Origin of the sequence: Shinella sp. NM-101 (genome assembly GCF_021401195.1) — a bacterium.
Classification (GTDB): Bacteria; Pseudomonadota; Alphaproteobacteria; order Rhizobiales; family Rhizobiaceae; genus Shinella.
Genome location: NZ_JACBFT010000003.1, coordinates 56,212 through 113,882, shown reverse-complemented (window position 1 = coordinate 113,882; position 57,671 = coordinate 56,212). Strand labels below are relative to the sequence as shown.

The 57,671-nt window shown below is 64.2% G+C and carries 50 protein-coding genes and 1 pseudogene (2 of these 51 only partly in view); 20 read left to right on the top strand and 31 right to left on the bottom strand.

Annotated features, from left to right (window positions below):
• Positions 1-1,214, top strand: the 3' portion of a protein-coding gene (locus L0976_RS07595) for a xanthine dehydrogenase family protein molybdopterin-binding subunit (RefSeq protein WP_234186788.1). The gene continues 1,039 nt to the left of window position 1, outside the view; 1,214 of the gene's 2,253 nt are visible here — the last part of the coding sequence; its start codon lies beyond the left edge, outside the window; it ends in the stop codon at positions 1,212-1,214.
• Positions 1,211-2,344, top strand: a complete 1,134-nt coding sequence (locus L0976_RS07590; RefSeq protein WP_234186787.1) for a catalase family protein — start codon at positions 1,211-1,213, stop codon at positions 2,342-2,344. The genes L0976_RS07595 and L0976_RS07590 overlap by 4 nt, the downstream gene beginning before the upstream one ends.
• A 24-nt stretch (positions 2,345-2,368) precedes the next feature.
• On the opposite strand, the gene L0976_RS07585 is transcribed toward L0976_RS07590, so the two are convergent.
• Positions 2,369-3,451, bottom strand: coding sequence for an AI-2E family transporter (locus L0976_RS07585; RefSeq protein ID WP_234186786.1), 1,083 nt, complete (start codon positions 3,449-3,451; stop codon positions 2,369-2,371).
• Positions 3,452-3,673: 222 nt separating this feature from the next.
• On the opposite strand from L0976_RS07585, the gene L0976_RS07580 reads away from it, so the two are divergent.
• From L0976_RS07580 to L0976_RS07560, 5 genes are read left to right on the top strand one after another with little or no spacing between them, the layout of a single operon-like run.
• Positions 3,674-4,393 carry a gluconate 2-dehydrogenase subunit 3 family protein gene (locus tag L0976_RS07580; protein WP_234186785.1) on the top strand — a complete coding sequence of 240 codons (720 nt, stop codon included), beginning with the start codon at positions 3,674-3,676 and terminating at the stop codon, positions 4,391-4,393.
• A gap of 15 nt (positions 4,394-4,408) precedes the next feature.
• The gene (locus tag L0976_RS07575; protein WP_234186784.1) at positions 4,409-6,169 is read left to right on the top strand and encodes a GMC family oxidoreductase; all 1,761 of its coding nucleotides are present in this window, start codon (positions 4,409-4,411) and stop codon (positions 6,167-6,169) included.
• A complete protein-coding gene (locus L0976_RS07570) occupies positions 6,166-7,389 on the top strand; it encodes a cytochrome c (RefSeq protein ID WP_234186783.1) in 1,224 nt (407 codons plus the stop codon). Before L0976_RS07575 ends, L0976_RS07570 begins: the two co-directional genes overlap by 4 nt.
• A 12-nt stretch (positions 7,390-7,401) precedes the next feature.
• Positions 7,402-8,142: a cytochrome c oxidase assembly protein gene (locus tag L0976_RS07565; RefSeq protein ID WP_234186782.1), complete on the top strand. Its 741-nt coding sequence runs from the start codon at positions 7,402-7,404 to the stop codon at positions 8,140-8,142.
• On the top strand, positions 8,139-8,639 hold the full coding sequence (locus tag L0976_RS07560; RefSeq protein WP_234186781.1) for a CopD family protein: 501 nt from the start codon (positions 8,139-8,141) through the stop codon (positions 8,637-8,639). The genes L0976_RS07565 and L0976_RS07560 overlap by 4 nt, the downstream gene beginning before the upstream one ends.
• Here L0976_RS07560 and L0976_RS07555 read toward each other — a convergent pair.
• A complete protein-coding gene (locus L0976_RS07555) occupies positions 8,617-9,117 on the bottom strand; it encodes a DUF2231 domain-containing protein (protein WP_203317032.1) in 501 nt (166 codons plus the stop codon). The genes L0976_RS07560 and L0976_RS07555 overlap by 23 nt on opposite strands.
• Before the next feature lie 54 nt (positions 9,118-9,171).
• On the opposite strand from L0976_RS07555, the gene coxB reads away from it, so the two are divergent.
• Genes coxB through L0976_RS07540 form a run of 3 tightly spaced genes read left to right on the top strand, consistent with a single transcriptional unit; the run spans position 9,172 to position 12,658 of the window.
• A complete protein-coding gene (gene coxB, locus L0976_RS07550; protein ID WP_234186780.1) occupies positions 9,172-9,840 on the top strand; it encodes a cytochrome c oxidase subunit II in 669 nt (222 codons plus the stop codon).
• Positions 9,837-12,344 (top strand): cytochrome c oxidase subunit I, encoded by a 2,508-nt coding sequence (ctaD, locus tag L0976_RS07545; RefSeq protein WP_234186779.1) that lies wholly within the window; start codon positions 9,837-9,839, stop codon positions 12,342-12,344. The genes coxB and ctaD overlap by 4 nt, the downstream gene beginning before the upstream one ends.
• On the top strand, positions 12,341-12,658 hold the full coding sequence (locus L0976_RS07540) for a hypothetical protein (RefSeq protein WP_234186778.1): 318 nt from the start codon (positions 12,341-12,343) through the stop codon (positions 12,656-12,658). Before ctaD ends, L0976_RS07540 begins: the two co-directional genes overlap by 4 nt.
• A 37-nt stretch (positions 12,659-12,695) precedes the next feature.
• Here the strand turns inward: L0976_RS07540 and L0976_RS07535 are convergent, their stop codons facing one another.
• On the bottom strand, positions 12,696-14,315 hold the full coding sequence (locus tag L0976_RS07535; RefSeq protein WP_234186777.1) for a GMC family oxidoreductase: 1,620 nt from the start codon (positions 14,313-14,315) through the stop codon (positions 12,696-12,698).
• A gap of 93 nt (positions 14,316-14,408) precedes the next feature.
• Here L0976_RS07535 and L0976_RS07530 point away from each other — a divergent pair, with 93 nt between their 5' ends.
• Entirely contained in the window at positions 14,409-15,290 is an 882-nt protein-coding gene (locus L0976_RS07530; RefSeq protein WP_234186776.1) for a LysR family transcriptional regulator, read from the top strand.
• A 27-nt stretch (positions 15,291-15,317) separates the two neighbouring features.
• Here the strand turns inward: L0976_RS07530 and L0976_RS07525 are convergent, their stop codons facing one another.
• Both L0976_RS07525 and L0976_RS07520 read right to left on the bottom strand, forming a co-directional pair.
• Positions 15,318-16,133, bottom strand: a complete 816-nt coding sequence (locus L0976_RS07525) for a CoA ester lyase (RefSeq protein WP_234187061.1) — start codon at positions 16,131-16,133, stop codon at positions 15,318-15,320.
• A gap of 5 nt (positions 16,134-16,138) precedes the next feature.
• Entirely contained in the window at positions 16,139-17,275 is a 1,137-nt protein-coding gene (locus L0976_RS07520; protein WP_234186775.1) for a CaiB/BaiF CoA-transferase family protein, read from the bottom strand.
• 120 nt (positions 17,276-17,395) lie between these two features.
• Here L0976_RS07520 and L0976_RS07515 point away from each other — a divergent pair, with 120 nt between their 5' ends.
• Positions 17,396-18,352, top strand: coding sequence for a LysR family transcriptional regulator (locus L0976_RS07515; RefSeq protein WP_234186774.1), 957 nt, complete (start codon positions 17,396-17,398; stop codon positions 18,350-18,352).
• Positions 18,353-18,393: 41 nt separating this feature from the next.
• Here L0976_RS07515 and L0976_RS07510 read toward each other — a convergent pair whose 3' ends face one another.
• The 20 genes and pseudogenes from L0976_RS07510 to L0976_RS07420 form a co-directional block, all read right to left on the bottom strand.
• On the bottom strand, positions 18,394-19,206 hold the full coding sequence (locus L0976_RS07510) for a MaoC family dehydratase N-terminal domain-containing protein (protein ID WP_234186773.1): 813 nt from the start codon (positions 19,204-19,206) through the stop codon (positions 18,394-18,396).
• On the bottom strand, positions 19,203-20,525 hold the full coding sequence (locus tag L0976_RS07505) for an MmgE/PrpD family protein (protein ID WP_234186772.1): 1,323 nt from the start codon (positions 20,523-20,525) through the stop codon (positions 19,203-19,205). The genes L0976_RS07510 and L0976_RS07505 overlap by 4 nt, the downstream gene beginning before the upstream one ends.
• The gene (locus tag L0976_RS07500) at positions 20,525-21,703 is read right to left on the bottom strand and encodes an acyl-CoA dehydrogenase family protein (RefSeq protein ID WP_234186771.1); all 1,179 of its coding nucleotides are present in this window, start codon (positions 21,701-21,703) and stop codon (positions 20,525-20,527) included. Before L0976_RS07500 ends, L0976_RS07505 begins: the two co-directional genes overlap by 1 nt.
• Before the next feature lie 98 nt (positions 21,704-21,801).
• Positions 21,802-23,673, bottom strand: coding sequence for a hypothetical protein (locus L0976_RS07495; RefSeq protein WP_234186770.1), 1,872 nt, complete (start codon positions 23,671-23,673; stop codon positions 21,802-21,804).
• Positions 23,670-24,134 (bottom strand): hypothetical protein, encoded by a 465-nt coding sequence (locus L0976_RS07490; protein ID WP_234186769.1) that lies wholly within the window; start codon positions 24,132-24,134, stop codon positions 23,670-23,672. The genes L0976_RS07495 and L0976_RS07490 overlap by 4 nt, the downstream gene beginning before the upstream one ends.
• Positions 24,135-24,215: 81 nt before the next feature.
• Positions 24,216-26,417: a flotillin family protein gene (locus L0976_RS07485; protein ID WP_234186768.1), complete on the bottom strand. Its 2,202-nt coding sequence runs from the start codon at positions 26,415-26,417 to the stop codon at positions 24,216-24,218.
• A gap of 47 nt (positions 26,418-26,464) precedes the next feature.
• Entirely contained in the window at positions 26,465-27,154 is a 690-nt protein-coding gene (locus L0976_RS07480; RefSeq protein WP_234186767.1) for a bacteriorhodopsin-like, read from the bottom strand.
• Between the two features lie 10 nt (positions 27,155-27,164).
• Entirely contained in the window at positions 27,165-28,574 is a 1,410-nt protein-coding gene (locus L0976_RS07475) for an ABC transporter permease (RefSeq protein ID WP_234186766.1), read from the bottom strand.
• Positions 28,571-29,914 carry an ABC transporter permease gene (locus tag L0976_RS07470; protein ID WP_234186765.1) on the bottom strand — a complete coding sequence of 448 codons (1,344 nt, stop codon included), beginning with the start codon at positions 29,912-29,914 and terminating at the stop codon, positions 28,571-28,573. The genes L0976_RS07475 and L0976_RS07470 overlap by 4 nt, the downstream gene beginning before the upstream one ends.
• A 69-nt stretch (positions 29,915-29,983) precedes the next feature.
• Positions 29,984-30,925, bottom strand: coding sequence for an alpha/beta fold hydrolase (locus tag L0976_RS07465; protein WP_234186764.1), 942 nt, complete (start codon positions 30,923-30,925; stop codon positions 29,984-29,986).
• Between the two features lie 20 nt (positions 30,926-30,945).
• A complete protein-coding gene (locus L0976_RS07460; protein ID WP_203317013.1) occupies positions 30,946-31,350 on the bottom strand; it encodes a hypothetical protein in 405 nt (134 codons plus the stop codon).
• Positions 31,351-31,379: 29 nt separating this feature from the next.
• A complete protein-coding gene (locus L0976_RS07455; RefSeq protein WP_234186763.1) occupies positions 31,380-33,587 on the bottom strand; it encodes a YbhB/YbcL family Raf kinase inhibitor-like protein in 2,208 nt (735 codons plus the stop codon).
• A 90-nt stretch (positions 33,588-33,677) separates the two neighbouring features.
• The gene (locus L0976_RS07450; protein ID WP_234186762.1) at positions 33,678-34,871 is read right to left on the bottom strand and encodes an ABC transporter substrate-binding protein; all 1,194 of its coding nucleotides are present in this window, start codon (positions 34,869-34,871) and stop codon (positions 33,678-33,680) included.
• A gap of 204 nt (positions 34,872-35,075) precedes the next feature.
• A pseudogene (locus L0976_RS28745) lies at positions 35,076-35,174 on the bottom strand (carbonic anhydrase); the annotation flags it as partial.
• A gap of 39 nt (positions 35,175-35,213) precedes the next feature.
• Positions 35,214-36,128: a peptidylprolyl isomerase gene (locus L0976_RS07445; protein ID WP_234186761.1), complete on the bottom strand. Its 915-nt coding sequence runs from the start codon at positions 36,126-36,128 to the stop codon at positions 35,214-35,216.
• Positions 36,129-36,131: 3 nt separating this feature from the next.
• Positions 36,132-36,851: a respiratory nitrate reductase subunit gamma gene (gene narI / locus L0976_RS07440; RefSeq protein ID WP_203317010.1), complete on the bottom strand. Its 720-nt coding sequence runs from the start codon at positions 36,849-36,851 to the stop codon at positions 36,132-36,134.
• 10 nt (positions 36,852-36,861) lie between these two features.
• Positions 36,862-37,575: a nitrate reductase molybdenum cofactor assembly chaperone gene (gene narJ / locus L0976_RS07435; RefSeq protein ID WP_234186760.1), complete on the bottom strand. Its 714-nt coding sequence runs from the start codon at positions 37,573-37,575 to the stop codon at positions 36,862-36,864.
• Positions 37,575-39,113 carry a nitrate reductase subunit beta gene (narH, locus tag L0976_RS07430; RefSeq protein ID WP_234186759.1) on the bottom strand — a complete coding sequence of 513 codons (1,539 nt, stop codon included), beginning with the start codon at positions 39,111-39,113 and terminating at the stop codon, positions 37,575-37,577. Before narH ends, narJ begins: the two co-directional genes overlap by 1 nt.
• A complete protein-coding gene (locus L0976_RS07425; RefSeq protein WP_234186758.1) occupies positions 39,110-42,868 on the bottom strand; it encodes a nitrate reductase subunit alpha in 3,759 nt (1,252 codons plus the stop codon). Before L0976_RS07425 ends, narH begins: the two co-directional genes overlap by 4 nt.
• A 16-nt stretch (positions 42,869-42,884) precedes the next feature.
• Positions 42,885-45,626, bottom strand: a complete 2,742-nt coding sequence (locus tag L0976_RS07420) for an MFS transporter (protein ID WP_304951648.1) — start codon at positions 45,624-45,626, stop codon at positions 42,885-42,887.
• A 234-nt stretch (positions 45,627-45,860) separates the two neighbouring features.
• Here L0976_RS07420 and L0976_RS07415 point away from each other — a divergent pair, with 234 nt between their 5' ends.
• The 7 genes from L0976_RS07415 to arsH all read left to right on the top strand — a co-directional run bounded on the left by L0976_RS07415 (position 45,861) and on the right by arsH (position 50,856).
• Positions 45,861-46,598, top strand: a complete 738-nt coding sequence (locus tag L0976_RS07415; RefSeq protein ID WP_234186756.1) for a cyclic nucleotide-binding domain-containing protein — start codon at positions 45,861-45,863, stop codon at positions 46,596-46,598.
• Positions 46,599-47,336: 738 nt separating this feature from the next.
• Positions 47,337-47,690, top strand: a complete 354-nt coding sequence (locus tag L0976_RS07410) for a helix-turn-helix transcriptional regulator (RefSeq protein ID WP_234186755.1) — start codon at positions 47,337-47,339, stop codon at positions 47,688-47,690.
• On the top strand, positions 47,687-48,127 hold the full coding sequence (gene arsN2 / locus L0976_RS07405; RefSeq protein ID WP_234186754.1) for an arsenic resistance N-acetyltransferase ArsN2: 441 nt from the start codon (positions 47,687-47,689) through the stop codon (positions 48,125-48,127). The genes L0976_RS07410 and arsN2 overlap by 4 nt, the downstream gene beginning before the upstream one ends.
• A 15-nt stretch (positions 48,128-48,142) precedes the next feature.
• On the top strand, positions 48,143-48,670 hold the full coding sequence (locus tag L0976_RS07400) for an arsenate reductase ArsC (RefSeq protein ID WP_234186753.1): 528 nt from the start codon (positions 48,143-48,145) through the stop codon (positions 48,668-48,670).
• Positions 48,670-49,728, top strand: a complete 1,059-nt coding sequence (arsB, locus tag L0976_RS07395) for an ACR3 family arsenite efflux transporter (RefSeq protein WP_234186752.1) — start codon at positions 48,670-48,672, stop codon at positions 49,726-49,728. The genes L0976_RS07400 and arsB overlap by 1 nt, the downstream gene beginning before the upstream one ends.
• A gap of 2 nt (positions 49,729-49,730) precedes the next feature.
• On the top strand, positions 49,731-50,153 hold the full coding sequence (arsC, locus tag L0976_RS07390) for an arsenate reductase (glutaredoxin) (protein WP_234186751.1): 423 nt from the start codon (positions 49,731-49,733) through the stop codon (positions 50,151-50,153).
• Positions 50,128-50,856 (top strand): arsenical resistance protein ArsH, encoded by a 729-nt coding sequence (gene arsH, locus L0976_RS07385; RefSeq protein WP_370643615.1) that lies wholly within the window; start codon positions 50,128-50,130, stop codon positions 50,854-50,856. Before arsC ends, arsH begins: the two co-directional genes overlap by 26 nt.
• Here arsH and arsK read toward each other — a convergent pair.
• Together arsK and L0976_RS07375 are read right to left on the bottom strand one after the other, a co-directional pair.
• Complete coding sequence (gene arsK, locus L0976_RS07380) at positions 50,848-52,092, bottom strand: arsenite efflux MFS transporter ArsK (protein ID WP_234187059.1); 1,245 nt, start codon at positions 52,090-52,092, stop codon at positions 50,848-50,850. The two genes, arsH and arsK, sit on opposite strands and share 9 nt — an antisense overlap.
• Complete coding sequence (locus L0976_RS07375; RefSeq protein ID WP_234186750.1) at positions 52,058-52,426, bottom strand: helix-turn-helix transcriptional regulator; 369 nt, start codon at positions 52,424-52,426, stop codon at positions 52,058-52,060. Before L0976_RS07375 ends, arsK begins: the two co-directional genes overlap by 35 nt.
• 43 nt (positions 52,427-52,469) lie before the next feature.
• On the opposite strand from L0976_RS07375, the gene L0976_RS07370 reads away from it, so the two are divergent.
• Positions 52,470-52,988: a DUF6428 family protein gene (locus L0976_RS07370; RefSeq protein WP_234186749.1), complete on the top strand. Its 519-nt coding sequence runs from the start codon at positions 52,470-52,472 to the stop codon at positions 52,986-52,988.
• 72 nt (positions 52,989-53,060) lie between these two features.
• Here L0976_RS07370 and L0976_RS07365 read toward each other — a convergent pair whose 3' ends face one another.
• The 4 genes from L0976_RS07365 to L0976_RS07350 form a co-directional block, all read right to left on the bottom strand.
• Positions 53,061-54,743: an AAA family ATPase gene (locus L0976_RS07365; protein WP_234186748.1), complete on the bottom strand. Its 1,683-nt coding sequence runs from the start codon at positions 54,741-54,743 to the stop codon at positions 53,061-53,063.
• Between the two features lie 47 nt (positions 54,744-54,790).
• Positions 54,791-55,879 carry a dsDNA nuclease domain-containing protein gene (locus L0976_RS07360; protein WP_234186747.1) on the bottom strand — a complete coding sequence of 363 codons (1,089 nt, stop codon included), beginning with the start codon at positions 55,877-55,879 and terminating at the stop codon, positions 54,791-54,793.
• A gap of 174 nt (positions 55,880-56,053) precedes the next feature.
• On the bottom strand, positions 56,054-56,542 hold the full coding sequence (locus L0976_RS07355) for a hypothetical protein (RefSeq protein WP_234186746.1): 489 nt from the start codon (positions 56,540-56,542) through the stop codon (positions 56,054-56,056).
• Positions 56,543-56,657: 115 nt separating this feature from the next.
• Positions 56,658-57,671, bottom strand: partial view of a CBASS cGAMP-activated phospholipase gene (locus L0976_RS07350; protein ID WP_234186745.1) — the 3' portion only. The gene runs 33 nt beyond the window's last position; the window shows 1,014 of its 1,047 coding nt (coding positions 34-1,047); its start codon lies off the right edge, out of view; it ends in the stop codon at positions 56,658-56,660.

The window sequence follows — 57,671 nt, the reverse complement described above, 5'->3', positions numbered from 1 at the left end:
TCGCAACGCCCGGCGACATGCGCGCACCGGGCGCGGCGAGCGGCATCGCCGCGCTCGAAACGGCCATGGACGAGCTTGCCCATGAGGTCGGCATCGATCCGCTGGAACTGAGGGTGCGCAATTTCGTCCACCGCGACCAGAACCAGGACAAGGCCATCACCTCCAAGGCGTTGCATGCCTGCTACCGCGAGGGCGCGGCGCGTTTCGGCTGGTCGGAGCGCTCGCCGGAGCCGCGCTCCATGCGCGAGGGCAACGACCTCGTCGGCTGGGGCATGGCGGGCGGCATCTGGGAAGCCATGATGTCGAAAGGCGAAGCGAAGGTCCGCCTGTCGACCGACGGCAAGGTCAGGGTCAGCGCGGCGGCCTCCGACATCGGAACCGGGACCTACACGATCCTCGGCCAGATCGCGGCGGAAACGTTCGATTGCCCGATCGATGCGGTGACCGTCGACATCGGGAGCTCCGATCTTCCGAAGACCGGTGTCGAAGGCGGATCCTGGACGGCGGCGACCACCGGCTCGGCCGTGCAGGCGGCGGCGAAAGCCGTCGTGAAGACGCTTCTTCGCCATGCCGGGTCGATGGAGAATTCGCCGCTCGCCGAGGCGAGCGAAGAGCAGGTCGAAATCGCCGACGGACGCCTCGTCCTCGAAAGCAACCACCAGGCCGGCATCGCCCTTGCCGACATCATGGCGGCGGCCGGCCCCGACACGATCGAGGAACACGCCAAGGTCGGCCCCGATATGCTGTCCATGATGCGCTATGCCGCCTACAGCCATTCGGCGGTCTTCGTCGAGGTAAAGGTGGACGAGGAGCTGGGCGTCGTGCGCGTGACGCGCGTGGTCAGCGCCATCGCCGCCGGCCGCATCCTCAATCCCAAGACGGCCCGCAGCCAGATTCTCGGGGGCGTGGTGATGGGCATCGGCATGGCTCTCCACGAGGAGGGCATGATCGATCACCGCACCGGCCGCATCATGAACCATAACCTGGCCGAATATCATGTGCCCGCCCATGCGGATATCCACGACATCGACGTGATCTTCGTCGAGGAGGACGACGACAAGGCAAGCCCGATCGGCGTGAAGGGCCTTGGCGAGATCGGCATCGTCGGCGTTGCCGCCGCCGTGTCGAACGCGATCTTCCACGCGACCGGCAAGCGCATCCGCGATCTGCCGATCACGATCGACAAGATCCTGGAAAGCGAGATCGTTCAATGACCGACCGCCTCGCCGTCACGCCGCTTCGCTACCATCCCGATATCGAGCATGTCGAACCGGACGAGCCACAAACCGCGCGCGAGCTCGCGGAGACGATGCTGTCCATCGCCGAGAAGACCTATGCCGACAGCGGCCATGCGATCCGCTGCGTGCATGCAAAGAGCCACGGCCTGCTCGCCGCGCGCCTCGAAATCCTCCCCGACCTTCCGCTGGAACTGGCTCAAGGCATTTTTGCCGCGCCTCGGACCCATGACGCCGTCGTCCGGCTCTCGACGACGCCGGGCGATCTGTTGCACGATAGCGTTTCCACGCCCCGCGGCATGGCCTTGAAGGTGCTTGACGTCGATGGCGCACGATTGCCCGGTTCGGACGGCTCCGCGAGCCAGGACTTCGTGATGGTGAACGGGAAAGCCTTCAATTCGCCGAGCGGAAAGGCGTTCCTGCGCAGCCTGAAGATGCTGGCCTTGACGACCGACCGCCTCGAAGGCGCCAAGGAGCTGCTTTCCAAGGTCTTCAAGGGGCTTGAATCCGTCGTCGAGGCGGTCGGCGGTGAAAGCGCGACGCTCAAGTCGCTCGGCGGCAATCCGCCGACCCACATCCTCGGCGAAAGCTTCTTCTCCCAATTGCCGCTACGCCACGGCGACTACATCGCCAAACTCGCCATCGTTCCCGCTTCCGACAATCTCCGGGCGCTGGCCGGAACGCGGCTCGATACCGGCGACGATCCCGATGTCGTCCGGCACGCGGTCGAGTGTTTCTTTATCGAGGAAACGGCCGTCTGGCACCTTCAGGCCCAATTGTGCACCGGCCTCGACGACATGCCGGTCGAAAGCGTCGAAGCCTGGGACGAGACGATGAGCCCTTTCGTCACGGTCGCCCGGCTCGTTGCAGGGCCTCAAGCGGCCTGGAACGAAGACCGTTCGGTCGCCGTGGATGACGGCATGCGCTTCAGTCCCTGGAACGGCATCGCGGCGCATCGGCCGCTCGGCTCGATCATGCGTCTTCGCAAGCTGTCCTATGAGAAATCCGCAGCCTTTCGCTCGCAACGCAATGCAACGCCCGTGAGCGAGCCCGTTTCCTGTCCATTCGCGCACGCAGGAAGCGCCGCGATCCGGAACACCGGATCCTAGGCGCCTTCCACACGAAGGATGCCCCTATTGCTGCGTCCATGGCAGGCCGGTTTTCGGCTTGTCCCCGGGGAGCTGCCGCTCGGCCACGAAGATCGACCAGGCCGACATGAAGAGCGCGGCGACCATCGGCCCGACGACGAATCCGTTGATGCCGATCAGCGCGATACCGCCGAGCGTCGAGATCAGCACGACATAGTCCGGCAGCTTGGTTTCCTGGCCCACCAGGGGCGGACGCAGCAGGTTGTCCACGAGCCCGATCACGAAGACCCCGACGAGGGTCAGGACGACGGCCTGCCACCACATGCCGAGGAGCGCGAGATAGACAGCAGCGGGAATCCAGATCAGCGCGGCGCCGACGGCCGGCAGGAGAGACAGGAGGCTCATGGCGACACCCCAGAGCAGTGCCGGCTGGAGATCGAGGGCCCAGAAGGCGATGCCGCCGATCAGGCCTTGAACCACGGCGATGATCACATTGCCGCGAACGGTCGCACGCACGGTCGAGGTGAACTTCGCGGCAAACTGCCGGGTATGATCGTCGCTGAGCGGTACGGCGCGCAAGATCATCCGCGACAGAACCCGGCCATCGCGGAAAAGAAAGAACAGCAGGTACAGCATGATGCCGAACGAAAGAAAGAAGGCCAGCGTGCTCTGGCCAAGGCTCAACGCGCGCCCCGCAAAGAAGCTGCCGCCTCCCAGCACGGCCGATGCCAGGCCCTCCGGCAGTTGGCCGAGCCCTCCCACGCTGACGGATTCGATGTGCTCCCTGACGAAGAGCGGCAGGGCGTCCTCCAGCTTCTTCAACAGCCCGGGAAGATCGATGTCTCCGCTCTCCACGCGCTGGTAGATCTGGCTTGCCTGCGCGACCAGCGATGTCAGCACGACAAGGCCCGGAACGATGACGAGGCAAAGACACGCCATCACGGAAGCGAGGGCCGCAAAGTTCCTGTGATTGCCGAGGCCGCGTTCGATTCGAGCGTGGACGGGAAAGAAGATGATCGCGAAGATGACGGCCCAAAGAACGGCAGAGTAGAACGGCGTCACAACGGCGAAAAACGCGATGGTGACCAAGGTCAATATTACGATGAAGCCAACCCGGTATATGAACATTGCTTTTCCCTGCGCGGACGTGATGGTCGACCGTTCGTCTTACGCCCGCCGCCGTGACGCCTTGTCTGCGACTGTTGCATGAGGGGTCGGTTCCGGGTCTCTTCCTGACCTGCGAAAATAGCCGCGGCCGTCATCACGGCAAGGTCACGGCCAGTCAATTCTTTGTTTTGGAACCATTCAAAACCTCCCGCGGTTCAGGCCAATGGATGCGGGAGGAGCGATTTGGCGACGCGGCGACAGTTCATTCATTCGATCATGCTTGCAAGCGCAGCGATTGCCGCGCCTGCTTTCGGACGGACCATATCGGGAATTCCATGGGTTCCCGGGCTGGCGGATCGGCCTGCCGTACCGGACCCCGCCCGGACGTTCTTCACCGCCGCCGAGCGTGCCTGCGTGCGCGCCATCAGCGCGCGCCTGATCCCGTCGAACGACACCGGCCCGGGCGCCGACGAGGCCGACGTCGTCACCTTCATCGACCGGCAGCTTGCCGGCTTTTATGGCCGCGGCGAACGCTGGTACATGAAGGGGCCTTTCTCCGCCGGCACGGACGAGCAGGGATACCAATCCGAAAGCCCGCCGGCCGGGCTTTACCGCAAGGCGCTCGCCGCACTCGACGCGCACTGTCGCGGGAGCCATGACGGAAAGGCGTTCGACGAGCTCGACGCCGGGGTGCAGGACGACATCCTCGCCGCGATGGAGGACGGCGAGCTCGAATTCGAGGGCGTCGCGGCGCCGGCCTTCTTCGCGCTTGTTCTCGAAAACACCATCGAGGGCTTCTTCAGCGATCCGATCTATGGCGGCAACCGGGACATGGCAGGCTGGCGGCTCGTCGGCTTTCCCGGCGCGCGCTACGACTACCGCGACTATCTCGACCATGACGGCAAGCGCCTCGACATCCCTCCCGTCGGTCTTGCCGGACGACCGGAGTGGAAAACCCCATAAGAGGAGGGCAGAGGAATGGCGAGAAAATTGCCGCCGGTGGATGTGGTGCTCGTCGGCTTCGGCTGGACCGGCGCGATCATGGCGCAGGAACTGACGGAAGCGGGCCTCGAAGTGCTGGCGCTCGAGCGCGGCGGCTGGCGCGACACGCCGACCCACTTTCCGCCGACGCTCGCCCCCGACGAATTGCGCTTCTACTGGCGGCACGAGATGTTCCAGGACACGGCCCGCGAAACACTCACCTTCCGCAACAACGCCAGCCAGACGGCGCTGCCGATGCGTCGCTGGGGATCGTTCCTGCCGGGCAGCGGCGTCGGCGGAAGCGGCGTGCACTGGAATGGCCAGACCTTCCGCTTCCTGCCGTCGGATTTCATTGCCGCCAGCCACAATGCCGACCGCTACGGCCCGTTGCCGGACGGCATGACCGTGCAGGATTACGGCGTCACCTATGACGAACTGGAACCCCATTTCGACCGCTTCGAGAAGCTCTGCGGAATCGGCGGCAAGGCGGGCAACCTGCGCGGCGCGCTGCAGGCGGGCGGCAATCCCTTCGAGGGCCGGCGCAGCGACGAATATCCCAATCCGCCCATGGAGATGACATTCGCCCAGAAGCAGTTCGGCGCCGCGGCGGCGGAACTCGGCCTGAAGCCCTTTCCCGCGCCGTCCGCGAACATGAGCCGCCCCTATACCAATCCGCTCGGCGTCCAGCTCGCACCATGCACCTATTGCGGCTTCTGCGAGAAATACGGCTGCGGCAACTATTCCAAGGCCATTCCGCAGACGACGATCCTGCCCGTGCTGATGGGAAAGCCGAACTTCACGCTGAAGACGCACAACGAGGTGCTGGAGATCCGGCGCGACAGCAGCGGTCGGCGCGCCACGGGCGTCACGCATGTCGACGTGCATGGCGAGGTCTTCGAGCAGCCGGCCGGGATCGTCATCCTGTGCGCATACCCCTTGCAGAACGCCCGCCTGATGATGCTCTCCGGCATCGGCAGGACCTACGACCCGCGCAGCGGCGAGGGCCTTGTCGGCAAGAACTACTGCTATCAGGTGGTCTCCTCCGTCGACGTCTTCTACGAGGAAAGGTACACCAACCAGTTCGTCGGGGCCGGCGCGCTCGGCATGGTGATCGACGAGTACAACGGCGACAATTTCGACCATGCCGGGCTCGGCTTCATCGGCGGCGGCTATCTCGCCTGCTGGACGACCAATGCGCGGCCGATCGAGACGCACCGCACCCCGGAGGGGACGCCGGAATGGGGCGCGGGCTGGAAGAAGGCCGTCAAGGAGAACTTCCTGAAGTCGACCAGCGTCTCGACCCATGGCGCGTCCATGGCCTATGCGCAGAACCACCTGGACCTCGACCCGACCTATACCGACGTCTACGGCCGGCCGCTGCTGCGCATGACGTACGATTTCACGCCGAACGACCGGGCGATGACGGCCTACCTCACCGACCGCGCCCGGGAGATCGCGGCGCGCATGGGCGGCAGGGAGATCAAGGTCAACGCCCGGGAGGGCGCCTACGATTCCATGCCCTACCAGACGACGCACAATACGGGCGGCACGATCATGGGCAGCACGCCGCAAAACAGCGTCGTCAACCGCTACCTGCAGAGCTGGGACGTGCCGAACCTCTTCGTCATGGGCGCGGGCGTCTTTCCCCAGAATGCCGGCTACAACCCGACCGGCACCGTCGCGGCGCTGACCTACTGGGCGGCGGAGGCGATCAGGTCCCGTTACCTTCGCGATCCCGGCCCGATGGTGCAGGCATGAGGAAGAGCGCGCCCCTCCTCATCGCCGGCTCGGCCCTTCTCGGCTCCGCACAGGCCGGCCAGGCCAACGATTTTTCCCAGCTCGAGCGCGGGCGCTACCTGACGCAGGCCGGCAATTGCCAGGGATGCCATACCCCGCCGGGCGAGGAGCCCTTCGCCGGCAGCCGTGCGCTGGAAACGCCCTTCGGCTTGATCTATACCCCCAACATCACCTTCGACACCGAAACCGGCCTCGGACGCTGGACCAAGGACGACTTCTGGCGGGCGATGCACGAGGGCAAGGCGAAGGACGGCTCGCAGCTCTACCCCGCCTTTCCCTATCCGCATTTCACGAAGATGCCGCGCGAGGATGTGGACGCGATCTACGATTATCTCGCGACGCTCGATCCCGTGCGCAAGAAGAAGCCGGAGAACGAGCTGCCCTTCCCGCTGAGCTGGCGCACCACCGTCAAGGGCTGGAACATGACCTTCTTCGAGCCCGGCGTCTTCCGGCCCGACCCCGCAAAATCCCAGGAGTGGAACCGGGGCGCATATCTCGTCGAGGGGCCGGGACACTGTTCGGGCTGCCACACGGAGAAGAACCTGCTCGGCGCGGACAAGAAGAGCAGGCACCTTGCCGGCGGCAAGCTGGAGAACTGGGCCGCGCCGGATATCCGCGGCGGCCGGCATGGCGGGCTGGAGGCATGGTCGAAGGCGGCGATCGTCGAATTCCTGCAAACCGGGCGAAACGCCCACAGCGCCGCCTTCTCGATCATGTCCGAGGTCATCTCCTACTCAACGCAGCACATGACCGAGACGGACCTAGCGGCGATCGCCACCTATCTCAAGGATCTCGACGGCGAGGAACGCGCGGCGCCGGCAACACCCGACGATGCGGTGATGAAGGCGGGCGCGGCGATCTATTTCGACAATTGCAGCGCCTGCCACGTCTCTGACGGCAGCGGCGTTCCGCGCTTCTTCCCGCCCCTTTCGGGCTCGGGCAATGTAAACAATCCGGATGCCACGACCGTCATCCGCGTGATCCTCGAAGGCGCGCGCGCGGTGCCCACGAAGAGGCATCCTTCTCCGCTGACCATGCCCGCCTTCGGCTGGAAGCTCGACGACGATGGAATAGCGGCCGTCGCGACCTATGTCAGGTCGAGTTGGGGTAATTCCGGCGGCGCGGTGGAGGCGGACGAGGTCCGCGACCTGAGGAGCCTGCTCGCCGGCGGTCCGCCCTGACCGGAGTCCTGAATGGAGACGGCGATGGCGCAGACCCTCTACGACATCTATTGCGGCCCCGCGCCCGATGCAGCGAGCCTGCCATGGCGCTGGAACCTCGATCCGGTCCTGCTCGCGGCGCTGGCCGCCCTGGCTTTCGCCCTCCTGCGAGAGAGGGATGGGCGCACCTTCGCCGCGCTCGGACTGTTCGTCCTCGTCGTCGCCTTCGTCTCGCCGCTCTGCGCGCTGACCTCGGCGCTGTTTTCCGCGCGGGCGCTGCATCACGTCCTGCTCGTCGCCGTCGCCGCGCCGTTCCTTGCGCTGGCGCTCGGCCGTCGGGACTGGCGCGCACCGCAATTCGCCTTCGCCGTCCATACGCTGCTGTTCTGGCTCTGGCACTCGCCGTCGGCCTACGCCTTCGCGCTGTCCTCCCATGCCGCCTACTGGCTGATGCAGCTTTCCCTGCTCGGCTCGGCGATCTGGCTCTGGGGGGTGGCGCTCAGCCCGCGCACGCCGCTCGGCAATGCCTGCGCCCTCCTGTTCGGCACCATGGTCCAGATGGGCATGCTCGCCGCGCTCCTCACCTTCGCGCGCGAACCGCTCTACGACGCGCATCTGGCGACGACCGCCGCCTTCGGCCTGACGCCGCTGGAGGACCAGCAGCTTGCCGGCGTGCTGATGTGGGTTCCGGCGGCCGGGCCCTACCTGCTGGCGGTGCTGTGGCGTCTCCACGCCACCCTCGCGGAGCGCGGCCTTGATCGGCGGGTCCCATGATCGCGCTCGCCAAGTTCGTGCACATCGCGGCGATCGCGATCTGGGCGGCCGGCGTGGTCAGCCTGCCGGGGCTCTACGTGCAGAGGACGCATGTGGAAGACCGGGACGCGCTGCTGCGCCTGCAGCGACTCGTCCGCTTCGCCTATGTCGCCATCATCTCGCCCGCCGCCTTCCTTGCCGTCATGACGGGGACGGCGCTGATCTTCCTGCGCCACACCTTCGAGCCGTGGTTCTCGGTCAAGCTCGCCTTCGTCGGCGTCCTTGCCGTCTTCCACGTCCTCACCGGGCTCGTCGTCATCCGGCTCTTTCGCGAGGGAGAGGTCTATCCGGTCTGGCGCTTCGTCATGGCGACGGTATTGAGCGCCGGGGTGGTGGTCACGATCTTCTTCGTCGTCCTCGCCAAGCCGGCGATCGACCTTGCCTTCCTCGACGTCCTTTCCGAGCCGGGCGGCCTCGGGCGCCTCTATGGCGAATTCAATCCCTGGACGAAACCATGAGGCCGACGCCGTGATCGAAGATCAGCTTGCCGCCGTGCCAACCGGCAATCCCCGTCAGGACGGCGGAAAGGCCCGACAGGAACAATCCCTGCGGCAGGACGTCGAGCAGGTTCGTCGCGCGCAGGCCCCAGTTCGCGCCCATCACGGCGATGAGGGTCATGGCGGCGATGGCATGCGCCCAACTGGCGACGCGCGCACGGATGCCCGGCACCAGCAGCAGCTCGGCTGTCCCGACCGCCCCGGCGGCCATGCCGAGGAAGAACGCGCCGCCGGACGACCACAGCCCGACGCGCAGCCAGAACGCATCGCCCGTCCACCAGTAGAGCAGGTCCACGCCGAGCGTGGCGAAGACGAAGGCGATGGGGAAGTGCACGCTCATGGCATGCAGCGGGTGGCCGCTGATGGCGACCAGCGAGCTCGCGTCCTTCTCCTCCACCTTCTGGATGACCGGATTTCCCCGGTCCTGCGTTTCTTCCATGCCCGTACTCCCTTCCGCCCGATAACCATGCGGCAGGCCATCGGGTTCCGCGCCTTGTCCGCCTTTTCCGCGCCCCTTGCGCTTGCCGGCTGCACCGGCGATCTCTCCGCGCTCGACCCCGCCGGCCCCTTCGCCGCCGCGATCGCCGACCTCTGGTGGCTGATGCTGGCGGGCGCCGCCGTGATCTTCCTTGTCGTTCTCGGCCTTTTCCTCCTCGTCCTCTTCCGGCCCGGACCGGGACGGCGGGTTTCGCCCTCGCGCTGGATATGGATCGGCGGCGTCGCCTTTCCACTCGTCACCCTGGTTGCGCTCATCGGCCACGGCCTGATGCGCGGCGAATACATCCTTACCGGCCGGGCGGGCGATCCTGTCGAAGTGGAGGCCCATGGCAGCATGTGGCGCTGGGACTTCCGCTATGCCGGCGGCACGCGCAGCAGCGAGGGCGTTCTCCACATTCCGGCCGGCAGGACAATCGTGGTGACGGCGACCAGCGACGACGTGATCCACAGCTTCTGGGCCCCGCGCCTCGGCGGCAAGATCGACGCGATCCCCGGCCATGCCACAAAGGTGCGCATCCTTGCAGACCGCCCCGGCGTCTATGGCGGCATCTGTTCGGAATATTGCGGCACGGGTCACGAGGGCATGTTCTTCGAGGTCCACGCCCATTCGCCTGAGGAATATGAAACGGTCCTTGCCGGCCTGGAACAGGAGGGCGTGCGATGACGCCGGCACCGCGCCCCGCGGCGCTTCGCCTCCACCGGGAGCTGACGGCCATCTGGGGCACGCCGCCGGGATGGGGCCGCCTCCAGGCGGTCAACCACACGGTCATCGGCAAGCGCTTCATGCTGACGGCGCTCGTCTTCTTCGCCATCGGCGGCGTGATGGCCATGCTGATCCGCACGCAGCTCGCCACGACGAAAAGCGCCTTCCTCGACGCCGCCGCCTATGCGCAGGTCTTCACCATGCACGGCGTGGTGATGATGTTCCTCTTCGCCATCCCCTTCTTCGAGGGGCTGGCCATGTATCTGCTGCCGAAGATGCTGGGCAGCCGCGACCTCGCCTTCCCCCGCATGTCCGCCTACGGCTACTGGTGCTACCTCTTCGGCGGATCCTTCCTGGTCGGGGCGCTTCTGGCCGGCGTGGCGCCGGATGGCGGCTGGTTCATGTACACCCCGCTTTCCTCATCCACCTACATGCCGGGCGTCAATGCCGACGTCTGGCTGCTCGGCATCACCTTCGTCGAGATCTCGGCGCTTTCCGCCGCCGTGGAAATCCTCGTCTCGATCCTCAAGCTGCGGGCGCCCGGCATGTCGCTGACGCGCATGCCCATCTTCGCCTGGTACATGCTGATCGTCGCCGGCATGATGCTGATCGGCTTTCCGCCGCTCATCCTCGGCTCCATCCTGCTGGAGGCCGAGCGCGCCTTCGGCCTGCCGTTCTTCGACCCCGGCCGCGGCGGCGATCCGCTGCTCTGGCAGCATCTCTTCTGGCTGTTCGGCCATCCCGAGGTCTATATCATCTTCCTGCCGGCCGCCGGCGCGCTCTCGACGATCATCCCGACGCTCGCCCGCCGGCCGCTCGAAGGCTACGAGGTCGTCGTGGCGGCGGTCATCGCGCTCGCCTTCCTCTCCTTCGGGCTATGGGTCCACCACATGTACACGGTGGGCATTCCCCACGTCGCCCTCTCCTTCTTCTCCGCGGCGAGCGGGCTGGCGGCGGTGCCGACCGGCGTGCAGATCTTCGCGTGGCTGGCGACGCTCGCCCATGGCCGGCCGCGCATGTCGGTGCCCATGCTGCACGTCTTCGGCTTCCTGTTCGTCTTCGTGCTCGGCGGGCTGACGGGCGTGATGCTCGCCATGGTGCCGTTCGACTGGCAGGCGCACGACACCCATTTCGTCGTCGCACATCTGCATTACGTGCTGGTCGGCGGCTTCGTCTTCCCGATGATGGCGGCGGCCTATTACTGGCTGCCGCATATCTTCGGCCGGCAATCCGTGCAGCATCTCTCGCATGCCGCCTTCTGGATGATCTTCATCGGCTTCAACCTGACCTTCTTTTCCATGCACCTGACGGGGCTGCGCGGCATGCCGCGGCGCATCTCCACCTATCCGCCGGAGGCGGGCTGGGAGGTGCTGAATTTCGTCTCCTCCATGGGCGGCTTCATCATGACGACGGGCTTCGCGCTCGTGGCGCTCGATTTCCTGCTGCTCGCCGTCTTCGGCAAGCCCTTCCGGCGCAATCCCTGGCAAGCGGGCACCCTGGAATGGGCGATGCCCACCCCGCCGCCCGCCTATGCCTTCGCCTCGCTGCCCGAGGTCGCCGAACGGGCCGACCGGTTGGACCCCGACACGCTCGGCCCGGCGCTCGCGGCCGGGAACGGCTTTCTCGGCGCCGCCCGCAACGGCTGGATGGAGGTTCTCGGCGTGGACATGGTGACGGGGAAGCCCGAGCAGGTCGTCGTCCTGCCGAAACGGACGTATCTTCCGCTCCTGACCGCGCTTGCGACCGGCAGCGTCTTCGCCCTTCTCCTCCTGAAGCTCTACTGGCTCACCCTGCCGGCCATCCTCATCGTCACCGCGCTGTTCCTGCTATGGACCCGCGACTGCGGCCCGACGTCCGATCTCGCCGACCTGCCCGTCGGCCGCGGCCCGGACCTGCCGCACCATTACCAGACAGAGAGACCGCCATCCTACTGGGCGATGGTCTTCACGCTCGCCGCCGACGCCACGCTCTATGCTTCGCTGCTCTTCGGCGCGCTCTTCCTGTGGCTGTCGGCCCCGAACTGGCCGCCCGGCCTCGACATCCCCCTCGATGCCTTCACTTGCCTGGCGGTCGTCGCGGCCTTGATCGTCGCGGCTTTCTTCGGCAGCAGGCGCCTTTCCGACAATGACAGGACGGCGCGGAACCTGTGCATCGCCGCACTGGCCCATGGCGCGGCACTGGTCATTCTCCTCGCCTTCCTTGCCGCCATCCACGGCGAGGCGACACGGCATGCCGCCGTGGCCAGCATCTTCGCCGTGAAGAGCTATGCCGCCTTTCACGTTGCCGTCGGCCTCGTCCTGTCGCTGTTCGGCGTCTGGCGCATCAGACGCGGCAATGTCTCTCGCCTGAGGGATCTCGACCTGCGCCTGGGGCGGCTCTGGCACCTGTTCACCCTGGTCACGGGCGTGATCGCCATGGCGTTCCCGTTCGTCCTCAAACTCCTGATCGGTGGAGCGGGCGCATGAGCGGAAATCCCCTCCTCGGTCTCTTCGCAGTCTGGATCGGCTGGGCCGCCGGCTTCCTGCTGCTGTATGCGCTTCAGGCAACCGGCTGCCGCGCGGGCTGGGACGACCGGATGGTAGGGCCGATCTCGACGCTCCGCCTGGCATTGATCATGACGGCCGTGGCCATCGTCACCGTTCTCCTCGCCCTCTCGTGGAAGGCGAGACGGAACGGGCCGACATCACCGCTTGCGAGGATCGGCGCCATGGCAAATGGCGCGGCGATCCTTGCCACGCTGTGTTTCGCCGGTGTCCTGTGGCTCAGCATGTGCGCATAGCCGGAAGGACAACGGTGTGCGAACGGGACCCATGCATTCACCGGAAATCCTCGGCGATCATTTTCGCGCCCTTCAGCGCGATGAGGGCCGTCGGCGTGTTGGTGTTGCCTGACGTGATCGTCGGCATGATCGAGGCGTCGATGACCCGCAGGCCGTCCAGTCCGCGCAGCCGCAGCCGCTCGTCCACGACGGCCATCGGATCATCCGCCGCGCCCATCTTCGCCGTGCCGACGGGGTGGAAGATCGTCGTCCCGATATCGCCGGCGGCCTTCGCCAGGCTCTCGTCGTCGTCACCCACCGAAGGGCCCGGCAGATATTCCACCGGCTGCAAGCGCGCCAGCGCCGGCTGCGCCATCAGGCGGCGCGTCACGCGAATGGCGTCGGCCGCGACCGTGCGGTCCTCCTCCGTCGAAAGATAGTTCGGCGCGATCCGCGGCAGGTCCTGCGGTGCCGCGCCGGTGATGCGCACGCTTCCGCGGGATGTCGGCCTGAGATTGCAGGCGCTGACCGTGATCGCCGGGAAGCGGTGCAACGGATCGCCGAACTTGTCGAGCGAGAGCGGCTGCACATGGAACTGGATGTTCGCCCGCGCATGGTCCGCACTGGAGCGGGTGAAGATGCCGAGCTGGGAGGGCGCCATGGTCAGCGGTCCGCGCCGGGCGAAGGCATATTGCAGCCCCATCCAGCCGCGTCCGAAAAGGGAATGGTACATTTCGTTGAGCGTGCGGACATTGGCGACCTTGTAGATCGCGCGCTGCTGGAGATGGTCCTGCAGGTTCTCGCCGACGCCGGGCGCGTGAAGCACCGGCCGGATGCCCAGGCCCGCCAGGAAATCGCCGTTGCCGATGCCGGACCGCTGCAGGACCTGGACCGAGCCGATCGAGCCGGAGCAGAGAACCACCGTCGCGCGGGCGTGCGCGACGCATGTCCGGCCGCCCTTCGTGTATTCGACCCCGCAAACGCGCGTGCCCGCCACATGCAGCCGGTTCACGAGAACCTGCGTCTCGAGTTTCACATTGTCGCGCGACAGGGCGGGCTTCAGGAAGCCGCGGGCGGAGGACCAGCGCCGGCCGCGCTTCTGGTTGACGTGGAAATAGCCGGCGCCTTCGTTGTTTCCGGTATTGAAGTCCGCCGTCGGGGCGATGCCCATCTGGCCGGCCGCTTCGCGCACCGCGTCGAGCACCGGCCAGGCAAGGCGCGGGGCCTCGATCCGCCATCCGCCGCCGGCACCGTGCGTGTCGCTCGCCCCGAGGAAATGATCCTCCAGCTCGCGAAACAGCGGCAGCACGTCACCCCACCCCCATCCGGCGAGCCCGAGCGAGCGCCAGTGGTCGTAGTCCGCGGCCTGGCCGCGCATGGAGATCATGGCGTTGATGGCGGAGGACCCGCCGATCACCTTGCCGCGCGGATAGGCCAGCGACCTGCCGTTGAGGCCGGGTTCGCTTTCGGTGCGGAACATCCAGTCGGAACGCGGATTGCCGATGGCGAAGAGATAGCCGACGGGAATGTGGAACCAGATCCAGTCGTCCATGCCGCCGGCTTCCAGCACGAGCACGCGCCGCGTCCGGTCGCGCGACAATTGCTCGGCGACGACACAACCGGCCGTTCCCGCACCGACGACGATATAGTCGAATTCCATTGCTTCGGTATCGTTCATGGCTTCCCCCCCGGACATGCGTCCATCTTCCGCGTTGCCGGCCGGCATGCAATGGGGATAAATGCACATCCCGTGTGCGAAAAAGGGTGCAGAATGGATTGGGATGACCTGCGGCTGTTCCTGGCGATCGCGCGGCAGGGGACGATAACCGATGCCGCGCGCACGCTGGGCTACGACCATTCCACCCTGTCTCGGCGGCTCTCGCAGCTTGAAGCCGCGATCGGTGTCGAGCTTTTCCACCGGGCGGGCCGCAGGCTGCGCATCACCGATGCCGGCTCCAGGCTGCAACGAACGGCGGAGAAGATGGAGACCGCGCTGATCAGGGATATGGCCGAGATCGACGCGGCCCGGGCTGTCCGCGGCGGATCGGTGACCGTCGGCGTGCCGGAAGGACTCGGGATCGGCTACCTCGCCGGGCGCGTCGGGGAGATCGTCGCAGCCTATCCGGAGATTTCCATCGAGCTCATCGCGCTGCCGCGCAACTTCTCGCTGGCCGACCGCGAAGCCGACATCGCCATCACCCTCGACCGGCCGACCGCCGGCGACCTGACCTTCCGCAAGCTGACGGATTACACGCTGCAATTCTACGGCAGCCCGGCCTATTTCACCGTCAATGCGGTGCCGCGCTCGGCGCAGGACCTGCAGGACCACCGGCTCTGCGGATATATCGACCAGCTGCTGCATACCGACGAGCTCGACTACATGCGGGCGCTCGGAAGGAACCTGCGCGCGCAGTTGAAGAGCAGCAGCATCGCCGCGCAGCTTCAGACCGTGCTCAGCGGTGCGGCGCTCGGCGTGCTGCCCAGGTTCATGGCGCATGCCTATCCCGATCTCGTGCCGATCCTGCCGGATACGACGCTGACCCGGTCCTACTGGATCTCGTTTCACAACGACCTGAAGCGCGTCGAGCGCCTGCGGCTGGTCGTTGCTGCCATGACAGGGGCAGTCGCGCGCGATCAGGCGATCTTTCGCTGACGGGCTCCAAATCGGGGGGGCCGGCAATCATCCCGCGCGCGCAACGATCCTTCTTGCCCTTGCGATGACGGGCGCATCGATCATCAAGCCGTCCAGCGCGAAAACCGGCCCGCCAGCGGACGCCTCCAGGCAGGAGAGTACCTTGCGCGCCCATGCGGCTTCGCTTTCATCCGGAGCAAGCGCCTCGCGGATGACCGGTATCTGCGCGGGGTGAATGGCCGCCACGGCGTTCATGCCCAAATGGCGGGCGCGCTCGATCTGCCGGCGATAAAGCTCCAGGTCCCGGAAATTGGCGATGGAACCTGGAAACCCGATGGCGAGCAGGCCACGGCCGGCCGCGGCCATGGCCAGCCTCGCCGCGGGCCATTCGAGCACGCCCCGGTCGGGATGGACGCCCAGCGCGGCGGAAAGGTCCTCCGATCCGAGCATGAGACCGGCAAGGCCCGGCGTGTCGGCCAGAAGCGCCGTGCCCTCCACGCCGCGCGGCGTCTCCACGAGCGCGATGATGCCGATGTCCCCGCCCGCCAGCTCGACGGCGTTTTCGATCTGCCGCCGGCCTTCGCATTTCGGCAGGATCAGCGCTTGGGCCGTTGCTGGGTCGACTGCCTGGATATCGGCCGCCATCATGCCGAGAGGCGAATTGACCCTCACGGCGCAATCGATGCCGGCCTCGGCCAGCCTCGCCTGAAAGCGCGCGAGATCCTGCCGCGCCTTCTGCTTGCCGTCGGGCGCAATCGCGTCCTCGAGATCCAGTATAACCGCATCGGGCCTGTGGCGGATGGCGCTCTCGAGGTGCCGATCGGCCCCGACCGGCACGAAGAGCAGGCATTGCCAATCGAGCATTGCAGTCACGCGCGGCCTCTCCGGCTGTGGAATTCCGCCCTCAGCGCGGCAGAATGCTCGCCGAGCGCCGGCACGCGCCCTCCCCCGAAAGATGCATCCGAAAAGCGCGCTCCCCGTCCCATCATCTCGACGGGGCCGCTTGGCGTCTGCACCTCGACATGCCAGGCTTGCGGATGGGCGGCGAGGTCGCCGGTCGTCGAAAGCCGGCCGCAGGCAATACCCGCTTCACTCAGAAGCGCGACCGCCTCCTCGCGGTCGTACCTCTTCATGACCTTTGCAATCATCGCCTCGATCTCGGCCATGTGCGCGACCCGCGCCACGTTGCGTGCATAGCGGGCATCGGTCGCGAGCGACGCATCACCGAGCACCTTCTGCGCGAAGGCCGCCCATTCGCGGTCGTTCTGCACGCTCAGCAGTATCTCGCGCCCGTCCTTGCAGCGGAAGGCGCCGTAGGGGGCTATGGTCGGATGCCGCATGCCGAGGCGGGGCGGGGCCTTCTCGCCGTAGCGCGTCTGCAGGTAGGGCACGTTCATCCAGTCGGCCATCGTGTGGAAGAGAGAAATCTCGACGGCGCGGCCTCGTCCCGTTTTCTGGCGGGCGATCAGCGATTGCAGCATGGCGGCATAGGCGGTCTCCCCGGCGGCGATATCGCACACCGAAATGCCGACACGGGCGCTACCATCCGGCGTACCGGTAACCGACATCAGGCCGCTTTCGCCTTGGATCAGCATGTCGTAGGCCTTCTGGTCCCGGTAGGGGCCATTTTCGCCATAGCCCGAGATCGAGACATAGATGAGCCGCGGATGCGCCGCGGTCATCGCGTCGGCGCCCACGCCCAGGCGGGCCGCGGCCCCGGGCGCGAGATTCTGCACGAAGATGTCGGCCTCCGCGACCATGCGCTTGAGAAGCGCAAGGTCCTCGGGCTGGCGCAGATCGAGACAGATGGATTCCTTGCCGCGATTGATCCAGACGAAATAGGCGCTTTCGCCGTGCACCAGATGATCGTAGCCGCGGGCGAAATCGCCCTCCGGCCTTTCCACCTTGATCACCCGCGCCCCGGCATCGGCAAGCCGGGATGTGGCAAGCGGAGCGGCCACGGCCTGCTCCAAGGAAACCACGAGGATCCCGTCAAGATCTCGCATTCAGCTCTCCTCTCCCCTTCGGTGAAAAGCTTAGCGAGGCTCGTCGAGGCCCGGTAATAGATGTTTCCTTGACAGGCTAGATCAAAGCCGACTAACTGCCCGCCGGAAGGGGGCGCAGGCATGGACATCCGGCATTTGCGGTACTTCATTGCGATCTCGGAAGAGCGCTCCCTGTCGGCCGCATCGCAGCGTCTCGGCGTGGCGCAGCCTTCCCTTTCCCAGCATGTGATCAGGCTCGAGGAAGAGCTCGGGGTTCCCCTGATGGAACGATCGCCGCGGGGAATCGTGCTGACGGACGAGGGCCAGCTTCTCGTGCGCCATGCCAGGGAGATATGCCGCAATCTCGACCAGTGCATCACGGAAATGCGCGAGGCGGGCGGAGCCGTGCGGGGCCAGGTCACCTTCGGTCTGCCGCCGTCGATCTCCATGGTCATGTCCGTTCCCCTGGCGGAAACCGTCCGCATCGATCTGCCGTCCGTCCGCCTGCAGGCCATCGAGGCGATGAGCGGCTATATCCGCACATGGCTGGAGGACGGCACGGTGGAAATGGCGTTTCTCTACTACATCGACAGGAAGGACCAGTTCCGGGCGCGCCATCTCCTGGACGAGCAGCTCTGTTTCTTCGCCGCCCCTGATAACTGGCCGCTCGACACAAAGCCGGGCGTGCCGGTGCGCCTTGCCGATATCGCCGGGCTGGATCTGATCCTGCCCTCTCCCAGCCATGGCCTGACCCGGACCATTCAGCGTCACGCCACGGAAAAGGGCATCGAGCTGAACGTCGTCATCGAAATGGATGCGATGACCCAGATCAAGGAACTGGTCGCCCGCGGATCCGGATTTGCCATATTCGCGCCCGCCGCGGCGCACGATTTCGTCGCGCGCGGCGAGCTGGTGAAGTCGCCGATCATCGAACCGTCGATCTGGAGACCGGTCTATCTCGTGTCGAACCCGGCGCGCCCGATGAGCAGGGCCTGCCAGGCCGTGGAGAAGATCACCCTGACCGTGGCCCGCGATCTCGTCAGGCGCGGCATATGGGAAGGCAAGCTGACGCCCGAGCTCGAAGCGTTCGAAGGCTAGACACGAAAACTATTGGAAGGCGCGGGGCCGGGCGCGCCCGTTCATCTCGCTGAGGCGATCATGGTCAGCCCGCCGTCGACGGTGCAGGTGCGCAGTTCGTATCCGCCGGCGGCAGGGCGGGCCTCGATGACGGCTTCCACACCACAGATCAGCGGCGATACGCCCCGATAGCGAAAATTCGAGGGAAGCCGCCCCAAGAGCCGGCTTGCCATGTTCATCATCACCATCGCCTGCATCGGACCGTGCACGACGAGACCGTCATACCCTTCGACGCCGGTTGCGTAGGGATGGTCGTAGTGGATGCGGTGGCCGTTGAAGGTAAGAGCGGAGTAACGGAACAGCATCGTCGCATCGGGCGCGAAAGCCATCGCGCTTTCCACGTCCCAAGGCTCCGCCTGCTGCGGTTTCGGCTTCTCCCCCGGCTTCGGATCCTCCCGGTAAACGAGGTCCTGCCGTTCCCGGAGAACCGGGACCCCGTCCGCCAGCCATTCATGGTCGATGGTCACGAATGCAAGCGGGCCGGTCGATCCGGATTTGGAAACGACGTCACGCACCGTGCTCACCCGCTCCATCAGCGCGTCGGGAGGGATCTCCCGGGCGAAGGCGATTTCCCCGCCGGCCCACATGCGGCGCGGCAGGGGAAGCTCCGGTACGAAAATTCCCGGCCTGGGGTGGCCGTCGCGTCCGAGGTCGCCGGCGGGTGCGAGATCCGGGACGAGGCACCAGTGGAAGCCGGGTGGAACCGGGCGCTCATCGAGAAGCGCCCCGAAGGTCACGCGGAATTCGGCGAGCTGGCGCGGCGTGATCCTCTCTTCCCGGCGGCTCTTGCGCCCGATCCACGCCGATCCGCTCATGCCTTGCCTCCCAGGCAGGTCGCCAGGACGCGCGCGGAGATACCGTCGAGGCCCGCGACCGCCGCCCAGATTCCATCGCCTTCTGTGCCGATCAGGCCCCTCGCCTTTTCCCGGAGCGCCAGTTCTATCCGCTGATCGGGCAGGCGCAGGGAGAGGTCGTGGACGAGATGCAGGACCGTTCCGTCCTCAAGTTCCAGCCGGCAATCGGCCTGCATGTCGCCGATGGCATCGTCCCCGCTGACGGTGACCTTGCGGGCAAAGGCGGCAAGGCGCCCGTCACCTGCGAGCGCGTCGGCATAGGCCCGGTCGTTGGCCGTGGATATTCCCTCGAATACCATGCCCGCGAGCCAGTTATAGCTGAACTTCACTTCCAGGCCGGTGCGGGGCTGCTTGATGTCGCATACTTTCAGCCAGCGCGGGCTTGTCCTCAGGTGAAGCGACCTGACGTCCGCCGCACGAACCGGATGGCCGACGCTATCTGCCGCGCCTGCGAGCGCCTCGATCATCGCATGCGTCCCGTGACAGCAGGCGTGCAGCTTGTATTTGACGTCCTCGAAAAGAAACGTTTCCGGCGGCGGAGCGCCCCAGGCGCCGGCGCCCTCCTTGTCGGTATGGGTGGGCAGGAAGCCCTGCGGCCCGTAAATCCCGTCATCGGCGGAGGTGAAGCCAAGCGCCGCAAGGCGGGCGCATTCCACACCGTTGGAGGCCGCGATGCCGGCATTATACGGTTTGCCCATCGTTCCGAACTGGGATTTGAGGCCCGAGGCACGGGTCGCCGCCAGCCCCAGTGCAACACGCATCGCCTCGCGGTCGAGCCCGAGCAGGCGCCCTGCGGCAATGGTCGCCCCGAAGGCGCCGGCGGTGGCCGTCTGGTGAAAACCCCTGTTGTAATGCGCCGGTCCGAGCGTGAGGCCGATCCGCACCGAAGCCTCGGCACCGATCAGGAAGGCGTCCGCAACGGCGGCGGCCGATGCATTGCTCAGTTCGCCGGCAGCGAGCGCGGCCGGATAGATGCCGACGGAGGGATGTCCCACATGGGCGAAATGGGTATCGTCATAATCGAGCGCATGGCTGACGGCGCCGTTTACCAGGGCGGCGAGCCGGGCGGGATACCGTCCGCCGCCGAAGATCGCCGCCTCCTGCGCCCCGCTCTCCGCCGCGGCAAGCGCGCAAAGCGCCCCGGAAAGGGGCTCGCTCCTGCCGGCCCTTCCGCAGACGATCCAGTCGAACAGCGAGAAACGGGCCATCCGGCGGGCGCTTTCCGGGATGGCCCTTGCCGGCATGAGCGCGAGATCGAGCAGGGCCTCCATGTCCGACATCAGCGCGCCTCGCCGTAGGATTTCGGCAGGCCGAGCACCTGCTCGGCGATGTAGCACAGGATCAGGTTGGTGGAGATGGGTGCCACCTGGTAGAGGCGCGCCTCGCGGAACTTGCGCTCCACGTCGTATTCCTCGGCGAAGCCGAAACCGCCATGCGTCTGAAGGCAGGCCTCCGCCGCTTCCCAGCTCGCATCCGCCGCAAGCATCTTGGCCGTATTGGCCTCCACGCCCGGATTGAGGCCGCTGTCGTACATGGCCGCCGCCCGGTAGACGATCGCCTCCGCCGCCATCATGTGGGCATGCGCCTCGGCCAGGGGAAACTGAACGCCCTGGTTCTTGCCGATCGGCGCGCCGAAGATGACGCGCTCCTTTGCATAGGCCGCTCCTTTCGCGATGAACCATTTCGCATCGCCGATGCATTCGGCGGCGATGAGGATGCGCTCGGAATTCATGCCGGACAGGATGTAGCGGAACCCCTTGTCCTCTTCGCCGATCAGCGAGGACGCCGGAATTCGCACATTGTCGAAAAACACTTCCGTGGTCGCATGATTGATCATCGCCCGGATCGGCCGGATCGTGATCCCCTTGCCGACATGCTCGCGCAGGTCGACAAGGAAGACGGAAAGGCCGTCCGTCCTGGATTTTGCCTGGTCGCGCGGCGTGGTGCGGGCGAGCAGCACCATCAGGTCCGAATGCTCCGCCCGGGAGGTCCAGATCTTCTGGCCGTTGATGACGTATTCATCGCCCTCCCGCCGTGCCGTGGTCTTCAGGGCGAGCGTGTCGGTGCCGCTCGTGGGTTCGGTGACGCCGAATGCCTGGAGCCGGACCGAGCCATCGGCGATGGCGGGAAGCCACCTGCGCTTCTGCTCCTCGTTTCCGTGCCTCAGCACGGTGCCCATCGTATACATCTGCGCGTGGCAGGCGGCGGCATTGCAGCCGTTGCGGTGAATTTCCTCGAGAATGACGGCCGATGCCGTCAGATTGAGGCCCGAGCCGCCATATTCCTCCGGAATCATCGCCGCGAGATACCCCTCGTGGATGAGCGCGTTCACGAATTCCCTGGGATAGGCACGCCGGGCGTCGAGATCGCGCCAGTATGCACCCGGATAATCCGCGCAGACTTTGGCCACGCCTTCACGGATCGCCGCATAGTCAGCGATCGGATCGAAACTCGTCATGGGGTCCTTCCTCTTGTTTTCTCACATGGTCCCGGAAAAACATCCACGGGGGAAATAGCAAAGTCGGATCGCCGCTAGCGCCTTGCGCTATGGCCGGTTCATCGCTCCACCACGCGGGCGATCGAAGAGGCGATCCAGGCCGGGACCTCGTTGCGGTCCTGCCCCGCGTCAGGGTGCTCGGGCCGGATCGCGCGCAGGCCGTCCTCGCTGGTCCTTCCAAGGCCTGCAGGCTCGGCCAGCCACCAGACCAGGAAGGCGCCGAGCAGCCAGAACAGTATCTGCCACACCCACAGCGAAGGCAGACCGAGCGCCGCGTCTCCATCGGTGAAGATCGGCTGGCTGAAGAAGGTATTCCCGAGGATCGCGCCCGGCCCGATGGCGAGGAAGGCCCATATCAGCGTCAACGACCATTTTGCGCCGCGCCCGGCCTTGCCGCCGAAGTCCGTCGGCCAGCGCGCCGCAAATTCGTCATGCAGCCGGTCGCGCCGCGTCCTTTCCTCGCCCTTGCGGGTGAAGATGGAGACGAGCAACACCGCCGACAGGTTGAGCACGAGGCCCCAGAGCGCCGAATGGATGGTGAGCGGCCAGCGCCCCCACGGAAGATCGAGGAAAAGCCCCTCGAACAATACGAGACCGGGCGGTTCGGTGAAAAACACGAAGAGGCCGCCCAGGATCAGGCCTATGATGACGGCGCTGCGGCTGATCCAGCGCACGAAGGCAAGACCCAGAAGGGCCGGAAAGAGCTGGATGGAGAGCGGCAGGGCCAACGATGCCAGAATGGCCGACGGAAGGGGCGCGAAGGCTGCAAGGAAGGCCACCGCCAGAAAGGCGATCGCAATGGCAATGCGCCCCGCGAACCGGTTGCCGGCCTCCGTCATTCCCGGCAGCATGTAAGGCAGCACGAGTTCCCGGGTAAAGAGGAGGGCACCGCCGCCGGTGAAGGCGAGCACGGCGATTTGCGCCGACAGGACGAGAGCGAAGACGAAGCCCGCGGCAAAGGCCGTGTCGAGCGCGGCAAGCTGATGGGCATGGGCAACGGGATCGGAAAGCGTGCGCGCAGCGAGAAACGGCAGCGCCAGGACGAGGATTCCGGCGGCCAGCCCCGCCGAAAGCCAGGTCATTCCGAACGAAAGGCCCTTGCCCGCCCTTGCGGTCATCACGAGGTACAGGACAACGGGACTGGTGACCACGCCGGCAAGGGACAGGCTGCGCGACAACACGCCGAGCGCGGTGAAAAAGCCGCCGGGCACGACGTCCTTGCCTATGCCGGCCGAGTACTGGACGACGCCGGGAAGCGCGTCATGCAGGATACCCGGCGCCGTTGCGATGCCCTTTGCGAGAAATCCCGGGCTGCCCGAGACCGTCTCGCCGAAAAGCGTCACGGCCAGCAGGATCACGGCGAAAACCGCGCTTTCGATGGCGATGAGGAAGGCGACGGGTCGCCATCCACCGATCACGGCGGGCAGGAACAGGAAGAAGGCGAGCGCCCAGACGGCGACAGCACGCGATATGCCGCCGTCACTGACGCCGGCGACGATGCGCCCGGCATCCGACAGGAGGTCGGCTGCAAAGGGCAGACCGAAAAGCATGACCATGCCGAGCATGACGAGCCGCATCGTGACGCTGCCGTAATAGGTGCCAAGCGCGTCGCCGGGACTGGAAAATCCCGCGATCCTCGCCGCCAGCCACAGCCGCTTGCCGAGCAGAATGCCGACAAGCGCCGCGACAACGAGGCCGATCCCGGCGTGGGATGCCTGAAGGCCGTACCGCCCGGCCAGGTCAAGCTGCTCGGAAAATCCGGTGCCGGTGAGCATCAAGCCGCCGAGCGCGAACATGAGCGCCCAGGAGGGGATCGGCCGGCCACCGTCGAAAAAGACGGCATGCGGCAGGCCGGCCCGTGCGAAACGCGTCGCAAGATAGATACCCAAGACACCGCTGAAGGCGATCAGGCTGGCGAGCAGTGCGGTCATCGGCGGCCTCCGCGATGCGCCAGGCTCGACGCCCGGCGCGGATTGTTGTCACGGATGATATCGAACTGCTCGAAAGCGGCTCGGGGCCCAAAGCGCGTTACCATGGCGAAGATCGCGGCCGCGGCGAGAAAAGCCATTCCGCCCGCAACGGGGAGGAAATGGCGCTCCGCAAATCCGTCCACCAGCAATGTCGCCAGCACGAAGGCGAGCAATCCGGAAAGATAAAGCACCAGACCCAATGCGACCTCACCGGCATTGAACCAGCTTCGGGTGACGGCGTTGACCAAGACATGGAGCGCAAACCCCGCGATCAGCAGGACAAAGCCGCCGGCGATCCACCAGGGGCCGCCTGCGCCAAAGCCGAAATGAAACAGCCCGAGCGCGACCGACCCCGTTGAAAGCCAGCAGGCGAGCACCAGTCCGTGACGGTCGAGCCGATCCGTCTCATCCCTGCCTGACATCGAAGCCTCCCAGACAATGCTGCGTCAATGACATGAATTGCCCGCTCCTGCCCGCCGGGCAGGAGCGGTCTTCAGGGTGCCTCAGTCATCGTCCTTGCCGGTCTTCGCGCCGGGCGTCGGCGGGAAATTGCGGAAGGACATGCCGCCGGCCGAACCGAGGTTCTTCAACGGCAGGCCGATCTCCTCCATGAGACCGTCGACGAACGCGACCTGCGTGCGATACTTCATCGCCGAGTTCACGACCTGGTCGGGAATGTTGCCGCCGGAAGGCGAAGCACCGCCCGCGCCGCCCGTTTCCGAGGGGCTGTTGAGACCGGGCAGGCCGTCGACCTGGAGGATCTTGATCGATTCGATGTTTTCCATCGGCTTGACGCTTTCGCGGATGATCTGCGGCAGCGACTTGACGAGCTGCTCGTAAATCGCGCTGCGGCGGCTCTCGTCGTTGCGCATGTTTTCCGCGTCGTTGAGCTTGCGGTTGCCCTCGGCATCGGTCTCGTAGCGGATGCCGGCGGCCCGCGCTTCGGCAATGTCCGCCTCGGCACGTTGTTCGGCGGACAGCTTCTCGGCCTCCGCGCGCCTGACCATGCGCAACGCCTCGCGCTCTGCGGCAGCCTCCGCCGAGATGATCTCGATCTTCTTGTTGCGGGCGGCAAGTTCCTCGGCACGGGTCGTCTCCACCTGCTCCTCGACCAGGGTGAGCTGCTTGCGGGCCTCGGCCTCGTTGGTGCGGGCGACCGCTTCCTCGATGGCCTTGTTGACGACGGCGATCAAGCGGCGCTTGTCGGCAAGCTCGATCTCCATGTCCTGCTCGATGATGTAGCGATCGATATACTTGCCGGCGGCGACGCGCAGTTCCTCGATCTCGCGGTTGGCGACGATCTGCGCATCCTCCACCTTGCGGTGGCTCTGCGTTTCCGCAAGCTTGATCTTCTGATGCTTCAGGATCTCCTGCTGGGCGACGTCCTCGTCCTTCTTCAGGCGTTCGAGTTCGACCTGATGACGCTTGACGATGGCCGCTTTCTCCTGCTCGGCAGTGGCCTGCTCGTTGACGACCTTGACGGTCTTTTCCTTGTCGACGGACAGCAATTCGATCTCGCGCTCGGTCTCGATGCGCCTGGCTTCGACCTCACGCTGCCTGTCGAGGCGGGCCTGCTCGATCTGCGCACCGGAGCGGCTGTCGAATACCTCAATATCGAGACGCGCCTTGATCTCGGCTTCCTTGACGAGGCGCTCGCGTTCGATGCGCTCGGCGTCAACCTGCTGGCGCGTGAGAATGCGCTCCGTTTCGAGCCGCGTGCGAGAGGCGATCTCGGTCAGCTCGGTTTCCCTCTGCCGTTCGATTTCCAGCGCACGCACCTCGTTCTGGGCACGGATGCGCTCGGCCTCGACCGCCTGATCCTTGGCAATGCGGATGCGCTCGGCTTCTTCCTCGGCGCGCACGCGCGCCTGGGTGATCGAAATGGTGGAGGTAGAGCGTTCCGCCTCGATCTCGGCCTGCTGCGCGACCTTGCGCACCTCGATGGCGCGCGCCTGCTCGATGCGGGCATATTCAAGATCGCGATCGATCTCCAGCGCGCGCTGCTCGGCCTCGTAATCCTTCATCTTGATATCGATCCGAACCTCGTTCTCGATCCGGTTGCGCAGCTTTCGATGGCTCTCCACCTGCTCGGTGATCTGCGTGAGGCCTTCGGCGTCGAAGGCGTTCGCCGGATTGAAAACGGAAATATCCGTCTGGTTGAGGGAAGTGAGAGAGGCATTTTCGAGCTCGAGCCCGTTGGTCCCGAGGGTCTTGCCTGCGATATCGGCAACCCGTTCCATGAAGCCGGCGCGATCGACGTGGATTTCATCCATGGTCATCGAGGCGGCGACCGCCGCCATGGCGTCGACAAACCGTCCCTGGATGATCTCCTTGACCGCCAGCGGGTCCTGCGTGCGGACGCCGAGCGTGCGCGCCGCCGTCGAGACGCCGTCCTTCGTCGCGACGACGCGGACAAAGAATTCCGCCGCGATGTCGACCCGCATCTTGTTGCGGGTGATCAGCGACTGCTCGCCCTGCCGCCGGATTTCCACGGGTATCGCGTTCATGTTCACGACCGTGATGTCGTGGATGATCGGGATGACCAGGGCGCCGCCGCCCATGACCACCTTTTCGCCGCCAGAACCGGTGCGAACGAAGCTCTGGTCCTTCGAGGAATGCCGGTAGAGCCAGTGCAGCAGGTAGACCCCGACGGCGATCAGGATCGTGATGAGTATGATGATGGCGATTGCGTCAGCGCCGTTCATGGTCATATCCTTTCGTCAGGCTTGCGGCCTTTGGAAGTGCGGGCGGCTCAGTAGCGCTCCTGGCCGGCGACGGCCAGGACGATGAGCGACGGAGTGATGAGATTGACGAGGTCGAAGAGGGTGTAGAGCGCGATCACGCCGGAGGCCTGCCCGGTCCCGATGACCACGTCGACGAAATGCAGGATGGGATAGATGGCCCAGCCGATGGTGAAGATCAGGCGTATCCAGAAATAGCCGAAGCGTACGGGGCGGCTTGCCTTGCGCACGAGGCCGGTCATCGCGCCGAAATACATCTCGCCCAGGATGTAGAGCCAGAAGCCGATGGAGAGCAGCACGCCGAAGGTGGGGTTGAAGAAGCCGGCATCGCCCAGATAGCGCGAAAAGACCATCAGCAGGGCGGCGGCCGACATGCGCCAGAAGACGCCGACCGGCACCTTGCCGAGGGTCGTCACATAGAAATAGACCGCCGCGACCTGCAGCGGATGGACCGTGAACCAGCCCGAGAAGCGGACGCCGCCCGATGCCTTCTGTAGCGTAAGCCAGAGCGAGGCGGCACCGACGTAATGCAGCGAGGAGGCAAGGGCCGCGACACCGACCATGGCGACGGGCGCGCGCCACTTTTCGTTGACCCAGGAAAGCCCCAGGAAGCACAGGATGGCCGTGGAGAATGTCGCGACGAGCACGCCTGCATAGGCCGAGCTGACGACATCCTGCGATGTGAAGAGTGCTCCGAACATGTCCGTCCCCTTAGACTTGCGACCTGATGTGCGGCGACCGGCCGTAAAGCGCGACCATCGGCAGGATCAGGAGGCCGAAGATGAATTGCTGCCATTCGTATTTCAGGCCGATCCCGATGAGGAACGAGCTGAGGACCTGAAGCACGAGCACGCCGATGACGGTGAAGCCGTAGCCTCCATAGCCGCCCATCAGCGAGGTTCCGCCGATCACGACGGCCGCCAGCGTGGTGAAGAGATAGGGATCGCCGACCCCGATGAACCCGCCGCCCGACCAGCCCAGCAGCAAGGAGCCGGTGAGCGCGGCGAAGACGCCCGAAATCACATAGGCGAGCGTCCAGTATTTCAGTTCCGAAATGCCGACGAGCTTTGCCGAGCGACGGTTTCCGCCGAGCGCGTAGACATGGCGGCCATAGGCGGAATAGCGCAGCGCGATGATGACAACGACGGCGAGCACGATCCAGATGAGGATGGTCGGCGGGAACTTCAGGCCGAAGGTCACGCCGTTCATGGCGGCCAGATTCTGAAGCCATTTCGGGACCTGGCCGAAGACATTGCCGGAGAAGGCCGAGCCGATGGAGGTCAGGATCTGGGTCAGGCCCGCCACGGCAAAGCCTGTCCCAAGCGTCAGGATCAGCGCCTGCCCCTGCAGCCTGTAGCTGAGAAGGCCATTCAGGAGGCCGATCAACCCGCCGAGCACCAGCACGAAGCCGAAGGCCACATAGGAGGGAACGCCGAGCCCGACCAGGAACAGCAGGCCGATATTCGAGGAGCCGATGACGAAGGGAATGGACAGGTCGAGCCCGCCCATCAGCGCGACGAGCGTCTGGCCGACGCAGGCGATGCCGAGGAACGAGGCGAACAGCAGGATCGCCTTGACGTTGGTGGCGGAAAGGAACCCCTTGATGGTGAAGGACGAGATCACGACCAGCGCGGCCAGCACGATGAGGCCGATGAAGGCCGAGCGCCCGTGACCGAAACGGCCCGACACCTTGAAGGCGAAGAACAGGATGGCTTCGAGCACCAGGAAGGCGATGAGGTTGGTGACAGACCGAAACTCCGGGACGGACGCCGTGACCAGCAGATAGACGATCAGCAACAGGCCCGTGGAGATGATGAGCGCACGGTTGTCGCGCCAGACCGTGCCGGCCCCGGCAGGCTGGCGGGCGGCCTCGCCCACGGACCGGCGCGCCTCGAACATGACGACGACGTAATTGAGGACCCACAGCAGCACGGCGATGGAAACGACCGTCAGGACGATCACCTCCTGCGCCTTCATGTCCTGCGCGAAGCCGACACCGAAGCCGATTGCCGCAACGATCAGCGTGACGGCGAGATTGATCCAGACCATGAAGAAGGAGCGCGGGATCGGGATGAGCTGGTGCCGCGGATTGGCACGGTCTTCGTAGCGTTCATCGATCATTGACGCACTCCATTGAGGATGTTGGGCGCACCTTCCAGGAAGATGGCGGCAAAGAGCGAAAGGATGAGAATCCCGACGAGCAGGTAGAGGAAGACGCCCATGCGGCGCGATCCGGCCTCTGCCTTCATCATCCGCGCCGCGACCACGAAGGTGGCGAAGGCGCCGGCCGCGAGGAAGGCCGTCATCTGGATCGGCGACAGCGCCAAAGCGAGATCCGGACCAGCCGGCGGCGCGTCGAGCAGATAGCGGGTCGCAAGCCCCGCGGCATCGCGCGGTGCCGGGGCTTCGGACAGGTAGGTCGCGGATGTGGCCACCTGCAGCATGATCGCGACCACGCCCGTGCCGAGCACCACGAAAGCGCCCCAGGGCGAGATGAAGGAGATGTACCGCCCGACGACCGGTACCAGCAGCGTCAGCAGGAGCGACAGGACGAGAATGACCCCATAGCTCATCTGCGTGACGAAGGCCTGGATCGCGCCGAAGTTGAAGGTCGCGAGCACGAAGCCGATGAGATAGAGATTGAGCGCCCCGAACAGCGCGCCGATGACGCCGCCCCTGCCGCCCGAGAGGCTGACGCCGCCTAGAACCAGCGCCGTCACCGCCGTGAGCGTCATGGTCGTGCCCTGCGTCGGATCGCCGGAGGAGATCAGTGCGGTGTAGCAAAGCGCTCCAAGACCGACGAACAGGCCGGCGATGACATGGGCGCCGACGCGCACGATGTTGATCCGCACACCGCTCGTCCAGGCCGCGCGCTCGTCATATCCCACCATGCGCAGGTTGGCGTAGAAGGGCGAGAGCGTGAAGAGCAGCCAGCCGGCGGTGGCGATGACGAGGATCAGCAGCACCGGTGAGAAGATCGTCTGCCCGAGGCCCCAGCTTGCCATGAATTCGGGCGCCGTGCCGCCCGGTCGCTGCAGGATCACGAGATTGATGCCCGACAGGGCGAGGAAGCCCGACAGCGCGACGATGATCGGCTGGACCCTGACCCAGATGACGATCAGGGCAAAGAGAAGCTGGTAAAGCACGCCAAGTCCCAGCGCGACGAAGAACGTGCCGAAAGGACCGCTGATGACGCCGAGCATGGTGAGCTTGACGACCGATACGTTGATGAAGGCAAGCAGCGGGCCGACCGCCAGGTCGACCGTTCCCCGGCCCGAGACGGCCAGGGCCATCAGCGAATAGGTCGCAAGGATCAGCGGGGCGGCAACGATGATCGCGCTGCCGAAGCCGGAGAGCGAGACAAGCGAGGGATTGCGGATCGCAGCCGTGCCGAGCAGCACCGCGATCAGCAGGATCGGGACCAGGAGATAGGTGCTCGCCGATGAGGATCGTTCCGACATGCTCTTGCTGCTTCGTCAATCGCGGATGAAGGGGCCGGGCGGCTCCATGCGAGACGCCCGGCGTCGTGTTCACAGATCGATGACCCGGCGTCCGGTCGGCCGGGCCGAGGACGGGGCGACATGGGCTGGGCTGGCGCCGAGCCCGCGCCCGGAACCGCGGCGTTCCGGATCGTTCTGGACGATCTTCTTGAGGACGGGCGTGATGATGTCCTTGAACTTCGCCGGGTCTTCCGACGTCGGAAAATGCCCGCCGGAGAAGATGACGGTTTCCGAGCCCTTGACCTTCTCCGCCGTGCGCACCGTCATGTCCGGCGTGCAGGCGAAGTCGTACTCGCCGGTGAGGAAATAGATCGGCAGGCGCCCGGAGATCTTTTGCACCTGGTCGCGGAAGTCGCTGTCGACCGAGTAGAAGAACAGGTCCCCCTTGAAGATGCCGGGCCCGCCCTGGGCGTAGTACCACCAGGTCTCCCAGCGGTATTCGTCCGGGCTTTCCGGCGACATGAGGCCGAAGACGGCGGTCGCGACCGCCTCGCCGCCGTGGATGTGGGGATGGTGCAGCGGATCGATCCACCAGCCCGGCGAATAGTCGCATGCCTCCAATGCGATCAGCGCGGAGAATTCGGTTTCGTATTTCAGCGCCAGGTGCAGGCAGATGTTTCCACCCATGGACTGCCCCATGATCACCGGCTTCTTCAGGTCGAGCGCCCGGCAGAAGGCAACGATGAACTCGCCGTAGAAGCTGGTCGTCAGCTTGTACTCGTCCTCCATGAGGTAGAAATCGGAGGGCGGGATCGACTTGCCGTGCCACGGCATGTCGAACGCAATCACGCGATAGTTCGACGTGATGTCGGGATCGCAGAGCTGGTGGCGGTACTGGCGCCCGTCGGTGCCGGCCGTGTGCAGGCAGACGAGCGGGATGCCCTCGCCGGTCTCTTCATAATAGGTGCGGTACGTCTTGCCCTGGCATGTCACGTAGACATAGCGGCCGACGATGGGATCGTGCTGGTTCATCTTCACACTTCTCCGGATGTTCAAACTTGGCGCATCAGCGAGAGCATGCGCGTCAGCGCCCGCATGTTCTGCCAGAAGGGAAGCTGGTTACCGTCGATGACGAGCTGCTTGTGCAGCGGGTGGGCCATCGCCCAGATGTCATTGAACATCGGCGGCGGAATCTGCTGGGAGAACTTCGCCCAGGCGCTCGAAGGCGCTCGCAGCGCGAAATCGAAGCCGAAGTCGTTGGGCGCGAGGCCTTCCGAGATACGGGCGATCTTGCCGCCTCGCACCTCGATCAGGAATTCGGTCTCGTCGACCCCGAGCACAAAGCGGTTGTTGAAGAACCTGCCGATGACCGGCAGGATCCTGTCTTCGTTGACGCAGCGCGCCCAGCGTTCGATCCATTCGAGGTCGAAGCCTTTTCTGCTGCCGTATCTACTCATGAGATCCTCCTGTCAGTTCGGCAGATGAGTCAATGGGTTGAAAGAGGTTTGCGGGCCGGCCCGTAGACCGCCGTGAAAGACGCCTGGTCGATGGAAACCGGCAGGACCGCCGTCGCGAAGGCGGTGAAATCCGCATCCGGGGTCAGGGACAGTTTCGGCACCTTGAGGGCATAGAGGGTGAAAACGTAGCGATGCGCGCGGTCCGGAGGCCACGGCCCTCCCCAGCCTCGCCCGAAACCCGGAATGCCGAAGGTTACGAAATCCGGATTGAGCTCGAGCGATCCCGTCGGCATGGCAAGGCTTCCGCTCGCGCCCTCCGGCAGTTCGCGCACATGCGCGGGAATGTCGGCCACCAGCCAGTGAGCGAAGGACCGCGGGAAGTTGAATTCCGCCGGCAGATCGGGATCGGTGACCGCAAGGGCGAAACTCGACGTGCCCTCAGGAACGCCCTGCCAGCGAAGGGCCGGCGAGACGCGCTTTTCCTCGGTGAAGCGTTCGGGAACGACGCTGCCCTGCGGAATATCGGGAGCGACCAGCAGAAAGCCGGACTGGTTCATGGCGTCCTCCTTGCGGGGATCTGGCTGGATGCGGACGGGCCGCGGCATCGGGCGTCCGTCCTCGCTACGGCGAAGGCCGGCGCCGCCGGGGGGCAGGAATTCGAGATCCGTCTCGGCATGGTGATAGGAATGCGCCTCCTCCTCGGCGAATGCCTCGCCCGGCATGGCGGCGCTCGCGCGGCGTCCGAACATCGCATTGAGGATGACGTGGCTATCGAAGGGCGGCTCGAAATCCGAGGAAATCGCACCATTGCGGAAAACATGGACCCGCGAGCAGAGATTGAGGAATTCCTCGATCTCGGACGACAGGAACAGAACGGCGTGGCCGCGGGCCGCGAAATCGCGGAGATTGCGGTAAAGGTCGAGCTTGGCGCCGATGTCGATGCCGCGCGCCGGATCGTTCAGGACCAGCACCGAGGGCTTCTCGGCAAAGGCACGGGCGATCAGCACCTTCTGCTGGTTGCCCCCGGAAAGCGAGGTTATGAGGTTGTCCGGCGCGCCCATCTTCACGGCCAGCTTGGAGGCTTCCCACTCGAAGACGGGTTTCAGCTTGGTGCGGTTTATGAGGTTCAGCCAGCCGCCCGTCCGATAGGCCTTGTAGACCGGCAGCATCATGTTCTCGAAGATGCCGAGATTGGCGAAGATGCCTTCCTTCTTGCGGTCGCCCGAAACATAGGAAATTCCGTTTTCGCGGGCAGAGGCGGTATCGGTCACCGCTTCGGCGACCTGATCCCTGATAATCGCGATGCGTCCGGAGACGAGGGACTGGACGCCCGCGGCGGCGCGCACGAAATCTGCCTGGCCCTGGCCGTCAAGGCCGGTTATCCCGACGACTTCGCCGGGGTAGAGCGTGAAATCGAAGGGGGCGCCATCCGCCCAGACGCGCACGTCCTGCATGCGCAGCAGCGGCTTGTCGGAGAGGCGGGATGCCGAGGCCCGGCTGCCCTGCGCACTTTCCCGCTCGGGACCGGCGATGAGGGCGAGAATGCGCTCTTCGGTGATCTCGTCCTTCTCCAGCGTCCCTACCGTCCTGCCGTCGCGCAGCACGGTCGCCCGGTCCGCGATACGCACCAGTTCCGCGATGCGATGGGTGACGATCAGGATCGCAGCCCCGCGCTTTTTCATCTCGCGCATCTTCCGGAACAGCCGCTCGGTGGATTCGAAATCGAGCGCGGCCGAGGATTCATCGAGAATGAGCACCTCCGGTTCGGTCAAAAGCGCCCGCCCGATGGTGATCCACTGCTTGATCGAGAGCGGCAGCTCTCCGGCCGGCGTGGACAGATTGACGTCGAAGCCGACGAGTTCGCTCATCAGCGCCGATGCACGGCGCACCTTTTCCTCGTGATTCAGCGAACCGCCGAGCAGGCCGTCCGCGCCGAGATAGAGATTGTCCAGCATGGAGCATTCGTCGGCGACGAGAACCTCCTGGAAGACGTTGGAGATGCCGAGTTCCCGCGCCTCGTGCGGGCTGGTGGCAGCCTTGCCGAGGATCGAGACCTGACCGGAATCGGGGATGAGAACGCCGGAAATCACCTTTGCCAGCGTGCTCTTGCCGGAGCCGTTGCCGCCGATGATCGCATGGACCTCGCCTTCGAAGGCGCGCAGCGACACACCGCCGAGGGCCACGGTCGGCCCGAAGGTCTTGCGGACATCGCTGATCTCGACCGAAACGGCGGACATTGCGTTTTCCCGTGCGGGGCGTGGAAGGAAAGAAGGACCGAGGGCTGCCGCGCCGTTTTCACGCGGCAGCCCGTTTCGCAGACGCGGCGGTCACTGCTTGGGATGCGATTTCGGATCGTATTTCTCGGGATCGGCGGGATGCAGGAAGAACTGATCCAGATAGGCTGCGCTCGCCCATTTCTCGATGCCGGGATGATACCAGCCGTCGGAGTCCTCGCTGCAATCCTCGGGGATGGAGGCAAGCATCTCTTCCTTGTTCATGGTGACAGGCTTGGCCAGGATCGACTGTATCTTCGGACCCTGCCCCTGCAGCGTGCGCATCATGATGTTCCACGCCATCTCGAAATCGTCGCCGGGCGGCCATGCGTGGATGGCGCCGGAGACATAATCGGGATTGTGGCGCCAGTAGCAGAGCGCGCCCATCTCCGAACCGATGGTGATCGGCACCATGTCGCGACCCGACTGCTGGAGCGCGCGAAGCGCGCCGAGCTCGGATGCCGACTGGATGATGATGCCGCTCAGATCGCCCGGATTGGTGGCCATCCACTTCTGGATTTCCGCCTGCGCAACCTGATCGGTCCACATGCCCGCGATCTGGCCCGCAACGGTGACGTCGGGGTTCCTGGACAGGGCCGCCTGGATGCCGACGTTCTGGCTGTCGGACGCGGACGTGCCGGGAATGCCCTCGACCACGAGCACATTGCCCTTGCCGCCCACCTCCTTCGCCATCCATTCCCCGAGCATGTTGCCGCCGACCACGAAGTTCGCGGAGGAATTGACCGAATAGGGGCTCGTCAGATACCCGGTCGCGGAGAAGACCGGCACGCCCTTGGAATGGGCATATTCCACCGTCTGGTTCAGAGCCGTCGGGTTCGAGCAGCAGACGATGACTGCGTCCACGCCCTGGTCCACGAGCTGGCGCATCTGCTGGATCTGGGTGGAATCGTTGAGGTTGGACTGCGTGACGATCACGTCCGAAATGAGCCCCAGCTCCTTCCATTTCGGGATGATGGTGTTCTGCAGGCGGTCCATCACGCCGGCGCGCCATGTGTTGCCGGCATAGGAAGAGGCATAGCCGATCTTCCACGGCGGCGGGTTCTTCGCCACGAAATCGCGATAGGCGCTGTCGCCGATCGGCTGGTTGGGGTCCAGCATGTCCTTGTTGTAGAGTTCCTTCTGGATAGTCTCCGGCAATTCGTCGACGCCGGCAAATGCATGTCCGGCAATCGCCAGCGACGCGGCAAGCGCCATCGTCCGCAGCATCGCTGCGTTATAACAAGCCATGTTTTCCTCCCTCAGTTATTCAAACTGCCTGGAACTCCCCCTCCTCCGGGGTTGCCAGAAAGTGTCGATTAAAGCGCGGGCTCTGGAAAATAGGTTTTTCGTATATGGGCTATATGCTGGCGTTCTATGCAGCGACGGCGACGCTGGCCGCTGGCGCGAACCGTCGTCGCCATCGGGACTTTGCCTGATTGATTGCAGGGGCCTAAGATCGCGCAGCAGGAGGTCCTTCAGGCCGTAGGCCCAGCCGTGGATGGTAAGCGACAGCCCGCCCAGGCCCGATTGCAGGATCGGCGTGCGCGACAGCTGTCGACCTGGGCGGCGATTGCGGCGCCGTCTCCGCGCTCACTGCAACAGCGGACCGTCGGCGCCCGTCACGTCGATGCCGGTGATCGTGGCGTGCGCGGCGAGGACGGCGATGAACTGCGACACGGCCTTCGACCAGGCGGAGGCTTCGAGCCAGCCGGCGATGCGCCGGCGGACGAGGTCGAAGGGCAATTGCTCGCCATCGATCCGGCGTTCGAGGCGGATGATATGGAAGCCGAACCGGCTTTCGACCGGGGCGAGCGTGATCTCGCCTTCCTTCATGCGCTGTAGCGCCCGTTCGAATTCGGCGACCGTGCTGCCGCGCGTGAGCTGTCCGAGATTGCCGCCGGTCGCGGCGGACGGGCAGGCCGAGTGGGTGCGGGCCATGGTCGCGAACTCACCCGGGTGCCCGACGATGACGGCGGCGAGCCGCTCCGCTTCGAGGCGACGGGAAGCGCGTGTGCCCTCGTTGGCCGGATCGGCGGTTATCAGGATATGGCTCGCCTCGAAGATCGGCGCGCTACGGAACTTTTCGCGATTGTTGTCGTAGAAACGGCGGCATTCCTCCTCGCTCGCCGAGGGGGCGGAAACCTCGCGCTCGATCAGGAGACGAATGGCGGCGTCCTCGTCGGTTTCCTGGCGCCCGTCCCCGCCGGCCCGCTGGGCGGCGAGGATGTCGAGCTCGCGGGCCTTCTGCAGGAGCAACTGGCGGACCACCAGTGCCCTGGCCGCCGCGGCGAGCGCGGCACCAGGATTCTCGGCCGGGTGGTTCTGCGCCTCGGCGAGAATGTCGCTTTCGGCGATGGCGATCCCATTGACGGAGACGGCGCCGAGCACGGGGCGCGCCTTCGGCGGCACATGGGTGTCGGGCTCGAGATAACCGGAATAGCTCTCCGCCGGGCCACCACCTTCGGCGGCCCGTCCGTTCCGGGTCTTGTCGAAAAGCGTGACCATGGCCTACTCCGCCGCAATCCGGCTGCCGACCGTCCGCCGGCTGCGCTGGCGCACGACCTGATAGCCCGGACGCCAGATGTAACGCACCGGCGCGCTCAGCATGTGCACGAGCCGCGTGAACGGGAAGAGGAGGAGGATGGTCAGGCCGAGGAACAGGTGCAGCTTGAACACCGCGGCCGCGTCGGCGACGTAGGAAGCCGCCTCGGGGTTGAAGGTGAAGATGCCCTGCGCCCAGTTCATGAACTTCACCATCTCGTGGCCGTCGAGATGGGAGAGCGAGGCGGGGATCGTCGACAGGCCGAGGAAGAGCTGCATCCACAACAGGATGATGATCAGCGTGTCCGTGGCGCTCGAGGTGGCGCGCACGCGCGCGTCGAACAGGCGGCGGTGCACGAGGAGCGTCGCGCCGACGATCGCCATGAGGCCGGCGAGCCCGCCGGCGATGACGGCGAGCAACTGCTTGGCGCCATGGCTGACGCCGAGCGCCTCGAACACCCGGATCGGCGTCAGGAGCCCGACCAGATGGCCGCCGAAGATGACGAGAACGCCGACATGGAAGAGCACCGAGCCCCAAATGAGCTGCTTGCGGCGCAGGAGCTGGCTCGAGCCGGAACGCCAGGTATAGGGCTCGCGATCGTAGCGGATGATCGAGCCGAGGATCAGGACGGCCAGCGCCACATAGGGATAGATTCCGAACACGAGCGAATTGAGATAGCCAGACATGTTCCGCCTCCTAGACCGGCATGGTGTTTGCGGGCTCGTTCGGCTTGCGCGCCGCCGCCCTCATCTGCGTGCGCAGCCTGTCGGGACCACAGCCGCTCTCGCCGGCATTGCCGCCGAAGGTCACGGCCTCGTCCTGCCAGACGCGGTCGAGCGCCACCAGGTCGTCGGGATCGTCCTCGGCGCTTTCCAGGAGCGCGTTCACGCGCTTCTCGTCCACCTTTGCCTTCGACAGCAGCCGCAGCGCGGCGAAGGCGCAGGCATAGACCGACTCGCGCTTGCCCAGCCGCTCGCCGATCGCCGCCGTGATGTGCCCGGTCTGGGACAGGAGGTCGTCGACCTCCTCCGCCGTGCGCGTCGAGAGGAATTCGAGGAAGAGCGGCAGGTAGTCCGGCAGCTCCTTGCTGTCGATGATGAAGCCGCTTTGCTCGTACATGCCCATCAGGTCGACCATGGCCTGGCCGCGGTCGCGGCTTTCGCCGTGCACATGCTCGAACAGGTGCAGCGACAGCGAACGGCTGCGGTCGAACAGATGGACGTAGCGTTCCTGGGCCTCGTAGAGGTCCTGGCCGGCGAGATCGTCGATCAGGCGGACGATCTGCCGCCTGACGTCGGAGCCGATCGCATCGTCCGCCTGAAGCGCCGCCTTCAGTTCGCCGGTGCCGCCGATGAGCTCCTCGCTCGGATAGCTGAGCAGAAGCGACAGGATCTTGAGGGCCTTGTGCATCACACGATCTCCTTGAAGATGTCGGTCGGGGTCTGGACGACCTTGCGGCGCCTGGCGCCGAAGAGGTCGCCTTCCGACGTGCCGCCCGAGCAGCCGTTGCCGAAGGAAAAGCCGCAGGAACCGCGCACGTCATAGGCGTCCTCGCTCACCTCGCGGTGCGTGGTCGGAATGACGAAGCGATCCTCGTAATTGGCGATCGCCATGACGTGGTACATGTCCTCGATCGCCTGGCCGCTCATGCCGACCCTGGCGGCGATCGACTGGTCGATCACGCCGTCGATCGTCCTGGCGCGCATGTAGGCGCGCATGGCGAGCATGCGTTCGAGGGCGGAGACGACCGGAGCCTCCTTGCCGGCGGTCAGCAGGTTGGCGAGGTAGCGGACCGGAACGCGCAGCGAGCGGACATCCGGCAGCGGACCGTCCATGCCGAGCTTGCCGGCCTGGGCCGCCGACTGCAACGGCGACAGCGGCGGGATGTACCAGACCATCGGCAGGGTGCGGTATTCCGGATGGAGCGGAAAGGCGATCTTCCAGTCCATCGCCATCCTGTAGACCGGCGAGCGTTTGGCGGCCTCCAGCCAGGCGTCCGGAACGCCATCCTTGCGGGCCTTCGCGATCACGGCCGGGTCGTTCGGGTCGAGGAAGATCTTCAGCTGCTCCTCGTAGAGGTCCTGCTCGTCCGCCGTGGAGGCGGCATGGGAGATCCGGTCGGCGTCATAGAGGACGACACCGAGATAGCGGATGCGGCCGACGCAGGTTTCCGAGCAGACGGTCGGTTGACCGGCCTCGATGCGCGGATAGCAGAAGATACACTTTTCCGATTTCCCGGAATTCCAGTTGTAGTAGATCTTCTTGTACGGGCAACCGGAGACGCACATGCGCCAGCCGCGACACTTTTCCTGGTCGATCAGCACAATGCCGTCGTCCTCGCGCTTGTAGATCGCGCCGGAGGGGCAGGCCGCTACGCAGGTCGGGTTGAGGCAGTGCTCGCACAGCCTCGGCAGGTACATCATGAAGGTGTTTTCGAACTGGCCGTAGATCTCCTTCTGCACGCCCTCGAAATTGTAGTCCTTCGAACGCTTCTCGAATTCACCGCCGAGGATTTCCTCCCAGTTCGGCCCCCATTCGATCTTCTCCATCCGTTCGCCCGTGATCATCGAGCGCGGGCGGGCGGTCGGCATGGCACGGCTTTCGCCCGCCGTCTGCAGGTGGCCGTAGTCGAAGTCGAAGGGTTCGTAGTAGTCGTCGATCTCCGGCAGGTCCGGATTGGCGAAGATCTTGGCGAGGATGCGCCATTTCGCACCCATCTTCGGCTCGATCTTGCCGTTCGGCTTGCGGACCCAGCCGCCGTTCCATTTCTTCTGGTTCTCCCATTCCTTGGGAAAGCCGACGCCGGGCTTGGTCTCGACATTGTTGAACCAGGCGTATTCGACGCCCTCGCGGTTGGTCCAGACGTTCTTGCAGGTGACGGAACAGGTATGGCACCCGATGCACTTGTCGAGATTGAGGACCATGCCGATTTGTGCACGGATTTTCATTCTGCCGCCTCCTTGTTGTGCGGGGCGCCTTCGGCGGGCGGCCCCTCCAGCCAGTCCACCGTGTCGAGCTTTCGCACGACGACGAACTCGTCGCGGTTGGAGCCGACCGTGCCGTAGTAGTTGAAGCCATAGGCCTGCTGGGCGTAGCCGCCGATCATGTGCGTCGGCTTCGTGATGATGCGCGTCACGGAATTATGGATGCCGCCGCGCTGGCCGGTGGTCGGCGAACCGGGCGTGTTCACGATCTTCTCCTGGGCATGGTACATGTAGATCGTGCCGTCCTTCATGCGCTGCGAGACGACGACGCGGGCGACGATGGCGCCGTTGGCGTTGTAGACCTCGACCCAGTCGTTGTCGGCGATGCCGGCACGCCTGGCGTCCGGCTCGGAGATCCACACGACCGGGCCACCGCGATTGAGCGTCAGCATCATGAGGTTGTCGCTGTAGGTCGAATGGATGCCCCATTTCTGGTGCGGCGTGATGAAGTTCAGCACCAGGTGCGGCTTGCCGTCGCTGCGCGCCCTGATCGCCGGGTTGACCGTCTTGGTATCGATCGGCGGCCGGTAGACGCAGAAGCCCTCGCCGAAGGCGCGCATCCACAGGTGGTCCTGATAGAGCTGCTGGCGGCCGGTGAGCGTCCGCCACGGGATCAGCTCGTGGACGTTGGTATAGCCGGCATTGTAGCAGACCTTCTCCGATTCCAGGCCCGACCAGGTGGGCGAGGAGATGATCTTGCGCGGCTGGGCGACCACGTCGCGAAAGCGGATCTTCTCGTCCTCCTTGGGAAGGGCGAGATGGGTGTGGTCGCGGCCGGTATATTTCGACAGCGCCTCCCAGGCCTTCACCGCGACCTCGCCGTTGGTCTCCGGCGCGAGCGACAGGATGACCTCGGTCGCGTCGATGTCGCTTTCGATCCGCGGGCGGCCCTTGGTGACGCCTTCCTCCTGCACCACGCCGTTCAGCCGGGCGAGCAGGTCGACCTCGTGCTGGGTGTTCCAGGAAATGCCCTTGCCGCCGTTGCCGAGCGTGTCGAGCAGGGAGCCGACCGAGGTGAACTTCCTGTAGAGGTTCGGATAGTCGCGCTCGACGACGGCGATGGTCGGCATGGTCTTGCCGGGAATCGCGTCGACCTCGCCTTTCTTCCAGTCCCTGACGTCGAACGGCTGGGCAAGCTCGCCGGCCGTGTCGTGCAGCGTCGGCACCAGCACGACATCCTTTTCGACGCCGAGGATTTCCGGGGCGATCTCGGAGAACTTGCGGGCGATGCCCTTGAAGATTTCCCAGTCGCTCCGCGCGTCCCAGGCCGGGTCCGCGGCGCTCGACAGCGGGTGGATGAAGGGGTGCATGTCGGAGGTATTGAGGTCGTTCTTCTCATACCAGGTCGCCGTCGGCAGCACGATGTCGGAATAGACGCAGGTCGTCGACATGCGGAAGTCGAGGGTGACGAGAAGGTCGAGCTTTCCCTGCGGCGCCTCGTCGTGCCAGACCGCCTCCTTCGCCGCCTGCCGGCCCTCCTCGCCGAGGTCCTTGCCGAGCACGCCGTGCTTGGTGCCGAGCAGATGCTTCAGGAAATATTCATGGCCCTTGCCGGAGGAACCGAGCAGGTTCGAGCGCCAGACGAAGAGGTTGCGCGGCCAGTTCGACGGATCGTCCGGGTCCTCGCAGGACATCGACAGCGTGCCGGCCTTCAACTGCTCGACGACGTAGTCCCTGGCGTCCTTGCCGCAGGCCGCGGCGGCGTTCGAGACCGCGAGCGGATTGGTCTTGAGCTGCGGCGCGGAGGGCAGCCAGCCCATGCGCTCGGCGCGGATGTTGTAGTCGATCAGCGCCGCGTCCCACGGCCCTTCCGGCGCCGTCGGCGACAGGATCTCGCTGACCTTCAGCGTCTCGTAACGCCACTGGTCGGTGTGGGCGTAGAAGAAGGAGGTCGAGTTCATGTGGCGGGGCGGACGGCTCCAGTCGAGCGCGAAGGCGAGCGCCGTCCAGCCGGTCTGCGGCCGGAGCTTTTCCTGGCCGACATAGTGACTCCAGCCGCCGCCGGACTGGCCGACGCAGCCGCACATCACCAGCATGTTGATGATGCCGCGGTAGTTCATGTCCATGTGGTACCAGTGGTTCAGGCCGGCGCCGAGGATGACCATCGAGCGGCCTCCGGTCTTTTCGGCGTTGCTGGCGAACTCACGCGCGACCGCGACGATCTGGTCGCGCGGGACGCCGGTGATGCGCTCGGCCCAGGCAGGCGTATAGGGAAGGTTCTCCTCATAGGATTTCGCCGAATTCGGATCGCCGAGGCCGCGGTCGATCCCGTAATTGGCGACGAAGAGGTCGAAGACGGTCGCAACCAGCGTATCGCCGCCGGCGAGCTTGATCTTGCGGGCCGGGACCTTGCGCACCAGCACGCTGTCGTGCTCAGTGCCCTCGAAGTAGTCGTGCTCGCGGTTGCCGAAATAGGGAAAGCCGACATCGGCGATCGTGTCGTGCTCGTCATCGAGGATGAAGCTCATGGCGAGCTCGACGTCGTTGCCCTTGCCGTCCTTGGCCTCGAGGTTCCACTTGCCCTGTTCGCCCCAGCGATAGCCGATGGAGCCGCTCGGCGAGACGAACTGGCCGGTGTCGGCGTCGATCGCCACGGTCTTCCATTCCGGGTTGTTCGTCTCGTCGAGGCCACCGACGAAGTCGGAGGCGCGGACGAAGCGGTCGGGGACGAGATAGCCATCCTTTCGGGCAAGCTTCACCAGCATCGGCATGTCGGTGTAGCGACGACAGTAGTCCTCGAAATACTCGGCCTGGCGATCGATGTGGAACTCGCGCAGGATGACGTGGCCGAGCGCCATGGCGAGCGCCGCGTCCGTCCCCTGCTTCGGATGCAGCCAGAGGTCGGAGAATTTCGCCGCTTCCGAATAGTCCGGCGAGACGACGACGGATTTCGCCCCCTTGTAGCGCACCTCGGTGTAGAAATGGGCGTCGGGTGTGCGGGTCTGCGGCACGTTCGAGCCCCAGAGGATGAGGAAGCCGGAATTGTACCAGTCGGCCGATTCCGGCACATCGGTCTGCTCGCCCCAGGTCATCGGCGAGGCGGGCGGCAGGTCGCAGTACCAGTCGTAGAACGACATGCAGACGCCGCCGAGCAGCGACAGGTAGCGCGAGCCCGCCGCGTAGGAGACCATCGACATGGCCGGGATCGGCGAAAAGCCGATGACGCGGTCCGGCCCCCAGGTCTTCACCGTATAGGCGTTCGCCGCGGCGATGATCTCGTTGACCTCCTCCCAGGTGGCGCGCACGAAGCCGCCGAGACCGCGCATCCTGACATATTCGGCGCGCTTCTCGGGGTTCTCCTGGATCGCCGCCCAGGCGCCGATCGGCGTCTTGACCGCCCGCTCCCTGCGCCACAGCTTCAGGAGGCGCGAGCGGACCAGCGGATACTTCACGCGGTTGGCCGAATACATGTACCAGCTGTAGCTCGCGCCGCGCGAGCAACCGCGCGGCTCGTGATTGGGCAGGTCCGGCCGCGTGCGCGGATAATCGGTCTGCTGGGTCTCCCAGGTGACGATCCCGCCCTTGACGTAGATCTTCCACGAGCAGGAACCCGTGCAATTGGCGCCGTGGGTGGAGCGCACGATCTTGTCGTGCTGCCAGCGCTTGCGATAGGCGTCCTCCCAGTCGCGGCTTTCCGTCGTCGTGACGCCGTGACCGTCGGAAAACGTGCCGGCATCCTTGCGCGCGAGGAAGTTCAGGCGGTCGAGCAGGTGGCTCATAACGTATCCTCCGAATTCAGGCGTTCGCGGCGGCCGGGCGACCCCGACCGCGCTCGATGTCGTGGAGCAGCCCACCCTTGCGGGCGTAGACGGCCCAGGTGATCAGCACGCAGGTGACGTAGAAGATCAGGAAGGCCCAGAGAGCCGCCTCCGGCCCGCCGGTCAGCGCGATCGAGGAGCCGTAGCCCTTCGGGATGAAGAAGGCGCCGAAGGCGGCGATCGCCGAAGTGAAGCCGGTGATGGCGGCCGATTCCTTCTCGGCCTGCAGCCGCCGGGCTTCCGGCGTCGCCTGCGGCATCAGCCGGCCCATTTCCTTGCCCATGATCGCCGGGATCATCTGGAAGGTGGAGGCATTGCCGACGCCGGCGGCGAAGAACAGCACCAGGAACGAGGCGAAGAAGCCCCAGAAGGCATGCGGCTGATCCTTGATGCCGATGAAGTAGAGCACGCCGCAAACCCCGGCCATCATCAGCATGAAGACCCAAAGGGTGACGCGTGCGCCGCCGTACTTGTCGGCGAGCCAGCCGGTGGCCGAGCGCGACAGCGCGCCGACCAGCGGGCCGAGGAAGGCGAACTGCAAGGCGTTGACATCGGGAAACAGCGTCTTCGACAGAAGCGGGAAGCCCGCGGAATAGCCGATGAAGGAACCGAAAGTGCCGGTGTAGAGCCAGCACATGATCCAGTTGTGCTTGCGCTGGAAGATGACCGCCTGCTCGGTGAACGAGGCCTTTGCGGAGGCGATGTCGTTCATGCCGAACCAGTTGGCGAAGGCGGCGATGACGATGAAGGGAACGAAGAAGAAGCCCGCGTTCTGCAACCACAGCGGCGCTTCGGCGGCGGTGGCGGTCGCGGCGACCATCGCCGGCTCGCCGCCGAACATGCCGGCGGTGATGACGAGCGGCACGACGAACTGCACGACACTGACGCCGAGATTGCCGAGGCCGGCATTGAGCGCGAGCGCGTTGCCCTTCTCGGCCTTCGGGTAGAAGAAGGAGATGTTGGCCATCGAGGAGGCGAAGTTGCCGCCGCCGAAGCCGCACAGCAGCGCAAGGACCAGCAGGATGAAGTAGGGCGTGTCGGGGTTCTGCACCGCATAGCCGATGCCGAGCGCCGGGATGATCAGCGACCAGGTGGTCAGCGTCGTCCACAGCCGTCCTCCGAAGATCGGGACCATGAAGGAATAGAAGATGCGCAGCGTCGCGCCCGACAGGCCGGGCAGCGCCGCCAGCCAGAAAAGCTGGTCGGTGGTGAAGGTGAATCCGACGAGCGGCAGCTTGGCGACGACGACCGACCAGACCTGCCAGACGGCGAAGGACAGGAGCAGGGCCGGGATCGAAAGCCAGAGATTGCGGCTGGCGATCTTGCGGCCCTTCTCCTGCCAGAAGGTCCTGTCTTCCGGACGCCAGTCGGTGAGCACGGACGCGCTTTCCCTGGCCGGCCTGCGGGCAGGCGTCGCCATGCCCTGCATTTCCGGGAAGGGCGGCAGCGCCTCGATGGTCTCCTGCGAGGCCTCCTGTTCCATATGGCGGACGGCGAGATGCATCCAGACGAGCGAGCCGGCGGCGATCAGGAAGAGCAGCATGAAACAGCTCGTCCACAGGCCGGTGAGATCGAGAAGCAGGCCGAAGACGATCGGCAGGATGAAGCCGCCGAGGCCGCCGATCATGCCGACCAAGCCGCCGACGGAACCGACGTTCTTCGGATAGTAGACCGGGATGTGCTTGAAGACGGCGGCCTTGCCGAGCGCCATGAAGAAGCCGAGGATGAAGACGGCGACGGTGAAGCCGACGACACTGAGCTCGGCGTGGAAGGCGATCGGGCCGTTGACGCCGTGCACGACATAGTCGGTCGGTGGATAGGAGAGGATGAAAGTCGTGGCGACCGAGACGAGGAAGGTCCAGTACATGACGCGCCGGGCGCCGTAGACGTCGGAGAGATGGCCGCCATAGGCGCGGAAGAGGCTCGCGGGGACCGAGAAGAAAGCCGCAACGATGCCGGCGAGGCGGATGTCGACGCCATAGACCTTGATGAGATATTGCGGCAGCCACAGCGCCAGGGCGACGAAGGCGCCGAAGACGAAGAAGTAATAGAGCGAGAAGCGCCAGACCTGGATGTTCTTCAGGGGCTCCAGTTCCATCCAGGTGCTTTTCGGCCGCTCGCCGGAGCGGCGGCGCTCGACGAGGACCGGATCGTCCTTGGTGGTGAACCAGAAGACGATCGCCATGACGACGAGGGCGGCGGCCCAGATCTCGGCGACGGCATGCCAGCCGAAGGCGACGAGCACGAGGGGAGCGAAGAACTTCGTGACCGCCGAGCCGACATTGCCGGCGCCGAAGATGCCGAGCGCCGTGCCCTGCTTTTCGGCCGGATACCAGCGCGACACATAGGCGACGCCGACGGCGAAGGAGCCGCCGGCAATGCCGACGCCGAGCGCGGCAAGCAGCATCTGCGGATAGGTCGTGGCGTAGGTCAGCAGGAAGGTCGCCACGGCGGCGGCGAGCATCGTGCCGACGAAGACCACGCGGCCGCCGTAGCGGTCCGTCCAGATGCCGAGCGCCACGCGGATCAGCGAGCCGGTGAGGATCGGCGTGCCGACCAGAAGGCCGAACTGCGTTTCGGAAAGGCCCAGATCCTGACGGATCTGGATGCCGATGATTGCAAAGATCGTCCACGCTGCAAAACAGACGGTGAAGGCGATGGTGCTCATCGCCAAAGCTGCCTTCTGACCCTGTGGACCGACGGTTATCGCGCTGGTCATAGTCCTACCCCGGCTCGAATTGATCGAATTTCCCTATCGATTAAGAGACAGGAGCCGGGGTTTGTTGTTGATTTGGGTCAATCACCTTCCGCTCTATACATTCTAAGACAAATAAATCTCTTTGGCATTCTAAAATGATATTTATGTATACTGAAATTTACTTACTTGTGCTCTTCGATTGACATTTTTTGTTTTGTTGACCGATACTGTCAGCTATGAGGCAAGGCTGCACCGATGCGAACCGATGATGTCGAAAAACTAAAACACCTGAATATCCTCGAAGGGGTCAAGCAAAGCACCTTCGAGAAGATTATCGTTCCGAGTTTCTTGCAGTCTTTTCCAACCGGAACGGTATTGCTCAAGGAGAACAGCCCGGCGGATTTCCTCTATATCGTCCTCGAAGGGCTGGTGGAGATGTCGGCTTCCTCCATGAAAAGCGAGACGGTGATCGAAATCCTCGGCCCGGCGAACCTGTTCATCCTGGCGGCCGTTCTCAACAACGACGTCAGTCTTCAATCCGCCAGGACGCTGACGCCTGCCAGGATTCTGATGATCCCGGCCTCGCTGATCCGCGATCTCATGGCCGAGGATCCCGATTTCATGCGCGCCGTCGTGTTCGAACTGGCTCGGGCATATCGTCGCACCGTCAAGGAACTGAAGAACCAGAAGCTGCGGCACGGCACGCAACGGCTCGCCAACTGGCTCTTGCGCGAGGGCGACAACCAGGGCGGCTCCCGCACGATCAAGCTTCTTTTCGAGAAGCGGGTGCTTGCTTCCTATCTCGGCATGACGCCGGAGAACCTGTCGCGCGGCTTTGCCGCGCTCACCGATTATGGCGTGGTGTCGAGCGGCAACCGCATCGAACTATCCGACCGCGCGGCGCTGGAGCACTTCGCCTCGCCCTCCTTCCTCATCGACGCGGCAGAACCAACAACGATGGCGCAGATCGGGACCGGCTGGCACGAATCCTAGCGGCTGTTAGATTCCCAGCAGAGCGGCACTTTTGGGCCCGATGCAGGCGAAGGCAACGATGTGGAGGTCTGCAAGCGTCTGGGCACGGCTCTGGTGGTCCTTGGCATTCTCCATCCTCAAGAGCCTTTGGCCGCTTCACTTCCCGCACATCAATGCCGCCATACTTCGAGCGCCCCTCGTAAAGGGCCACGTCGCTGACGGCGTACTTACGGGTATAGCTCTGCAGCCGACAACCCGGCCCGGTGCTTTTTTCAAGATACTTGTGATCCACTCGTCGCTGAAGCGGGACGCTTTATTCTCTGCCTCCATTTCCGGAGAACAGACTGACCCCAAACCGAGGACATTCCAGGACGGCATGTCAGCAGCAACGGCGGTCTTGACCGCTGACACGAACCGTCGCGGCTCCATACAACGCCAAAAGCCCCGAGACATTTCTGTCATCGGGGCTTCTGCATTGGTCTGGTTGCGGGGGCCTGAGAACACAGAGACTTGTAGGTTTTTAGGCCCAGGCCAGCCTGCGACGACAGTTTCCCTTTGCGCCAGCAGGTCAACCACGATGCATCGTTGAACTCACTGACCAAAAGGGGCCGGTTGCTGACAGTCTGCTCTCGCGATCAAATTACGAGAAGCGGCCATCCTGCTGCTCAGGCGTCCATAGGGCCAAGCACGGATTAGCCCTACGCGATGTCAGTAGTCGCCTCCAATTGACAATCTCAATATATCCTATAATCTGGATATATGGATAACAATACAGCGATCGCGGCGCTCGGCGCCTTAGCTCAGACCACACGACTTGAGACCTTCCGGCTTCTAGTCCGGCATGAGCCCGATGGCATCCCGGCTGGCGAGCTCGCCCGTCTCATCGACGTGCCGCAGAACACCATGTCGGCGCATCTCGCAACGCTTTCGCGGGCAGGCTTGGTGACGAGCGAGCGGCAGAGCCGGTCGATCATCTACCGGGCGGACCTCAACTGCCTGCGTGAGCTGACGCTATTCCTCCTGAAGGACTGCTGTGGCGGATCGACAGAACTTTGCGCCCCGCTCATCGCCGAGTTGACGCCCTGCTGCGCCCCGGAGGCGAAGCTGTCATGAGCGCGATCAAGTTGGAGCAAATTGAGGGCCACGACGCTGGCCTCAAGGCAGCCTTGACGGAAGCGCATCTGCCAACTGATGACATCGAGGATCATGGTCGCACCTTCTTCAGGGCACAGTCATCGGATGGCCGGGCTATCGGTTTCCTCGGTGTCGAGCGCTGCGGTGATGACTTTCTCCTCCGTTCGGTTGTCGTGCTTCCCGATTATCGGGGGCAAGGACTGGGCAGCGTTTTGGTCGAGCGGGCGGTGGCGAGTCTCGATCATGCCGGCGACGTCTTCCTTGCCACGACGAGTGCAGCACCGTTCTTCACGCGCATCGGATTTTCTGAAGTCCAGCGGGACAGCGTTCCCGCAGCCGTGCTGGCGACCCGCCAGCTTTCCTCCATCTGCCCATCATCGGCGACGATCATGAAGCTTATCAAGCCGCCGACCTAACCACGGATCACGACCATGACCGACAAGACCTACAACGTGCTGTTCCTCTGCACGGGCAATTCCGCTCGTTCTATTCTCGCCGAATCCATCCTCAACAAGGAGGGCGGCGGACGGTTTAAAGCCTTCTCCGCCGGCAGCCAGCCGAAGGGCGAAGTCAATCCGCATGCTCTGAAGGAGCTAGAAGCGTTGGGCCATCCATCGACGGGCTTCTCGTCGAAGAGCTGGGATGCCTTTGCCGGGCCTGATGCCCCTCACATGGATTTCATCTTCACCGTCTGCGACAGCGCCGCCGGCGAAGCCTGCCCGGTCTGGATCGGCCATCCGATGACCGCCCATTGGGGTGTCGAGGACCCGGCCGCCGTCGTGGGCTCGGAAGTCGAGATCCAGCGCGCCTTCGCTCAGGCCGCGCGATTCCTCAAGAACCGGATCGCGGCGTTCGTCAGCCTGCCGCTGGCATCCATCGATCACATGGCGCTTGAGACGAAGCTTCGCCAGATCGGTGCGATGGAAGGTTCGACATCGCCGCAGGGAAAGTCCGCCTGATGTCCACGTTCGAGCGCTATCTGACCATCTGGGTATTCCTGTGCATCATCGCCGGTGTTGCCCTCGGCCATGTCATGCCCGGTCTCTTTCAGATCATCGGTGCGGCCGAGGTCGCCAAGGTGAACATTCCCGTCGCGATCCTGATCTGGCTGATGATCATTCCCATGCTGCTCAAGATCGATTTCCGGTCTCTGGCGCAGGTCGGCACCTATTGGCGCGGTATCGGCGTGACCTTGTTCATCAACTGGGCTGTCAAGCCGTTCTCCATGGCGCTGCTCGGCTGGTTGTTCATCGGCTGGCTGTTCCGCCCCTACCTGCCTGCCGACCAGATCGACTCCTATATCGCGGGGCTGATCATTCTCGCCGCGGCTCCCTGCACGGCCATGGTGTTCGTTTGGAGCAATCTGACGCGCGGGGAGCCATTGTTCACGCTGTCTCAGGTCGCGTTGAACGATGCCATCATGGTCGTCGCCTTCGCGCCGATTGTCGGTCTGCTGCTCGGCCTCTCCGCCATCACCGTGCCTTGGGATACGCTCGTTCTCTCCGTCGCCCTCTATATCATCGTGCCCGTCATTATCGCGCAGGTCATCCGCCGCCGGCTCACGGCTGAGGGAACGACGCGAGCACTGGATGGCGTGCTGGCGAGGTTGCAGCCGATCTCACTGGTGGCGCTGCTCGCGACGCTGGTTCTGCTCTTCGCCTTTCAGGGTGAGCAGATCATCGCCCAGCCCGCCGTCATCGGCTTGCTCGCCGTGCCGATCTTGATCCAAGTCTATCTGAACTCCGGGCTTGCTTATCTGCTCAACCGGATGACCGGCGAGCGGCATTGCGTTGCCGGGCCATCGGCTCTGATCGGCGCCAGCAATTTCTTCGAGCTTGCGGTTGCCGCCGCCATCAGCCTGTTCGGCTTCCAGTCTGGTGCCGCACTCGCCACCGTCGTCGGCGTTCTCATCGAGGTTCCGGTCATGCTCTCGGTCGTCTGGATCGTGAACCGCTCGAAGGACTGGTACGAGGCCGCCCCTGCTGTTTCCAGAACCACTGTTACAGAAAGGCACTGACCATGGACGCGACCATCTATCACAACCCCGCTTGCGGGACGTCCCGCAACACGCTGGCGCTGATCCGCGCTGCCGGGATCGAACCTTTTGTCATTGAGTATTTGCAGCACCCGCCGACGCGCGAGCAGCTTGCGACGATGATCGCGGACGCTGGCTTGAACGTTCGGGAAGCCATTCGCGAGAAAGGCACGCCTTATGCCGAACTCGGTCTGGACAACCCAGACCTCACCGACGACCAGTTGCTCGACGCCATGATCGTGACGCCGATCCTGATCAATCGCCCCTTCGTCGTGACACCGCTCGGCACCCGGCTTGCCCGCCCGTCCGAAGTCGCCCTCGACATCCTGCCCGATACCTTCAAGGGGCCGTTCTTCAAGGAGGACGGTGAACAGATTCTCGATCAGGAAGGAAAGCGCATTGCCTGATATATTCCCAGCATTACAGGGCGATCACCTGCACTCGATCGATCTCGACGCCCTGTTTCCTACAGTCTCGACGCATCGCCCGCGCATCCTGATCCTCTACGGATCACTGCGCGAGGTATCCTATAGCCGCCTGCTCGCATTCGAGGCCTGCGGGCTGCTCGAACGGCTCGGATGTGAGGTTCGCCTGTTTGATCCAAGGGGTCTGCCGCTGCCCGACGAAGCGCCGGTGAGCCATCCGAAGGTGCAAGAATTGCGCGATCTTTCGCAATGGTCGGAAGGGCAGGTCTGGGTGAGCCCGGAACGCCATGGCGCGATGACCGGCATCATGAAGTCCCAGATCGACTGGATTCCACTCTCGGTAGGATCGGTCCGGCCGACGCAAGGCAAGACCCTCGCTGTCATGGAGGTTTCAGGCGGTAGCCAGTCCTTCAATGCCGTGAACCAGATGCGCATTCTCGGCCGCTGGATGCGGATGATCACCATCCCGAACCAATCCTCGGTCGCCAAAGCCTATCAGGAGTTCGACACCGATGGCCGGATGAAGCCATCGTCCTACTACGACCGGGTGGTGGATGTGTGCGAGGAGCTGGTGAAGTTCACCATTCTTACGCGCGATGCTTCCGCCTATCTCACCGACCGCTACAGCGAGCGGAAAGAGCAAACGGCCGAACTTGAGAAGCGCGTGTCGCTGCGCTCAATTTAAGTGGGTCGAGGCAGCGACGAGCGTCCGCTTGGTCGCCGTCGCAACCGCGATAAAGGCTGCGATGCCGATAGAGCCGAGGGCTGCGCTTAGGATAAGCGATGCGCCTATACCGAACTGCTCCATCGTCGCGGCAAAGGCGAAGGGGGCCGCAGCGCCGGCAGCCAGCCTTGCCGCCGCCATCTTTGCAGTCAGTGCACCATACCCATCCGAACCGAACAGATAGAGGGGCAAGCTACCCTGCGCGATGCTGTTGATGCCCGATCCGAGACCAAGGCAGACCGAGAAAGCGACAGCACCGGGGAGCCAGTTGCCCGATAGCGCCAAAATGACGACGCTCAGCACCATGAAGGTAGCGGAGAGGACCGCGAGGCCCGGTGGCGCGAGCCGCGTGCCGAAGATCATGTTGACAAGGCGGCTGAGAACCTGTGCCGGGCCGAACAGGGAGCCGATGACGACGGCGGTGCTTCCGAAGCCGAGCGTTCCGAGCATCGGCACCATATGCGCCAGCATCGCGCCAAGGGTGAAGCTCAGCAGCGCGAATGCCGCCGACACAATGAGCACCGCGCCGCGGCGGCGCTCTCGCGGGATGGCGCCGACGACGGGTTCGCGCATCGGTTTTTGCCCGCCGGCTGCGGCTACCTTGCCCTTTCGCATGATCCACAGATGGAACGGCACGCAGACGGCAAGATTGAGCCCGGCATAAACGAGATAAATCTCGCGCCAGGTGATATAGCCGAGCAACGCCGTTGCGATCGGCCAGAAGATCGTGGACGCGAAGCCAGCGATCAGCGTGAGATAGGTAATGCTCCTTGATGCCGACCGGGGATCGGCTTCGACCAGCGCCGCGAAAGCCGCCTGATATTGAACCATACCGGACGATATCTCCAACAGGACGATGGCCAGCGCAAAGATCGCCACCGATGGCGACCAAGCGCAGAGGATCAAGGTCAAGGCGGACAATGCCGAGCCGATTGCCATGACCGATGCAGCGCCGATACGATCCATCTGCCGCCCGATGTACGGCGCGGACAGACCGCCAACGAAGAGCGATGCCGAGAAGACCGCAAAAACCTGCGCAACGGTAATGCCGAGATCCGCCGCCATGCCGGGCGCCAGAATGCTGAAGCTATAGTAGAGCGTGCCGTAGCCGATGATCTGGGTCAGGCCAAGTGCAGCGACGATGCCGACAGGAACGTTCCGATCACGCAACGATATCGCCCTCGCTCCGGGCAGCATCCGTCTTGCAGCAACCATCGGGCCGCTGCACACCCTCGCGGATCATCGGATGGCCGGCGCAGCAATCCTCCATCAAGAACTTCACGAGATCAGCCAGCGCATCGTAGCTCGCGCTATAGACGATCGAGCGGGATTCCCGTCGTTGCGCGATCAGGCCCGACCGTTCCAGTTCCTTCAGATGGAAAGACACATTCGATGGTGAGACGCCCATGCGCTCGGCAATCAGCCCGGCAGCCAGCCCTTCCGGTCCGGCGACGACCAGTGTGCGGACGATGGCGAGACGCGTTTCCTGCGACAGGGCCGCGAATGACGTGAGGGCTTGACGCTCGTCCATATTTCAATAATCCTTGAATCATTGAACAATAGGAGTAGCGCACATGAACGTAATCGACAAGGCTGTTTCCTCCGATATCACGCTTGGCCAGCTTCTCGACGGGCTGACGGTCGCGCCGGAAGCGCCGCTGGTGTTTCTTTATGAAGGGCACCCGGTAAAGGCGGGCTACCACGTCACCGAGGTTAAAGCAGGCGCGTTTTCGGCACTCGACTGTGGCGCCAACCCGGAAGCTTGGTCGGAGATGTTCATCCAGCTCTGGGATATCGACGAGGATGGTCGGAGCCACATGCCGGCGGGTAAGTTCTCCGCGATCATCCGCAAGGTTTCTGATCACGTTCGGCTCGACCCGGCAGCCAAGCTGACCTTTGAAGTCAGTGACGGAAATCAACCAATGGCCCTCTACTGCGCGTCATCGCCGCGCCCCACGGGAGATCGGTTTGAGGTGGCTCTGACCGCGCGGCCTTCGAGCTGCAAACCGCGTGATCGTTGGTTGGCGGAGAAAACCGAGATGGCAAACTTCTCCTGCGGTCCGGCAGTGATCGGGTCGAAGTGTTGCGTCTGAGAGTGGCAAGACGCCTGGCGAGAAATAGTGCCGGAAGGTTACCAAGCGGCACTACTAACGGCGCGGAACGATTTACATCCTCCCCAGGAAGGAGTTCATTGTCTCAAGGATTCCCGGATACTGGTCGGATGACAAAGCCGATAGTTCGTCGACCAATTCGATGACTTCGCCGTCTTCAACTTTCTGGTCGTGAAGACTCACCGTTCCCAGGATAGTCTGTCCATTGTCCGGGCGGCTACTCATGATGAGCGCGATCATGGCCGCGACATTTGTTGCATCCTGGTCCTGCTGGTTTGGGCTGTCGATGATCATTGGCGCCGTGAGGGCGGAGGAGAACTGGAAGACAGTCTTCATGACTGCGAGATGGTAGGCAAGAACCGCCCGCGGCTGATCGCTTCCAGTGTCGTTGACCTTGCGGACGATCTTGCCCGCGCTGTCGAAGTCGATCTTTCGAACATTGAGGGTCCGCAGGAAGCCGGCCATGAACTCGGCGTAGCAGGCCTCGATCTCCTTCCTGCGCTTCTTGTCATCTAGCTTCTTTACCTCGGCGTCGATCTCGACGATCTCCCCCGCCCTTTTGTCGACTTCCGCCCGTATGTCGTCGAGCTGCATGTCGAACAGGCCCCGCGCCATGTTCGCGCTGGCGTTTTCAATGACCTCCCTGAGGGTCAGGTCCCCTTCCTTCTCGACAAGAGTTCCGGACACCTTTTCAATAAACGCGTCGGTACTGTCCAGACGCGCCTCCACCTTGGCCGCCCTCTTCCGGATATCGACAAGCCGGTCATGCTGATCGCGGAGGAACTGGGCGCAGGCTTCACGATCGTCGAGAATCGAGAACTTGTGCGTGAAGTCGTTGTCGTGGACCGTGCCGCATGTCGGGCAGAAGATTTCCTCCCCGGCCTTAGCAGCGTACGCGTAGTCCTTGCCCAGTTCCTCCATCGCGAGTCGGGCAATCCTCATCTGCTCCGTCACGAGTTCACGCTCGTCGACAAGGCCGGCGAGCTCGGCAGCGCTCTTCAATCGAACCGCCCGCAGGTCGCGCAACTCCACGAGGAGGCGATCCACGGATTCACGATGCTCGAGTTCGCTGAATTCCGTACCTGTGAAGGCGGGCTGCAGGTTCAGCTTGGCCACGGCCTTTTCCAGCACCTGACGGTCGCGGCCGAGTTCGGTTATCTCCAACTGAACCGAGGTCTTCTTAGCCTGCAGTTCGTAGTACCTGTTCGGCCTGATGCCGGAGTGAAACTCGACGACGGCCTTCCGCGGGTTCTTGTACTGCCCGCGGATGTCGAAGGATTCGAGCGACTGCTTCCAGCCACTGTCCTGATCGATGTAGAAGGGCATGAACATGTAGGCCGGCGGCGGCGTCTCGGTCACGCCGGACCTGTTCGGCAGCACCAGGCCGAAGTCGAGCATCTCCGCCAGGAACGGACCCAGTTCGGACGTGACGCTCCTAGTCGCGATGAGGAGATCTCCCTTCTCGTCGAAAATCCCGAAGGACGATCCGTCCCTGACTATCGAGAAGCGTTCACCATCGATGGCGAAGGACACCCGCGCCTTCACCTTGGCCTTGAGCCACTCCGGATGCATTCTCACTGGTGCGCCAAAGGCCCAGTAGAGACTCTTGATGACCGAGGACTTCCCTACGTCATTCTCGCCGATGATCACCGTCAGCCGCGGGTGGAACTCGACCGTCCTGCCCTTCCGCTCCGTCGTCGACAGGAGTTCTAACTTCTCGAAGCGCAAGTTTTTCATGATTCTTCAATCTGAGATTTCTGACGAGCTGCTGAAAGCGTTCGCTGCTAGACATCGTGGAACTCGTAAAGGATGACGGCGCGGAGATAGTCGTCGCTCACGGCCGGATCCCAAAGGTGCGCAAGCTGCCTGACCTCCGGAAGAGCGGCGTCCACCTCCGTCAAAAGATCGCGAGCCCCCACGACATGGGGTGCGACTACGTCACGGACAGCCTTCCTGAATCTTTGCGGCCCAGGTCCATACCGGGAAAGGCGGTCATTGACGTAGAGCTTCCACGCCGCACCGATATCGCGCCGCCGGACTATGTTCGTTATGTCAGGAGCGATTTGCAGCCAGTCGACAGCCTCCGTGCGCTTCCTCTTGAACTCTTCCAGACGGTCATCGACCAGCTTCCGCGTCACGAACGATTCGGACATGCCGGAAAAAGTAGTGAAATCGACGTCCATGCGCTCCCGCTGGCGGCACTCTTCAAGAAGCATGAGGGCGAAGGCGTAGGTGCTGGTATCCGTCATGCCGGTCTGCTCGATGACGAACTTCTGGACGGCGCCCATGATCGTGTCGCTGAAGCTGACGAGGTTCATGGTGGAGCAGCAGAAATGGAAGAGCTTCGAGTGCTCTTCGAGGAAGTCAGGATCCTGCTCCTTCAGGCGCTTTCTGAAGGATTCGATCTTAGATGCCGCAGCAGTGTCGAATTTCGTCTCGTCATGGCCCTCGGCAAGATCCGAGCACATCTGGTTGGTAACGAAGACCAACCTGTCGGTATGTCCGGGAAACCGCTTGTAGTTGTCGTACATCTTCGCAGCGAAGGACAGCTTCTTCTCCGGCGACGCGGCGCCGGGCTTTGCCTTCGTCGTCTTGCCTTTCGCGCCCGGCGACGCGGAAATGCCGGAAAGTGTCCATGTGCCGGTCTTCTGCGTCTTCACCTGGAAGAACGTGACTTTCGTGGGACTGCTCATGCTGTCGAGCTCGAGCACGTCGTCGTGAAACTCGAACGCAATCCCGAAGTCGGCAACGGTCTTGTAGAGCTGGAGTATGCGGGACAGCCCCCAGGCTGCCTGATACTCGAACCGCTCCACCGCGAGCTTGCCACCCTTCTCGCGTTGAGGCTCCTTCAGGAGGTCTTGCCTTATGTCCAAGCTGTTCAGTCCGAATCAAGATGATCGCTGCATCTTATACGTGTTCCTCTGAAAGACGAGGCGCACGCCGAATCCTTCAACAGTTTCAATCGCGGAAGGAGGACGTAGCACCTGCCGAAGCGGCGCGTCCGCTTCCGGACCCCTCCTGTCGCTCGAACACGCGCGACGTGCCGCCTATCGCCCGTCTCGCTCCGCCATCTCCAGTGCCTGGCCTATCGTTCGCGCCTGACCGCGATAGGGTGCCGCCCGCCTCGAAATATCCTCGAAATCCTGTCGGTCACGCGATCGGTGCGGCGGGCGGTCATCCCATCGGGCGATGATCTCATCCAGATCATCGAAAGAAAGTTCGGTACGCCGCTTCCGGTCCCAGCGCAGCTTGCCTTTCTCATCCTTGTAGGGCACCGCAACGCGTTTCCCCACATGGTAGTGGCCGAACATATCCGGCCCGTTGTTCATCGAGCTGACCTTTGCCCGACAGTTGTTCCTGACCAGTGCGCGCAAGCCCAAGGCAATGACCTGGGTCTGGATTTTCTCAAGCCGTTGGGGATGGCTGGATAGGATCGTGCCGACGATCCGGTCGATCGAGAAGCGTTGTTCTCGGGAAGATTCCTCGATCAATCCTTCAAGGAATGAATGAAACTCGCGTAACTCCAAATTGCTCATTCGGTCGCTCCGTACATCTCAAACTCTGATTTGAAACCACACCCGGAACAAGTCAAGAACGGTCGGAATCTTTTGCACAAGAGACGAAGCTTGTACTCCACGACCTGATTCATGACTATTGGATCAGGCAGCGCACATAAGGTTCGGCAAGGGTATCAAGGAACATCTGCTTCACGAGCAGCCCGTTAGCCTCCGCCTGGCTCCTCGCCATGTTCGGCAGTTCCTTCCTGGCGCGCCGCACGTCGTCGAGACCCATATGCTCATCTCGCTCGTCCAGGTCGACCCGCAGGACGTTGGGCTTGCCAACAAGCAAGTAAGCCTGTCCGAGCGCGTTCTTGCTCTGAGCGCGAGAGGCTAGCCGAAAAAGAAGCGGGATCGTCGAAGACACGCCCCATGCGATCTTGCCGCCCTCAAGATGTCGTTTAGCCAATGTGACGGTCTCCTCTCCGGTTCCTATCGAAAGAATTCGGATATTCTCGCGGGGGACATCGTAACAGGCGAGCGCGTCCACCAAGGCGTTCATGATTGGGTTGTTCGCCCAGATGCCTCCGTCCAGCATCTGGTATCCGTGGCTGTCGACCGCAGACAGATACGAAGGCGCCGCAGCGGTGTGAAGTGCGATGTCGACCAGCGCCTTATGCCGGTCCTTCTTGTAGTCAGGATGGTGCGGGGTCTTGTAGATGAAGGGTTCGCCGTACTTCCCCTCGAAGCAGGGAATGACGGCACGGCATGTCGCCGAGTCCAGCACCTCGTGACCGAAGACACGAAGCAGTTCGTTCCGCAGGCTGGCTCTGCGATGCTTGGGACGAAAGAAGGACTTCAGCCAGTGCCAGAGGCCTGTCCCGAACTTCGGTTCCGGAAAGATGAACTCCCCCCGCTCGGTGTAGATCTTCGAGATTTCGGTCGCTGACTTCCCGGTGGCGAGACCGAGTGCGATGATGCCGCCCGTCGATGTGCCCGCCACCATGTCGAAATGCTTCGCGATGGCTTCGCCACCGAGGTACTTCCGCTCGATCTCGGCGAGATAGGCGGCGCCGAAAAGACCACGGATGCCGCCGCCGTCCAGCGAAAGGATTCGAAACGGCCGATCCTTCGGCCAGGGTTGCTTGACGCGGGTTTGCTCGAGCGT

Bases quoted from the DNA above. Each gene is read 5' to 3' on its own strand.
- narJ (WP_234186760.1), bottom strand. From the start codon at position 37,575: ATGCACAAGGCCCTCAAGATCCTGTCGCTTCTGCTCAGCTATCCGAGC.
- L0976_RS07480 (WP_234186767.1), bottom strand. From the start codon at position 27,154: ATGTTCGGAGCACTCTTCACATCGCAGGATGTCGTCAGCTCGGCCTAT.
- L0976_RS07495 (WP_234186770.1), bottom strand. From the start codon at position 23,673: ATGACCGCACTGCTCGCCAGCCTGATCGCCTTCAGCGGTGTCTTGGGT.
- L0976_RS07490 (WP_234186769.1), bottom strand. From the start codon at position 24,134: ATGTCAGGCAGGGATGAGACGGATCGGCTCGACCGTCACGGACTGGTG.
- L0976_RS07500 (WP_234186771.1), bottom strand. From the start codon at position 21,703: ATGACGAGTTTCGATCCGATCGCTGACTATGCGGCGATCCGTGAAGGC.
- L0976_RS07425 (WP_234186758.1), bottom strand. From the start codon at position 42,868: ATGAGCCACCTGCTCGACCGCCTGAACTTCCTCGCGCGCAAGGATGCC.
- L0976_RS07505 (WP_234186772.1), bottom strand. From the start codon at position 20,525: ATGTCGGACATGGAGGCCCTGCTCGATCTCGCGCTCATGCCGGCAAGG.
- L0976_RS07410 (WP_234186755.1), top strand. From the start codon at position 47,337: ATGGATAACAATACAGCGATCGCGGCGCTCGGCGCCTTAGCTCAGACC.
- narH (WP_234186759.1), bottom strand. From the start codon at position 39,113: ATGAAAATCCGTGCACAAATCGGCATGGTCCTCAATCTCGACAAGTGC.
- L0976_RS07475 (WP_234186766.1), bottom strand. From the start codon at position 28,574: ATGATCGATGAACGCTACGAAGACCGTGCCAATCCGCGGCACCAGCTC.
- L0976_RS07450 (WP_234186762.1), bottom strand. From the start codon at position 34,871: ATGGCTTGTTATAACGCAGCGATGCTGCGGACGATGGCGCTTGCCGCG.
- L0976_RS07415 (WP_234186756.1), top strand. From the start codon at position 45,861: ATGCGAACCGATGATGTCGAAAAACTAAAACACCTGAATATCCTCGAA.
- narI (WP_203317010.1), bottom strand. From the start codon at position 36,851: ATGTCTGGCTATCTCAATTCGCTCGTGTTCGGAATCTATCCCTATGTG.
- L0976_RS07535 (WP_234186777.1), bottom strand. From the start codon at position 14,315: ATGAACGATACCGAAGCAATGGAATTCGACTATATCGTCGTCGGTGCG.
- L0976_RS07575 (WP_234186784.1), top strand. From the start codon at position 4,409: ATGGCGAGAAAATTGCCGCCGGTGGATGTGGTGCTCGTCGGCTTCGGC.
- arsK (WP_234187059.1), bottom strand. From the start codon at position 52,092: ATGCTGCCCGGAGCGAGGGCGATATCGTTGCGTGATCGGAACGTTCCT.
- L0976_RS07555 (WP_203317032.1), bottom strand. From the start codon at position 9,117: ATGGAAGAAACGCAGGACCGGGGAAATCCGGTCATCCAGAAGGTGGAG.
- L0976_RS07540 (WP_234186778.1), top strand. From the start codon at position 12,341: ATGAGCGGAAATCCCCTCCTCGGTCTCTTCGCAGTCTGGATCGGCTGG.
- L0976_RS07465 (WP_234186764.1), bottom strand. From the start codon at position 30,925: ATGAACCAGCACGATCCCATCGTCGGCCGCTATGTCTACGTGACATGC.
- L0976_RS07530 (WP_234186776.1), top strand. From the start codon at position 14,409: ATGGATTGGGATGACCTGCGGCTGTTCCTGGCGATCGCGCGGCAGGGG.
- L0976_RS07525 (WP_234187061.1), bottom strand. From the start codon at position 16,133: ATGCTCGATTGGCAATGCCTGCTCTTCGTGCCGGTCGGGGCCGATCGG.
- L0976_RS07560 (WP_234186781.1), top strand. From the start codon at position 8,139: ATGATCGCGCTCGCCAAGTTCGTGCACATCGCGGCGATCGCGATCTGG.
- L0976_RS07445 (WP_234186761.1), bottom strand. From the start codon at position 36,128: ATGGTCACGCTTTTCGACAAGACCCGGAACGGACGGGCCGCCGAAGGT.
- L0976_RS07400 (WP_234186753.1), top strand. From the start codon at position 48,143: ATGACCGACAAGACCTACAACGTGCTGTTCCTCTGCACGGGCAATTCC.
- ctaD (WP_234186779.1), top strand. From the start codon at position 9,837: ATGACGCCGGCACCGCGCCCCGCGGCGCTTCGCCTCCACCGGGAGCTG.
- L0976_RS07590 (WP_234186787.1), top strand. From the start codon at position 1,211: ATGACCGACCGCCTCGCCGTCACGCCGCTTCGCTACCATCCCGATATC.
- L0976_RS07470 (WP_234186765.1), bottom strand. From the start codon at position 29,914: ATGTCGGAACGATCCTCATCGGCGAGCACCTATCTCCTGGTCCCGATC.
- L0976_RS07460 (WP_203317013.1), bottom strand. From the start codon at position 31,350: ATGAGTAGATACGGCAGCAGAAAAGGCTTCGACCTCGAATGGATCGAA.
- L0976_RS07485 (WP_234186768.1), bottom strand. From the start codon at position 26,417: ATGAACGGCGCTGACGCAATCGCCATCATCATACTCATCACGATCCTG.
- L0976_RS07365 (WP_234186748.1), bottom strand. From the start codon at position 54,743: ATGAAAAACTTGCGCTTCGAGAAGTTAGAACTCCTGTCGACGACGGAG.
- L0976_RS07520 (WP_234186775.1), bottom strand. From the start codon at position 17,275: ATGCGAGATCTTGACGGGATCCTCGTGGTTTCCTTGGAGCAGGCCGTG.
- L0976_RS07420 (WP_304951648.1), bottom strand. From the start codon at position 45,626: ATGACCAGCGCGATAACCGTCGGTCCACAGGGTCAGAAGGCAGCTTTG.
- arsN2 (WP_234186754.1), top strand. From the start codon at position 47,687: ATGAGCGCGATCAAGTTGGAGCAAATTGAGGGCCACGACGCTGGCCTC.
- L0976_RS07515 (WP_234186774.1), top strand. From the start codon at position 17,396: ATGGACATCCGGCATTTGCGGTACTTCATTGCGATCTCGGAAGAGCGC.
- L0976_RS07455 (WP_234186763.1), bottom strand. From the start codon at position 33,587: ATGTCCGCCGTTTCGGTCGAGATCAGCGATGTCCGCAAGACCTTCGGG.
- L0976_RS07510 (WP_234186773.1), bottom strand. From the start codon at position 19,206: ATGAGCGGATCGGCGTGGATCGGGCGCAAGAGCCGCCGGGAAGAGAGG.
- L0976_RS07570 (WP_234186783.1), top strand. From the start codon at position 6,166: ATGAGGAAGAGCGCGCCCCTCCTCATCGCCGGCTCGGCCCTTCTCGGC.
- L0976_RS07355 (WP_234186746.1), bottom strand. From the start codon at position 56,542: ATGAGCAATTTGGAGTTACGCGAGTTTCATTCATTCCTTGAAGGATTG.
- L0976_RS07370 (WP_234186749.1), top strand. From the start codon at position 52,470: ATGAACGTAATCGACAAGGCTGTTTCCTCCGATATCACGCTTGGCCAG.
- L0976_RS07375 (WP_234186750.1), bottom strand. From the start codon at position 52,426: ATGGACGAGCGTCAAGCCCTCACGTCATTCGCGGCCCTGTCGCAGGAA.
- arsC (WP_234186751.1), top strand. From the start codon at position 49,731: ATGGACGCGACCATCTATCACAACCCCGCTTGCGGGACGTCCCGCAAC.
- L0976_RS07565 (WP_234186782.1), top strand. From the start codon at position 7,402: ATGGAGACGGCGATGGCGCAGACCCTCTACGACATCTATTGCGGCCCC.
- arsB (WP_234186752.1), top strand. From the start codon at position 48,670: ATGTCCACGTTCGAGCGCTATCTGACCATCTGGGTATTCCTGTGCATC.
- L0976_RS07585 (WP_234186786.1), bottom strand. From the start codon at position 3,451: ATGTTCATATACCGGGTTGGCTTCATCGTAATATTGACCTTGGTCACC.